The following is a 55,987-nucleotide window of genomic DNA, read 5'->3' on the forward strand; positions in this document are numbered from 1 at the left end:
GATATCGAGAAGGTCCGCCAGCGCCGTTCCCGCTCCCAAACCCGCAGCGCCCGCCGGAGCCATGAAATGCAATCCGATCAGGAGCCGGATGCTTGCGGAGGTGGTTCGAGCGAACAGCCACCGCCCCGCCAGATGGAACCCGATGCCGGTAAGCAGTCCCATCGCAAGTGCTGCGGCCAGTCCATAGCCTTGATCGCGAAGGAGGAGGAAGGCGCAAAGGCCGAGGCAGACGGTCAAGGCCAAGGACGCCAGCCGGAACAGCAGCCGGATCAGATAGAGTGCGGCGATACCGCCGAGGATGATCATCAGCGTCATGGGCGTCGCCCCGTTGGGCGCGCCGACCACGACCTCGACGGCGTGATATGCCCGCCTGTCTCCACAGCAATCGGGCCAGGACAGTGCCGCGAGCGGCGCTGCCCCGGACCGGGATGGGCGCGATCAGCGGCCGAAGGGGTCATATTCGCATACGATCATGTCGGGATCGCCGTCGAACTCGTCGAGCGGCATTACCGAATAGCCTTTGGTGGTTTCGATGAGGACGATGATGGTCATCATCGTGCGGGCAAGGTTCCAGCCGAGCGATTGGGCGGTGGAAAGCGGCATGGGTCAAGCTCCTGTCGTTGGGAGCGGGCCATTCCCGCTCGACAGTCGCCCCGCCGGTCGGGGACAGGCCGCAATCACCGCGAGCGAAGCTGCGGCCGCACGCGGAGCGTAGCGGACCCTTTACGGGTTGATTGAAGGAGGCCTGGCCTCGCACCCAGGGATCAGCGGCATTCGAGCGGGGATGGCCCGTTCCCCGTGGGCAGCGCCATGCCGAACCTGACAAGCCATGCGGAATTTCCCACAGTATGACTTACAAAAACGTCACAATACCAATTAAGGCTTACGTGTAAGCCATCACCTTGACTTTTGTGCCGATTGCAGCCTAGAAGGCCGAAAGGATGGTCGATGGCCGACGAGACGATAAAAAGGATCCCGCGCAGCTATTCGCGCTACACCCGCGAGGCGGTGCGCCTGCTTGGCGGGCTCATTCGCGCCCGGCGGATCGAACGGCGGCTGAGCGTCGAAGACCTCGCGACGCGCAGCGGCGTGTCGCGCGACATGATGCGCCGTATCGAGCAGGGCGACCCGCGCTGCGCCATCGGCCTCGTCTTCGAGGCGGCAGCAATCGTCGGGGTCGCGCTGTTCGACAGCGACCGGGACCGTCTCGCTGGACATCTCGCCGAGCAGGAAACGAAGCTGCGCCTGCTTCCCAAGGCCGTTCACAAGCCGCGATCCGAGGTGAAGGATGACTTCTGACGTCGCGCCTGCCGGCGAAGCCTTCGTCTGGATATGGCTGCCCGGGGCAACCGAGCCGGTCGTCGCGGGCAGGCTCGCGCGCGCGAGCGATAGCCGGCTCACCTTCAACTATGGCCAAAGCTATCTGGCCCGCGCGGATGCCATCGCGATCTACGAGCCCGAATTGCCGCTGCGCGCCGGCCTGATCGAGGCGGCGAGCAAGATGCAGTTGCCAAGCGCGATCCGCGACGGATCGCCCGACGCGTGGGGCCGGCGCGTCATCATCAACCGGATCGGCGGGCGCGACGAAGGCGAGCTGGCTCCCGCCGAGCTGGACGAGTTGACCTATCTCCTCGAATCCGGCTCCGACCGGATCGGCATGCTCGATTTCCAGGCGTCGGCCACCGATTATGTACCGCGCCAGCGGCAGAATGCGACGCTCGCCGAGCTGATGGAGTCGGCCGAGCGCGTCGAGCGGGGCGTGCCGCTCACGCCCGAACTCGACCAGGCGCTGCAACATGGCACATCGCTTGGCGGCGCGCGTCCCAAGGCGCTGATCGACGATGGCGCGCGAAAATATATCGCCAAATTTTCGGCGGCAGCCGACATCTACAATGTCGTGAAAGCCGAATATGTCGCGATGCGCCTCGCAGCGCGCGCGGGCCTCGATGTCGCGCCGGTCAAGCTTGCGCGCGCGCTCGGCAAGGATGTGTTGCTCGTCGAGCGCTTCGACCGCGCGCCCAAGGAGGACGATTGGACCCGGCGCGGCGTGGTGTCGGCGCTCACCCTCCTTGCTCTCGACGAGACCGAGGCGCGCTATGCGAGCTATGAGGATCTCGCGACCGTGATCCGTCACCGGTTCGTCGATCCCGCCGCGACGCTCGCCGAACTTTACGCGCGCATCATATTCAACATTCTGTGCGGAAATACCGACGATCATGCGCGCAACCATGCCGCCTTCTGGGACGGCCGGACGCTGGGGCTGACGCCGGCCTATGACATCTGCCCGCAAGGCCGCACCGGCGGCGAGGCGACGCAGGCGATGCTCATCCTCGGCAACCGGCGGTTCAGCCAATTGTCGCTGTGCCTCGAGGCCGCGCCCGTCTTTCACCTCGACGATGCGCGCGCCCGCGCCATCATCGCGGGTCAGCAGGCCGCGATCGAGGCCCATTGGGACGCAGTGTGCGACGAAGCGGCGCTCGGCGGTGCCGAGCGCGCGTTCCTTTGGCGGCGGCAGTTCCTCAACCCGTTCGCCTTCGAGGGTTTTGCAGCCGCCCCGAACTGACCGAGATCCCTGCGCACAAGATGCAGTGGCGCAAAGCCGACCGGCCCCGCTCGAAAGCGGGACCGGTACGGGCTGTCACGACGGCGGGTTCCAGATGATGACCTTCTTCATCGGATCGTCGCCCGGCGCATTGGCGATATTGCCGTAGATGGTGCCGAACTCGGGTGCCGAAAGCGACACCGACACATATTCGGCGCCGGTGTTCTGCGAGAAGCGCTTCCAGCCGGCGCCGAGTTCGAAGCCGTTCTTGCGGCTGACGATGCGGTAATCGGGCTCGCTGTCCTTGGCTTTGCGACCATTCGGGACGATCGCGATCGGCGCGGTGACGTTGAGCGTGGCGAGCGTGCCTTCGAAGCTGCCGTCCGCCTTGACGGTGAGATTTGCGATGGTGGCCATGATTAAGTCTCCTGGGTTGTCGGGGCCTATCCCCGATGGCGCCCCACCAAGGGGCCGGGAGCCGCCGTCACCGGAGCGCGAGCGAAGGGCGAACCCCCGCAGGGGGTTGACGGTATGAGGCGATCCGAGGCCCATAGAAAAGCGCCCTAGAGGGGGTGGACGATCGACCGGGAGGCTTGCTGCCGCCGTCATTCATCGGCTATTGGACAAGGGCACTTGTGGCACCGCGCGCCACCTGTCTTTCCGCCACGACGATCCGCTGCAAGGTCGGTAGCGCCTTGAAAGCGGCGGGCGCGTTTAAGGGGTCAGAGCTTGTCCTGACTCATTGTTGCCGGGATTGGGGATGCCGCCATGGGCAAATATGATGCGCTTGGGACCTTTTTGCGAAGGTGGAAAGTCCGCAACGACGCCCCGGGTGTCGAACTGAGCTTTGCCCAGATCGAGAGCATCGTCCGCGGCTTGTTGCCGCGCGCTGCGGCCGACCCGCAATGGTGGTGCATGAACGAGCGGGCCGAGCCTCCCCACCGACGGGCTTGGCGCGAAGCAGGCTTCGATGCGATCGCCGACATGGCGGCCGAGCGTGTCTATTTTCAGCGGCGACAAAGCCCAGTCCGGAGCCTGACCTCGAACGATACCACGTCCGGCTAGGCTCTGCCCTTGTCTCAGCCCGTCGAAACTGACATCTTGCCCTCGGTGCAATTATACCCTACCCCACTATACTATGGGTCATCTGAAAGATAATACCGAGCTTGTCGCGAGGGTCAGGCGCATTGCCGGACAAGTGACCTCTGTCGAGAAAGCGCTGGCATCCGACGCGCCATGCGCGACGGTTCTACATCGCGTCGCCGCTGTTCGCGGCGCGGTGAATGGGCTGCTGGACGAAATCATCGCCCAGCACCTCACCGCGCACGTTGCTGCGGATGGGCTTTCCCACGAGGAGCGCGCGGCTGGCGCAGACGACCTGCTTGCCGTCATCCGTCGATATTCCAAATAGGCGAGACCGCATGACTGCTTCGACAAACGCCGAATATCCGGCACATGATCACGTCTTTTTGGGCGCAGCTCACGATCGAAACGCCCAGCGAACGCTCTGGGTAGTCGGCCTTACGGCCGTGATGATGATCGCCGAAATCATTGCCGGTTACGTCACCGGCTCGATGGCCCTTCTCGCCGATGGCTTCCACATGGCGACCCATGCCGGTGCTCTCGGCCTTGCGGCGGCCGCCTATAGCTATGCCAAAAAGCACCGCAATAATCCCAAATTCAGTTTCGGCACCGGAAAGGTCGGCGACCTGACCGGCTTCGCATCGGCGCTGATTCTCGGCATTTTCGCGCTCGGTATCGCGAGCGAATCCGTCACCCGATTGATCGACCCGGTGCGCGTCGATTTCGGCAATGCCGCGCTGGTTGCGGTACTGGGCCTCCTGGTCAACATCGTGAGCGCGCTACTGCTGATGGGAGGTTCCGATCACCATCATCACCACCATCATCATCACGAACATGCGCACCCTGCGGACGATCATCATCACGCCGGTCACGATCATGGTCACGGCCACGACAATAATCTGCGCTCGGCCTATATGCATGTCCTTGCCGACGCACTGACGTCGGTTCTCGCGATCGCGGCCCTTCTCGCAGGGCGGTATCTTGGCCTCCATTGGATGGACCCTGCGATGGGGATCGTCGGCGCGGTCGTGATCGCTCGCTGGTCCTGGTCCTTGATGCGCGACACGGCCGCCGTTCTGCTCGATCGAACCAATGAGCGAATGGATAAGGCGATCCGCGACCGGGTCGGAAAATTCGGAGACGTTCGTCTCACGGACCTTCATGTGTGGCGTGTGGGGCCGGAGGCCAGTGCGGCGATTGTCGAAGTCGAGGGGGCGATCGATTCAGCCGATCTTCGGCGCGAACTGATCCATATCCGCGGGATCGCCCATCTCACGATCGGGGTGCATGAACCCCGGCACAGCGCATGAGGTCGTCGGCAGGACAGTCGAAGGAAGCGCGATCCCTGGCGCTTCGCTTGTCAACGCTGGGGCGCGCAGTTACACGCGGGCGCATGCCGAAGCCGCGTTCCTCTCTGCCGGACCGTCTTATCCTGTCACTCTGCGCTTTGCTCATGGCGCTCTATGCGGCCACGATCCCTGCCAAGGCAGCGAATCAACTTCAGCATGCGCCGTCCTTCATGATGGCGCACGATCATAAGGACGCCGCCGACGTCTCCGTCGATGTCATTCATGACAGTGTCGATCACCATGCCGTTCATCATGACGGTGCGCCCGATGGCGATGAAGAACCGGGCGACCCGGCCTCGGGCGGCCATCATCATCATGGCGATAATGGTCCAAATCTGCTCGTTCCCGATGCGGCAACGGCCCCGACGATTCTATCGTCTTCCCGTTTGCAAGTGGCCGAAAAGGACCGGCATGTTGCCGGCCTGCGATCCATCGGACCCGAACGCCCGCCCAGAACCGCCTCGCTGAACGCCTGAGTTCCCGCGCCGTCTGAGAAGGCGTGGGATGTTTCCACGCCTTTCAGCGAGGCTGCTATCACATGTTTTCAAAATCTCGAGCGCGCACCGGCGCGCGTGCCGTCCGCAGAGCCATACTCTGCGGAGGTGTCCTGCTGGCTGCCGCGGCGCAGCCCACATGGGCGCAAAATCTAAGTCTCGACGAGGCGTTGTCACGGGTCGCGACACGCGATCCCGCCATCGCCGCCAGCGCCGCGCGTCTCGAAGCCGCGGACGCCGCCATCTTGCAGGCCGACGTCCGACCGCGCGATGTCGTTGGCGCAGACTTCGAGGATTTCGCGGGCACCGGTCCCTATTCGCCGCTGAACCGGTCACAGACCACCGGCTGGTATGAGCGAACCTGGGAGCGCGGCGGCAAGCGCGAGGCGCGCATCGGCGCCGCGCGCGCCGATGTCGCCGTGGTCGGCGCACAGAACCGCGTCCGCCTGCTCGATCGCCTCGCGCGGGTTCAGGCAGCGTGGGTCGATGCCCTTGCCGCCGAAGCGGCGATCCCCGTCGCCGAGATGCGGCTCGCCGACCTCCAGCGTGTCGAACTCGACGTCGTAAAGCGCGTCACCGGCGCGCTCGATCCCTGGTTCGCAGCCGAGCGCGCGCGGACGAACGTCGCGCAGGCCGAGATCGCACTCGAACAGGCGCGCGAAGCCGCGCGCATCGCGCGGACGAATCTTGCCGCATGGTGGGGTGGGAGCAGCGACTTCAAGCTCGATCCGGCGATATTCCAGACGCTCGATGTCACCGTGCCGACGGCCGGAGAGTCCGCCGAGGTCGCGATGCTCACGGCGGAACGCGCGGCGGCCGAAGCGAAGGTCAGGCTCGCCGAGACCGGCAATATCGCCGATCCGAGCGGCCGCGTCGGGCTTCGCCACTTCGGCCAAGGCAACGACTTTGCCGTGATGGTCGGAGGCTCGATCCCGCTCGGCACGAAAGGGGCTAACCGGGGCAATGTCGTGCGGGCGCAAGCCGAGCAGCACGCGATCGAGGCGGACATCGCCGTGGCGCGCGTCGAGGTCGATCGCGAAATCGACAGGCTCGTCGCCGACCGCGGCCTCATCGCGGCGGAGATCAAGCGGATCGATGCCGAGGTGCTGCCAAGCGCCAGCCGCGCGGTCCGGCTGATCCAGGACGGGCTTGCGCGCGGCGGCACCGCCTTCACCTTCCTCGAATTTGCGCAAGCTCAGACCGCGGTCAATGACGCGCGCTCGCGCCGCGTCGACCTGCTGCGGCGCTTTCACCTTCTGGGGGTGCGGCTTGACCGGTTGACCGGCCGCCACGCCCCGCTGCTCGCCAATATGGAGAATGTTCGATGACCAAATATTTGTCCGGGGCGGCGTCGGTCATCGCCCTCACCCTGCTCACCGCATGCGGAAATGGCGCCACCGAAACGAAGGGCGGCGAAGCGGCGGCGGCGCCCGCCGGCGAATATGAACGCGGCCCGCACCGCGGCCGGATGCTGCGCGACGGCGATTTCGCGCTGGAAATCACCATTTTCGAAGATGGCGTCGATCCCGAGTTCCGCGCCTATGCTTACCGGGGTGACAAGCCGGTCAAGCCGTCCGAGGTCAAGCTGACGATCGAACTCGGCCGCCTCGGCGGCAAGATCGACCGCTTCAGCTTCGCTCCGCAAGAAGATTTCCTGCGCGGCAGCGGCATCGTCACCGAACCGCACAGCTTCGACGTCCGCGTTGCCGCGTCGGAAGGCGGCCGCAATCATAAATGGTCCTACCAATCCTATGAAGGCCGCACGGTCATCGACGCCGCGGCCGCGAAGGCTGGCGGAATCAAGACCGACGCTGCCGGTCCCGCGACCGTTAGCGACCTCATCGACATGGGCGGGCGGATCGAGATCACGCCCGAGGGCAAAGCCGACGTTCGCGCCCGGCTTCCGGGGCTGATCGTTTCGCTTAACGGCAAGCTCGGACAGCAGGTCCGGCGCGGCCAGGTGCTCGCTCGGGTGGAGTCGAGCCATTCGCTCCAGGTCTATACGGTGACCGCCCCGATCAGCGGCACGATCGTAGAGAAGAATGTCAATGTCGGCGATACGACCGGCGACCGGGCGCTGTTCGTCATCGCCGATCCGACCAAGCTCCATGCCGAGTTCTTCGTCTATCCACGCGATGCCGAGCGCGTGCGTGTCGGACAACCGGTAAGCCTTAGGAGCCTGTCCGGCGAGGCCCGCTTTCAGGCCGAGGTCGAGGCGGTGCTGCCGACCGCGGACGTCGCGAGTCAGACGATGCTCGCGCACGTCCATCTGCCGCCGACGGCCGCACGCGAGTTCCGGCCGGGTATGGGGGTCGAGGGCAGCTTCGCTGTCGCTGAGACCAATGCGCCGATCGCGGTGCGGACCAAGGCGATCCAGCGCTTCCGCGACTTCGAGGTCGTCTTTGCCAAGGTCGGCAACACCTATGAGGTGCGGATGCTCGAAATCGGACGCCGCACGCCCGAATGGACCGAAATACTCGGCGGGCTCGCGCCCGGCGAGGTCTATGTCACCGACGGCGCCTTCCTGATCCGCGCCGACATCGAGAAATCGGGGGCCAGCCATGACCACTGATACAACCCGTCCACCCGAGCGAGCCCATTTGCTCGAACGGCTCATCGCCGGCGCGATCCGCTTCCGCTGGGCCGTCCTCTCGGCCGTCCTGCTCCTTTGCGCCATCGGCGTCTGGAGCTTCCAGCGGCTGCCGATCGACGCCACCCCCGACATCACCAACGTCCAGGTCCAGATCAACAGCGAAGCGCCGGGTTTCTCTCCGCTCGAAGCCGAGCAGCGCGTCACCTTCCCCGTCGAGACGGCGATCGCCGGCCTGCCTGGGCTGCAATACACAAGATCGGTGTCTCGTTACGGCCTGTCCCAGGTCACCGCGGTCTTCGAAGATGGCACGAGCATTTATTTCGCGCGCCAGCTGATCAACGAAAGGCTGCAATCGGCGCGCGAACAGCTCCCGCCGGGCGTCGCGCCCCAGATGGGGCCGATTGCGACCGGGCTCGGCGAGATCTTCATGTATACACTCGAAGCCGACCCGGGGGCGAAGAAACCCGACGGCAGCGCCTATACGCCAGAGGATCTGCGCACGCTGCAAGACTGGGTGATCCGGCCGCAGCTTCGCAGCACGCCAGGCGTGACCGAGGTCAACAGCATCGGCGGCTATGAACGCCAATATCATGTGACCCCGATCCCGGCGCGGCTCTCGGCCTACGGCCTGACCCTCGACGATGTCGTTCGCGCTCTGGAGCGCAACAACGACAATCGCGGTGCCGGCTATGTCGAGCGTTATGGCGAGCAATATCTCGTCCGCACCCCAGGTCAGGCGGCAGGCACCGACGAGCTCGGCACGATCATCGTCAGCAACCGGGGTGGGATCCCGATCCGCGTCGCCGACGTCGCCGACATCAGCCTCGGCGAGGAGCTCCGCACGGGCGCCGCGACCGAGAATGGCAAGGAGGTCGTGCTCGGCACCGTCTTCATGCTCGCGGGAGAGAACAGCCGTATCGTCGCGCGGGCAGCGGCCGAACGGCTCGAACAAGCCGCTAAGGCCCTGCCCGCCGGGGTCAAGGCGACTGCGATCTACGATCGCACCGATCTCGTCGAGCGGGCGATCTGGACCGTCGAGAAGAATCTTCTCGAAGGCGCGTTGCTTGTCATCGTCATCCTCTTCCTGCTCCTCGGCAACGTAAGAGCAGCGTTGATCACCGCGGCGGTCATCCCAATCACCATGTTGATGACGATCACCGGCATGGTGCGCGGCGGCATATCGGGCAATCTGATGAGCCTCGGCGCGCTCGACTTCGGCCTGATCGTCGACGGGGCGGTCATCATCGTCGAAAACTGCCTGAGGCGCTTCGGCGAAGCACAGCACCAGCTCGGACGCCTGCTCGATCGCGAAGAACGCTTCAAGCTCGCCGCATCGGCGACGTCGGAGGTCATCCGACCATCGCTGTTCGGCATGCTGATCATCGCGCTCGTCTATGTGCCGATCTTCGCGCTCACCGGCGTCGAAGGAAAGATGTTCCATCCGATGGCGATCACCGTCGTGATGGCGCTGACCGCGGCGCTGATCCTCTCGCTCACCTTCGTGCCGGCGGCGGTCGCGCTGTTCGTCACGGGCAAGGTCGAGGAGAAGGAAAGCCGGCTGATGGGCTGGGCGCGGCGCATCTATGCGCCCGCGCTCGATAAGGCGATGAAACTTCGTGCAACCTTCGTCGCGATAGCCTTGGGGCTCGTGCTCCTGTCGGGCGTCGCGGCGAGCCGCATGGGATCGGAGTTCGTGCCGAACCTCGACGAGGGCGATATCGCGCTCCACGCGCTTCGCATCCCGGGAACCAGCCTCAGTCAGGCGGTCAGCATGCAAACCGCCCTCGAAGCGCGGATCAAGCAGTTTCCGGAGGTCGACAAGGTGGTGGCGAAAATCGGGACGGCGGAAGTCGCGACCGATCCGATGCCGCCCTCGGTCGCCGACACCTTCATCATCATGAAGGACCGGAAGGACTGGCCCGATCCTCGAAAGCCCAAGGCCGAGCTCGTTCGAGAGATGCAGGCGGCGGTCGCGAAGATTCCGGGGAATAATTACGAGTTCACCCAGCCGATCCAGATGCGGTTCAACGAACTTCTCTCCGGGGTTCGCGCCGACGTCGCGGTCAAGATATTCGGCGACGATCTCGATACGCTCCTTGAGGTCGGGCAGCAGATCAAAGGGGTCGCCGCGGGGATCGAAGGCGCGCAGGACGTCAGCGTCGAACAGGTCACCGGCCTGCCGGTGCTGCAGATCACGCCTGACCGCGGCGCACTCGCGCGCTTTGGCCTGAATGTCGGCGACATCCAGGACACGGTCGCGGTGTCGATCGGCGGCGTTCAGGCCGGGCAGATCTTCGAGGGCGACCGGCGCTTCCCGATCATCGTTCGTCTGCCCGAAAATGTGCGCGAGCGGGTCGACGAGATCGGCCGCCTGCGCATCCCCCTTCCCGCCATCGGATCGTCGGCAGACGTGACGATGGGCGCGGCACCCAGCGCCGGGATGCGCGGCTTCGTGCCGCTCGCCGATGTGGCGAAGGTCGAGGTCGTGATCGGCCCCAACCAGATCAGCCGCGAGGATGGCAAACGCCGCGTCGTGGTGACGGCCAATGTTCGCGGCCGCGACCTCGGTTCCTTCATCGAGGAACTGCAAGCGAAGGTCGGGAACGAAGTCGAGGTGCCGTCGGGCTACTGGATCAGCTATGGCGGGACGTTCGAGCAGCTGATCTCGGCCGCGAAGCGACTCCAGATCGTGGTGCCCGCGGCGCTGCTGATGATCTTCGCCCTGCTCTATGCGCTGTTCCGGTCGGGCAAGGACGCCGCGATCGTCTTTTCGGGGGTGCCGCTGGCGCTCACCGGGGGCGTCGCCGCGCTTCTCATCCGCGGGATGCCGCTGTCGATCTCGGCGGGCGTCGGCTTCATCGCGCTCTCGGGCGTGGCGGTACTCAACGGCGTCGTCATGCTGAGCTTCATCCGCCAGCTTCGCGAAGGCGGCGCGAGCCTGGAGGATGCAATCCGCGAAGGCGCGCTCACCCGCCTGCGTCCGGTGCTGATGACCGCGCTCGTCGCCAGCCTCGGCTTCGTGCCGATGGCCTTCAACGTCGGGGCCGGAGCGGAAGTGCAGCGGCCTCTGGCGACGGTGGTGATCGGCGGGATCGTCTCCTCGACGATCCTCACCCTGCTCGTGCTGCCGGCGCTCTACCGCATGGTCCACGGCCGCATGGCGAAGATGGAGGCGCCGCCGCCGACCAAGACCGCCGAAGCGCTACCCGCCTGATGCTCAAGCCCCGCGCACCCGCGTGGGTGCGCGGGGGGCACCCGCACATTGTCGAAGCGCACGCCCAGGACGAAGCGACGCACGCGTATGCGGACATGCGCGCCGCGCCGCCCGTCATCGACAACCGAGATCTCGAGCGCAGTATCACCCAGCTACTGGAACCGCGTATTCGAAAAGCTATGTCTGGCGACGAGCCTTTTTATATACAGCATGGTCCCTATGAGCACGAGACAATGCGACCGCCGCCAGCCCAACCGCCGCAATATGACCTCGCCTTCGTCCTCCGTGCTGATGAGCGAATCATGTGGCCGCTCGAGGCCAAGATCATGGAGACCCCCAAGAAGGTCGCGCCCTACGTAAAGGACGTTCGCGACGAATTTCTGACGTGTCGCTATGGCCCCTTTTCCAATTCTGGAGCCATGCTTGGCTATCTGCTGGAAGGCGAGAGCGCGGATGCCTTGGCCGCGATAGAGACCGCGCTAGGCTGCAGGTTGGAGCCGCTCGCCGAGCATCCGGGAAAACCTGGCAGCCTGTCTCGGCACGATCGGACAGTACCTGTGGGCAAAGGCTATCCTGCCCGCTTTGATTGCTATCATCTGATCCTAGCATGGCCTGGCCTCAAGCGTGCAAAAACCGACGTCGCCGATGGCGCGCGCGGGTCGTAGGCTGCTTATTCCACCCGACGTAGCTTGCGGGTGCCTGCCCTCGATGCTCCAAACGGTGAAGATGGGGAGCAAAATGGTCTGATCTGCGTCCGAGAAGCGCCCAAGAAATCCCAAAACTGCGTCAGCGCGTCAGTTTCAGCCAACTGATTGCTGCCGCGTCGATTGCCCGCCGGACCTGCCGAAGCGTCGGGGTTCGCGCGGCTCAAGACGCGGCATCCCCTCGCCTTCCTCCGCCAGCCCTTCGATGATCGGGCAGTCGGGTCGATCATCGCCGTGACAGTGATCCGCCAGCATCTCAAGCGTCCGCACCATTGCCTCGATTTCAGCCATTTTTTCCTTGAGCCGCTCGATATGTTCGAGCGCGAAAGCCTTGACGTCGGCGCTGGCGCGGCTTCGGTTGGACCAGAGGCCCAGCAGCTCGCCGATCTGCTCCACGGTAAAGCCGAGATCGCGCGCGCGCCGGATGAAGCGCAGGCGGTGCACGTCGGCGTCGTCATAGTCGCGGTAACCCGAGTCCTGACGCGCAGCCTTGGGGATGAGACCCGTCTGTTCGTAATAGCGGATCATCTTTGGAGAGACGCCCGATATTTTCGCGGCGCGGCCGATGTTCATGCCGCCTCTCCTTCTTTTCCCTTGTCGGCGGCGATCACCGGCCGGAAGGTCTTCAACCTGAGTGCGTTGCTTAGCACGAAGACGCTCGACAGCGCCATCGCGCCGGCGGCGAACACCGGCGACAGCAACGTACCGTTCAGCGAATAGAGCGCCCCCGCGGCGACAGGAATCAGCGCCGCATTATAGCCGAATGCCCAGAAGAGGTTCTGCTGGATGTTGCGGATCGTCGCCTTCGACAGCGCAATTGCGTTGACCACCCCTCGCAGGTCACCCGACATCAGCACGACGTCGGCGGACTCGATCGCGATATCGGTGCCGGTGCCGATCGCTAGGCCGACGTCGGCCTCGGCAAGCGCGGGGGCGTCGTTGATGCCGTCGCCGACGAACGCAACCTTGCGGCCGCCAGCACGCAGCCGGTTCATCGCATCGACCTTGCCGTCGGGCAGCACTTCGCCGACGACTTCGTCGATCCCGAGCGTGCGCGCAACGGCATCGGCCGTCGCCTGATTGTCGCCGGTGATCATCGCGACCTTAAGCCCGAGGGCGTGGAGCGCCCGGATCGCCTCGGGCGTCGTGTCCTTGACCGGATCGGCGACCGCGATCACCGCGGCGAGTTTGCCGTCGATCGCCGCGTAGAGCGGCGTGCGGCCCATCGCCCCAAGTTCGCGGGCCTTGACGGCAAAGGCCGAGACATCGTGCCCCAGCCTGGTCATGAAACGGTCGGCGCCGACCTGGACCTCGCGGTCACCCACCTTTGCCGACACGCCATAACCGGGGATTGCTTCGAACGCCGCGGGCGATGGAACGTCTAGACCCCGCGCGTTCGCGGCCGCCACGATGGCTTCGGCGATCGGATGCTCGGACTGGCTTTCGACGCTGGCGGCCAGCGCCAGCACCTCATCGCGCCCGAAGCCTGCGGCCGGTTCGAGGTCGGTCAATTCGGGGCGGCCCTTGGTCAGCGTGCCGGTCTTGTCGAGCGCCACGACGGACACATCGCGCAGCGTCTGGAGCGCTTCGCCCTTGCGGAACAGCACCCCCAGTTCGGCGGCGCGCCCGGTTCCCACCATGATCGAGGTCGGGGTCGCGAGCCCCATCGCGCATGGGCAGGCGATAATCAGCACCGCGACCGCATTCACCAAGGCGAAGGTGAGCGCCGGATCGGGGCCGAAGATGAGCCAGACGAGGAAGGTCAGTCCCGCGATCGCCATCACGGCGGGGACGAACCATGCAGTGACCTTGTCGACCATCGCCTGGATCGGCAGCTTCGATCCCTGCGCCTGCTCGACCATGCGGATGATCTGCGCCAGCACGGTGTCGCCGCCGACCTTGGTCGCGCGGAAGGTGAAGGCGCCGGTCTTGTTGATCGTGCCGCCGACGACGGGCGCCCCTGCGGACTTGGCGACCGGGACCGGTTCGCCGGTGATCATCGACTCGTCGACCCAGGAACTGCCGTCGACGACTTCACCGTCGACCGGCACGCGTTCGCCCGGGCGGACCTGAACGATATCGCCGGCACGAACATCGGCAAGCGCGACTTCCAGCGCCGCACCATCGCGCACGACGCGCGCGGTTTTGGCCTGAAGCCCAACCAGCCGCTTGATCGCCTCCGACGTCCGCCCCTTGGCCTTGGCCTCGAGATAGCGGCCAAGCAGGATCAGCGCGACGATCACCGCCGCCGCTTCATAATAGACGTTGGCGGTGCCGGACGGCAGGACGCCGGAAGCAAAGGTTGCGACGAGCGAATAGCCCCAGGCGGCGCTCGTCCCCAAGGTGACGAGCGAGTTCATGTCGGGGGTGCCGCGCAGGATCGCGGGAACGCCCTTCTGGAAAAAGCGCAGCCCGGGCCCGAAGAGCACCAGTGTGGTGAGGACGAACTGGATCAGCCAGCTCGTCTGCATCCCGATCGTACCCATGACGAAATCATGGACGGCGGGGATGAGGTGCGAGCCCATCTCGAGGATGAACACCGGCAGTGCCAACACCGCCGCGAGAAACAGCGAACGGCGCAGGCTGCCCAATTCCTGCTCGCGCGCCGAAGCTTCCTGATCGGGCGATGCGCTGTCGCTCTCAATCCGGCGCGGTTCATAACCGGCGCCACGGATCGCCGCCTCCAGATCTTCCAGCGACGCGAAGCTGGCGCGATAACGAATGCTGGCCTTTTCGGTCGCCAGATTGACGGTGGCGCTACTGACGCCCGGCACCTTGGACAGCGCCTTTTCGACATGCCCGACGCACGACGCGCAGGTCATGCCCGCGACGCCGATTTCCACATCGGCCTCGGGCACCTCGTAGCCGGCGCGCTCGACCGCTTGCACGACAGCGCCGGGATCGGACGCTCCAGCGAATGTCACGTCGGCGCGGTTGGTCGCCAGATTGACGGCGACCCCGGTTACGCCCGGCAGCTTGCCGATCGCCTTTTCGACGTGGCCGACGCAGGAGGCGCAGGTCATGCCGGCGACGGCGACGCTCAGACGCTCCGGCCCCGTGGTGGGAGCATCGCTTTTCCGCCTCAACTCGATAACATCGGACATCATATTTTTCTCCGGATCTGCTCGTTCGACCGGAATGTGGGGCTTCCAACGATGGGAAGGTCAAGGGGAAGAAAATGCACTTCGGGGGCATTGACCTTGTCACGATGGCAAGCCCCATCTTCGAGCTTCAATCGAAGTTTGGAGGCACTATGACGATCCGTTTCAATATCCCCGGGATGACATGCGGCGGCTGCGCGCGCTCGATCACCAAAGCGATCCAGGGCATCGATACCGCGGCCGAGGTCGAAACCGACATTCCCGAAAGGCGGGTCAGCGTCGAAACCGGCGCAGACAGCGCGTCGCTCATCGCTGCGATCCGCGAAGCCGGCTATGAAGCGCAGGCGGCATAGGAAGGGCGGACCAAGAGACTGATCGACCTGGGGAAATAGAACCAGATCTGGTTCCAGTTCGCCTTTCGCCCAAGGTCTTGGCGGGTATATTCTCCTTCCCATTTTCTGGCTGGAGAATGAATTTGCGACATTCCGCTATCCTGTCACTCGGGTTGATCCTGTCCGCCTGCGGCCAAAGCGAGCCGCGCAGCACCCAATATTTCGAGGCGAATCTCGACGAGGCGCGAAAGGTGGTCGCCGACTGCCGGGCCGGCTCGACGCGCGGCGACGAATGCACGAACGCCGACGTCGCGGTGCAGACGGTCGAAGGCCGCGAGCGCTTCAAGCGATTCCTGGGCAAGGATTAAGCCAACACGATCGCCGCACCTAACCGTTGGCGATTGCTAGTCCGACACGTTCCGATATAGCGCCCGCATGATCGATGAACTGACCAGCATCGTCCTGCGCGCCGTCGAACGAGCTCCGCAATGGGTTCGCCGCGACCTGGAGTCGAAAGACCATGTCGCCCGCATCCAGGCCGAGGAATCGCTCGCCGCGATGATTGCCGACGCGCTACGGAAAGCCGAAGGGGCAGCCGACTAGCCCCTGGCGATCACGCCGGGCGGCTCCGTTCCTCAAGCTCCGCGACGCGCTCGGAGCAGATCGCATGGACTGCGCGCCCCAATTCCTCGACGCAGCCGCCGAGCCAGAGAAGCTCCTCCTCGGTGATGCGGTAATGCTTCGAGTAGCGCGCCTTCACATAGGCTTCCTTCAGCTTCTCGAAGCGGGCGCGGTCGGCGCGGGTTTCGCGCGGCCAGGCATTGACCAGCCGCATGTCGATGCGCTCGGCCTGCGTTCGCAAGAAACCTAGATTGTGAACGTAGGGCGTATAGAAGGTGCAGACGAGCAGAACGCCATGGTAGAGGCTTTCGGTGCTTTGATGCAGCAGGAATGCGGCCTTTTTGTAGCTCCTGCGACCGATGTAGAACTTATATCCTTCTAAAAACTCTACCGCGCCCGGAATCCACTCTTCGAAATATTCCTGCGCCATCGCCAGCGCCTGCTCGGGCGTCTTCGGCTTCGGCTTGTGCAATTCCTTATCGTCATATGCGTAGAGCGCGATGCCGTCCTTCGCGACATCCATGAAGAAATAGCGCCCATGCGCGAGGCCGTCGTTCACCTCCTGCAGGGTATGGACGATGAAATTGACCGGCGTGTGCAGCGTCTTGTCGATCGCCAGCTCGCGAATGAGCCGGTCCTCGAGCTTCAGCCAGAAATCGACGCGTTCGGTCAGGCGCTTGTCGTTGACGATGATGAGCAGATCGAAATCCGACCGATAGCCCTTGGCGGTATGCGGCTCGTCGACCCAGCCGCCGCGGGCATAGCTGCCGTAGAGGATCAGCTTTTCGATCCGGCCCTTCTTCTTCCAGCCCATCGTCGCCAGCGCGATCGCATCCTCGAACTCTTCGAAGATGATCGCCTTCACGCGTTCGAGCTCGCGCTGCTTGTTGGCCGGTAGATGATCGAGATCGGTTCGCATGACTATTCTCACCCTGTAAGTCCGCTCGCCCGATGGCAAGCTATGTTGCAGCCAAATTTGCCGTCAAGTTTCGGGCGGCACGCGAAAATCCCAGACGGGGATGCCGAAGGCGCGCGCCTTGTCGACGAGATTGTCCTGGATGCCGGTGCCCGAGAAGACGACCAGCCCGGCGGGCATCGCGTCGATCATCCGGTCGTTGCGCTTGAACGGCGCGGCCTTCTTGTGGCGGTTCCAGTCGGGCCGGAAAGCGACCTGCGGCACGCGGCGGGTATCCGCCCAGCAGGCGGCGGCGCGCTCGGCCCCGGTGGGCGTTGCGCCATGCATCAGCACCATGTCGGGGTGGCGGGCATGGATACGATCGAGCGCGGCCCAGATATGCTGATGATCATTGCAGGCGGGACCGCCGCTGAAGGCGACGCGCGTGCCTTCGGGGATCAGCGCCGCGGCCTTTTCGCGGAGCCGCTTGTCGAGGAAATCGCGGCTGTCGATCATCGACGCAGTCAGCGTCTTATGCTGCGCGCGCGATCCGGTGCGCGGCATCCAGGCTTTGCGGACATGAAGGCGGAACTGCTCGGCGGCGCATTCGCGGAAGAACTCCATGGTGTCGCGGCGCTCGATCAGCGTGATGCCTTCGGCGATCTTGCGCTCGAGTTCGACCGAGCGGATTTCGCTGCCGTCCTGCTCGCGCTGCTGCTCGCGCTGCGCTTGTTCGTTGCGATCGAGATCGCGTTCGATCCGCTCGCCGGCACGGTGAAAGATATTGACGATGTTCCAGAGCAGGTCTTCAAGATCGGGCTCGATGCGCGTGTCGACGAGGCAGCCGGCCATCGCGTCGAAGATGTCGGCTACGGCGCCGCCGGCGAGGCGGTAGTCGGGAAGCGGCCTGCCATCGGGCTCGTCGTCATAGGGACGGTGACCGTAAAGCTGCATTTCCTGAAGAAGATAAGCGCTGGCGCCGGGTTCATGCGGCTCGCCGCGTTCGGGAAAGTCGAACAGGTCGGTCATGGCGTCTCTCGCATCTGGCGGCCGCGCCTCTCGCGGCCTTCGCGGCGACGCCTCCGCGGCGGCGGGTGCGGGTCCGCACCGCACGGGCGGAGCCCGGGCGGCCGAAGCGCAGCGAAGGATGGCGGGCGAAGGCTATTTTGCCTCGCGATGCAAAGGGGCAGAGCCCCGGCGGAAAATAGCCGCACGCCAGGCCATTGCGAGGCCCGCGCGCGCTGCCGCAGTCGCCCTCCAGCGAAGGCCGGAGGCGTGGGCTCTGCCGGCATGGGGCGAAGACCAACCTGTTCGCCCGGAGGATGGTGGTCCCGGTCAAGGGCGCGAGCTAGTGTATCTTTTCGGATGAAATATTGACTTTTGTTCAATAAAGGAACATATGGACCATGAAGGAGCCCGACATGGCAACGGCATTGGCAAAGACGATCGACCGGAAGGATCTTACCGGCCCGGCGCTGCGCACCTTTTTCAACATCGCCGAGGCGTGGAAGCTCAGCGAAAGCGAGCAGATGGCGGTCCTCGGGCTCGACAGCCGTTCGACGCTGCATAATTGGAAACGCGGCGAGGTCGCGGCGCTTTCGAAGGATGCGCTCGAGCGGATTTCCTATGTCATGGGCATCTACAAGGGCTTGCAGATTCTCGTGCCGCAGACCGCCGACGAATGGGTCCGCAAGCCGAACAAGGCGAAGAGCTTCGCCGGCAAGTCCGCCCTCGACCGGATGGTGTCGGGCAATGTCTCGGACCTTTATGTCGTGCGGCAATATATCGACGGGCAGCGCGGCTAAGCCCATGCCGCTCGACATTCCGGTCACGGCGACGAGCTGGTCGCCCTGCTACCGCATCATCCCCAGCCGCTTCCCGCCGATCGGCCTGTTCGAGAAGGTCGCCGATCCGGACGATCTCGAGGCGGTCTTCCAGATCGAGGCGATGACCAACGATCGCCTCCGCGACGAAGTCGGCATACTCGCGCTGGTGCCGCCCGAGGACCGTGTTTCGGGCCCCGGCACGACACCGATCATGGCGGCCTTCACCCATCTCAATCCCGAGGGCAGCCGTTTTACCGACGGCAGCTTCGGCGTCTTCTACGCCGGCCACACGCTCGACACCGCGATCGCCGAAACGCGGCATCACCGCACCAGATTCCTCACCGCGACCGACGAGCCTGCCCAGGAGATCGACATGCGCGTCTATGCCATCGACCTTGAGGCCAGTCTCCACGACATTCGCGGTCTCGCGGACAGCCATGCGCATCTCTACGATCCGGACAGCTATATCGATGCGCAAGGGCTCGGGGCGGAGCTCCGCGATGCGGGTTCGGACGGTATCCGCTACCAGAGCGTCCGCCATCCCGGCGGCGAATGCGCCGCCGCCTTCCGGCCGCGCCTCCTGTCCAATTGCCGGCAGGAACGGCATCTCTGCTATATGTGGGACGGCACGGCCATCACGACCATCTATGAAAAGAAGAGCCTCGATAGCTGAAAGAGCGCGATCGCGTCCTAGCCCCGAGCCGAACCCATTTCGTCAGCGATCATCGTCCAAGAAATCTCGCCGCGTCGACCGGCGTCAACTGCGGCCGCAAGTTTTCCGCCAGCCGCGCCGAGCCGAAGCGGCGAAGATCGGTGTTGAGATCGTCACGCTGCGGCTCGAGCGGGTGGACCGCGATGCCGAGCGGCAAGGCGCGTTCGTTCAGCGCCGCCCAGGCGGCGCGCCCGGCGGGATCATCCTCGCGCGCGACATAGAGCCGCCGCAGGCCTGCCGGAAACAGAAGTGCCGCAAGATGGGCGGCGGAGAGACCGGCCACGAGCGGCAATGCTGGAGCGACCTCGCGCAGTGACAACATGGTCTCGATGCCCTCGCCGAAGGCCATGACGTCTCCCGCCAGCCCGAAGCGCACGCCATGCCCCAGGAGATGTCCCATCGCGCGGCGCGGATAGGCCATCGGCGCCTTGGCCGGCCGTGCCGGATCGAGCCAGGTGCGATGGACGCCGGTGAGCGAGCCGCCCAAATCGGTCACCGCCGCGATCATCGCCGGGAATGCCGGCTTGACCGAAGGGGCATCCTCGTCGGACCGGCGATAATAACAATGCGGATGATATCGCAGCGCCGGCAAATCCCCGCCACGCCGAAGCGCGCGGTCCGCGAGGTAGGTTCGCACCAGCGTCCCGGCGATGGGATTGGATGCCGCCCAAAGCCGCGCGGCCGCCTCCCTGCTTCCCGGGCTCGCCCGCCGCGGACGCGGGTTGCGCTTCACCGGATCAGGCGGAGGCAGGCTCAGGAAGCGCCGCGCCTCGGCAAGCGTGTCGCCGAGGCTCATATGCGCGCAGCTCGCGGCGATGATGTCGAGCAGATCGCCATGATCGCCGGTCGCCGCATCGGTCCATTTTCCGGCGCGCGGCTTGCTCTCGCTGCCGCTGAGGCGGACGTAGAGACTTCGCCCCGGTGCATTATGCACATCGCCGACCAGCCAATAATGGCCTTCGCGGCGACCGTTCGAGAGATAGTGGCGGCACACCGCCTCGGCATTCTCACCGAGACGGCGCGCAAGTTCACGGGCTGGGCTTTCCATGCGGGGCTCCTTCAGGCGGCCTTGCGATCCGAGACCCGCTCAATCGGAAACCGATCGACGAGCCGCGCGAACACATCGGCGCCAGCAGCCCCTGCCGGCACGTAGAGCTTCAATTTCTGTGCGCCGATGACCAAAATCAAGCCCATCGCCCCGATCAGGCGACGGCGATACCATCGAAATGGCGCAATTCGGTGGGCGCGCGTCGATAGGGCGCACGATTTGCCCGTCGGCGGCAGGGGCCGCAGGTTAGGCATCAGGACGCCATCAGCGGACGATAACCTCCATCCTCGTCCATCTCCTCGGCCCACAGCGCCATCTGGAAATCATCGTAGGAGACGCCGCATTGCTCAAGCATCCAGGCCGCAAGGTCCGGATGATCGGCAACCGCTTCGGCGAAACTGTCGCAGCGACCGCGACCCCGGTCGAACCACCAGCGATCATCGTCCTCCCGGACGGCAGGATCGCGTTCGATCACCAGCCGCGACGCATCGAGCTCGAGCATCGCGGCGAGCAGCTTCTCGCAATGAACGACATCGAGCGTCTCACGCGGTCCGTGCTGGCGTTCATAGCCGACCGACAGGTTGGTGCATTCGGGGATGATGCCCGCATATTCATTGGTGTCGGTATAGACCCCCGTGTCGTCGGGCGCGTAACGGAAGCCCGCGTTCTGCTGGTTGAGTGCCGACGCGAGGCTCGTCGCAAAGGCGTCGGAGCAGGTCCGGCCATAGCTTTGATGGGTGATGACATCGCCGAGCCCGGCGCGGTCGAAGGCGATCGCCGCATCGATATTCGCGAGCAGTTCGGGCGTATGGCGCTCGATCCAGCGCGACCCGAGACAGCCCTGCTCCTCGCCGCGATGGAAGAGGTAGAGGCCAGGACACGCGGCCGCGATCATGCCGAGCATGATCCACAGCCCCGCGCCGTCGTCGGCGCCGAGCGACATGCCAGCCTTGCCGTCGCAGAGATGCGCGACGCCATGCGCGTCGATGCCCACCGCCTGCGCTCCGCCCACCGCTGCGACCGTGTCGACATGGCAGCTCCACAGGGTGCGGGGACGACCCCCAATGGTGATCATCCGGTTGCCGAAGGCATCGGAACGCATGCCGGGAATCCGGTCGAGATATTCGCGGCAGAAGGCGCGTTCGGTGGCGCTGTCATGGGGCCGCGCCCAGGACAGGATTTCGAGCAGGCCGGCCCGGCCCGTCAGTTCATAGTTCATGGGATCAGGCTCCTGTATGCGAGGGGGTAGCGGCAGGGGCTGAGGCGCCTGCAGCGGCAGGGACGAGGCTATCGGCTAGCCCCGGTGCTTCGAGAGAATTGCGGTGCGCGCGCCCACAATTGCAGGGTTCGAAAGGCTGGCGACGCAAGGTTTCGAGGCGAAGGCGCTCCGCTTCCTCCCGCTCGCGCCTCAGCCGCTCGTCGCGGGCACGCTCCCCGGCCGCCTGCCATTTGGCGACCTCGATCGCGATCGCGGCCATTTCATATCGAAACCAGTCATGGGCGAGGACATGGGCGTTGGCGAGCGACGGGTCGTCATCGTCGAAGGGCTCGGGAAGATGATCGGCGCAGAGCCATTCGCCATGATATTCGGTGAGATCGTCGGCGTGGAACCATTGGCCGGAGGCGTCGCACCGGCGGCAGCAGCTTTCGATCCACCATTCGCCGCGATCGTCGAGATAGACCGCGCCAAATGCTTCCACATCGTCTTCGAGAACATCATGCTCGTCGCCATCGGCGAGAACCGTGATGAAGGTTTCGGCGTCGCTGTACGAGCGCCCGTTGTGATCACAGAAGACGGAGTGATCGGTGAAGCAGCTGTAGCACCACTCTTCCGATGAGCCGTCGCGGTAATAGACCTCGTCGTGCGCGGTCGTTTCGCGGTCGCACCGCGGGCAGTACCAGCATCGATTTCCGAGCCCATTGGTGTTCTCGGACGGGATGCTGCCGCGTCCGATGATGAGATATTCGCCATCGTCAGCGAGGTCATCGCCCGCATCGATATAGGGAACGACGAAGCTGTCGCCGTCGACGATCCGCCGGATGCGCGCGCCGTTCAGCCCGCCCTTGGCGTAGCCGGCATTTTCGAGAAGCAACCTGAGGCGCGACACATCGCCATAGAGGCTGGTGTAGATCTTGCGCTCGGGCCACACCACGCTGCGCGCCCGGGCATCGTCACGAGGTCCGATATAGGCGATGGCCGTATCGGGACCGGCATAGACGCGCGTCGGGTGACAGAAGCTGTCGAACTCGCTTGCGTCATGCGCCATGCAGCTACCGGGACCGCCGACATAGACATCTTCGATCTCATCGGCATCCTGGGTGATCTTGAGCGCATCTTCCTCGAGCTGCACCGAGAGCCGGGCGCACCAGCCCTCGATCGCATTGTTGTCGAGATGAGCCGAGAAGAAGCGATGGAGGTAGCGGCCGGGTGACATCACGAGCTGGCGGTCGATCTGGCCCTTGGCGGCATTTTCGGTGAAGGCGATCTTGCCGGCCTGCTCGGTCGAGACATGGCAGAAATGCTCGTCGTGCTTTTCCCGGTACCAGGGCTCGTCGTGCCAGGGCGTCGGCGCATAGCTGCCGTCGGCGAAGCGCAGCTTCTCGCGGACCGGCCAGTCGACATCGCCGATATCGGCGCCGGCAAGCGCGATACGAAGCTGCACATCGGGCGCGCGGAGGAGCAGTTGCTTCCGCGCTGCTTCGGCTTCCTCGAAGGAGGGCCAGAGATATTGCTGGTCGCCGTTGGGCGCGAAAATGAATTCGATCGTGATCGGCCGCCACTCGGCTTCCGAGTGCGGACACAAGATTTGGAACTGTGCCATGGACATGACTCCACGCAGCCGCGCGCGTCCCCCGGAGCGGAGGCGCGGGCTGGATTGTTGGGAAATGGCGCAGGGTCGGCGAGGGTCCGGCATCAGCGCCCTGGCTGGGGGCGATGGTCGGTCTCGGGTCGCTTCAAGCCGCCCAAGGGCGACTTTCCAAACGCCGCTGCGCCGTATCGAAAGGTCCGGCGGGGTTCATGGCCCCGCCAGCCGTATCACTCGGCCGCGACGGGAAGCTCGATGTCACCGGCCTCGGCCGCGTCGTCGGGCTCGTCATCGAGCCCCGGCGTGCGCATCGGCGCCGGAAGCCAGCGCGTCTCCTCGACCAGCCGCTCGGCCTCGCGCGCCATGTCGGCCTTCTTCAAATGGTCGATCATCCTGGCGAAGGCCTCGCCGCGCGCCTCGGCGACATCGGCAAGGATCCGCGGCTTGGTGACGCTGCGGAAATAATCATCGGCGGTCGGCCGCCAGCCCGCGCCATGAACATCGAGCCCCACAGCGCGCGCCAGGATATGGCTGTGCGCGATCCGGCGCTCGACGCCGTGCGCCGAAATCCGGCCATTGTCATATTTGGGCACGATCTCGGCCTGCGCGTTGACGCAGAGCGACGCGCAATGCGCGAACAGCTTCGTCTGCTCCTCGCCATCGAGCGTGAGCAAATAGTCCCACACCTCTTTGTCCGACTGCGGGAGCCGCTCTTTCCATTCGGCCGCGCGCGCATCGATCGCCTGTGCCGGACCGCAATCGCGAAGATTGGTCGGCGCGTTCGTGAAATAGACGCGGTTCGGCGACACCTGAACGCAGCTTTCCCTGCTGCTCGAATAGAAGCAGCCGAGCACCAGGGCATGGAGAACCGAAGCGAAGGCGGTCGCCGGATCCTGCGCGAAGGCGTCCTGAAGCGCGAGCGTGCGCCACGCCGTCAGATCCGACACGAGCCGATCGGGAAGGGGCCGGAGTGTCTCCACCTCCTCGTCCTCCCCGGCGTCCGCCGACACCGCGGCTTCGCCGCCCGCGTCCGGGCCGGCGGACCGGGCATCGCCGTCCGCGGCCGAATGCGCTTCGTCTTCGGACGCTTCCGCCTTCGGCTCGTCCTCGGGCTTCACGAATCCACGCTCGACCCGCACCGAACCATCGCGATCGATCGAGACGAAGGCACCGGCGATCGCCATTTCGGCCGGGTCGAACAGCTCCGGCCGGTCCGCGAGCGTACCGAGCTCGGTCTCGACTGCATCGAGACGCGCGTGGACCTCGGCCGGAACCTCCGGGGCATCGGCCCATTCACCCTCGAGTTCCTCGGCTTCGGCCTCGAGCGTGGCGACGCGCGCCAGCTCGTCCTCGCTCATCGGGGTCACCTCGCGGTCGATTTCGCGGAGGCCGCGCGTGGCGTCCCACGGCAGGTCGATCGAGGTCGTCACCCATTTCCAGCCCTCGGCAAGGACGCGCTCGCCTTCCGCCTTCAGCTTCTCGTCGACCAGCCGATCGAGAAGCGCCGGATCGGTGAGCCAGCCGCCGCCGTCGGCTTCGAACAGGTCGCGCACGACGCCGCCACCGGCTTCGACATAGGCGCCCAGACCGACGAAGCATGTCCGTTTGTCGGCGGCGCGCACGCTGTTCTCGGTCAGCTTCTGCCGAATATAGGCCGCCGATTTGTTGAAGCTGTGTTCGAGCTGGTCCCACAGCTCTTCCTGGCGCGCATGGTCGTCCGACACGGTGAACGCCATCAGCTGGTCGAGCGTCATCGCATCGTCGGCGTAGAGGGTGTGAAGCTTCGGCGAGACACCCGCGAGCTTGAGCCGCTGGCGCACCGCGGCCGGCGTGGTGTGGAAGTGCGCGGCGATTTCCTCGATGCCGGTGTCCTTCTCGACCATCGCCAGCATCGCACGAAACTCGTCGAGCGGATGAAGCTGCTCGCGAAAGCTGTTTTCGGCGAGACTGTCCTCCTCGGCGAGGATATCATTGTCGGCAGCGCGCACGACGCAGGGGATCGGCGCATCCTTCGCGAGCCTTTTGCGCTTCACCAACAGTTCCAGCGCGCGGTGGCGGCGCCCGCCGGCCGGTATCTCATACCGGCCGGTTTCCTGGCCGTCGGCACCCAGCAGCGGCCGGACGTTGAGGCTCTGGAGCAGCCCGCGCCGGTCGATGTCGTCGGCCAGCGCGTCGATCGACACGCCGGCCTTCACACGCCGGACATTGGACTGCGACAGGACCAGCCGGTCGAGCGGGATGTCGCGCGACGGGCTGAGGGTGATTTTGGCGGCAGTTCTGGCCATGGCCATTCTCCATGACGGGCCGCCGCGAGACACTCTCCCGGCTTTCAAGCCCGTCACGAAAACCCGGCCCTCCTCTCCCTTTGGGGCCGCCGCAGGCGGACCTATCCGCACCCGGAAATCCGGCAGCCACGCCCGCTCATCCGCGCTGCCGCTTCGCGCAAACGCCGCTCGCCGAGCAGGATCGAGCCCGCGCTGCGAGCCGCCGCGGCATAGACCGAGAGCGGATGATGCGGCGTGAAGCCGAGATCACGCTCGATACCAAGGCCGAACGGCAGCCGGACCGCTTCGAGTTCGGCCAGCGCGAAGCTGCCGAGCTCGGGGCATCCGAAGCCAAGGTCGGCAAGGCCGAACAATATGCCGTCCTCGTCCATCTCGGTCGCGAGCCAGGTCGCCGATCCCACCGGGTTGAAGAAGCGCACGACGGGCGCCGGATCGGGCTCGCGCCCGCCGCGCGCGACGGCTGCACGACGGGCCGCGTCGTTGGCGCGCAGGTGCGCCGCGAGATCGGGGGTCAGGAGTTTCATGTCGCCGCCCTGCCCGCCAGGGTTGGGGCGTACATGCCGGCCGGGCGGACGCCGGGCCGCGCGAGCGCCCGGGGCAGGAAGAAGGGATGATATGTCATGCAAGGTCTCCGCGGCGGACCGGAGGCAGGGCCACTCCCGCCTCCTTCGATCCGCTCACCAGGACCCGTGCCTTCCTCTCGCTCTCTTTCCGGCGCCCCGCGGCACCGTCCGGCGACCGGAATATAGATGCAGATCTGGGGCCAATTTTCCGGGGCCCGCGCCTTTCCCGTTTCCGGCCAATCGATTAGGACCGGGAGGCGATCGCCGTCGCGCAGCAGGGGCCAGGGCAAAAGCCCGCCTCGCCGAGGGCCGGGACCAGTCGCATAATGTCCCATCTGTCGTCCGTGCCGGAGAGGAACCGGGACCGGCGACCCAGGGAGCGGCTCGCGGGATCGACGGGTTGGGAACGTGCCGGCGACCGGACGGTCACAGTGAAGCATTTTTGTTTGATGGAGGAACTCGCCCTCGAAATTTCCACGGCGACGAATGAGGACGGGCTCTTCGAAGCCCTCGCGCGCGCATCGATGCGCCTCGGCTTCGACCATTTCGCGCTCGCCTATGACCGGCGCGGCAATGCCGAGCCGGCATCCCTGCTGGTTCACAATTACCCCGATGCCTGGGCCAAGGTCTATGTCGGTTTCGATCTTGGCGGTGCCGATCCGGTGCGCCGCGCCGGCGAACGGTCGATGACCGGCTTCCGCTGGGACGAGATCGAAAGCTACATCCCGCTGACCCGCAGCGACCGGCAAATGCTCCATGTCGGCCGCGAATATGGTCTCGCCGACGGCTATACGGTGCCGCGCCACCTCCCTGGCGAGGCCAGCGGCGCCTGCTCTTTCGTCCTGCGCCCGCAAAGCGAGCTTCAGGACGATATGCTCCGCATTGCCGAAATCATCGGCGCGCTCGCGATCGTCTCGGCACGCCAGCTCGTCGGCGCCGTGCCGCTAAAAAGCAAAGCGACGCTGAGCGAACGGCAGCGCGAGTGCGTATTATGGACCGCACGCGGCAAGACCGCGGCCGAAGTGGCGGTCATTCTCGGGATCGGCGAAGTGACGGTCGTCCAGCATCTCAAGACCGCGCGCGACCGCTATGACGTGCATTGCGGCCAGATGCTGACCCTCTGCGCGCTGTTCGATGGCCTCATCGGATTCGGGGACGTCTATGACTGGTGGCACGCGCGCTGACCGCGTCAACGACGACTTGTCCGGAAATTCAGCAAGGAGGCAGGCACGCCCGGAATGACAGCCGAGGCAAGGGCGTGCCGCTCAGTCGCAGCACGCGCCCTTGCCTCCGATCTGGATCGGAGGGCAGGGCGTGGTTCCATAGGAGCAGAACACGCAGCAGTCGCCGGGCTCGGGCCTCAGCACGGCACCGCAGCCCTTGCAGTCATAGAAGAACTGACAGGCGTCGGTCGGCATCGTTTCCGTCTCGCGATGGCCGCACTGCGGACAGGTGATCGTCGAACGAAGGTCGGGGCCGGCATCAGACATAATGGTAGCCCGCCCACAGCAGCGCCGCGCCAAGCAGGAGGCCGGCAAGCGTCAGGATGCGCACCCAGCGGGGCGTGCAGGCACCGCCGGGGCCACAGCGCGCGGCCGCGCGCTGCTGGCGGAACAGCAGGAAGGCGCCGAGAATGAGGCATGCCGCCCCGATCAGAAGAAGCGGCGTGCGATAGGGCATGGCGACCATCGCGATGCCGCCGAGCCATGCGGCTCCGATCCCCGCAGAGGCCAGCAGGAAGGGCAGCGCGCAACAGGATGCAACGCCGAAAGCCGCGGCGATGCCGGCTAAGGTGAACGCGCCGGCGTCGATACCCTTGGGGCGATTCTGCATTGGGATCGGTTCCTTGTGCGGTGTGAGGGGACGCCGTAGCATCTGTAGCAGCTACAGACTCAAGAGGTATTTTTGCGATGGCCGCAACCAGAGCGATGCAGATCGGCGAACTCTCGCGCCGCACAGGCTGCAACATCGAAACGATCCGCTATTATGAGCGGATCGGCGTCCTCGACGTTCCGCTCCGGCGCGGTCGCTACCGCAACTATGGCGAGGAGGATGTAGGGCGCCTCGGCTTCGTGCGCCGGGCCCGAGAGCTCGGTTTCACCCTCGACGAGGTGCGGGCGCTGCTCCAACTCGCGACTGGAGGCCAGGCTGCCTGCGCCGAGGTGCGCGACGTCGCCTCGTCGCACCTTGCGGATGTGCGCGCGAAGATCGCCGATCTCAAGCGGATGGAGCGTGTGCTCGCCGCTTCGGTACGGGCTTGCGAGGCCGGCGACGATCCCGCCTGTCCGCTGCTCCAGACGCTTCGGGCCGGTACACCGCACGGCTGATCGTCCGGATGACACCCGCGTGACGACGAGCGACAGGCTCAACTATCAAGAGCTTCTGGAATCGCGCGGATCATCCTCATATCTGGGGATACGCGCAGTCCACGGAAAATGATTTGATTCCCGGCACCAACAGCCGAGGAATCATCATGATCGACACGACCCCGCGGGCGCCCGCCGCGCCCGGGAACGCGGCGCTGCGCGCCATGTTCGCCGCGCGCAAGAGCGTCTTCATCGACCTGCTCAAATGGGACCTGCCAGTACTCGCCGGCCAATATGAGCTCGACCATTTCGACACGCCGGCGGCGCGCTATCTCATCCTGCTCGACGCCGATGGCCGCCACCGCGCCTCGGCGCGGCTGCTCCCGACCGAGGGCGCACATCTCCTTGGCGATCATTTTGCGCATCTGTGCGCCGGCGACGTGCCGCGCGGCCCCACCGTGTGCGAGATCAGCCGCTTCTGCCTCGACCGGGACCAGGACGCAGCATCGCGCCGCGCCGCGCGCGACCAGCTGGTGACCGCCCTTGCAGAGCATGCGCTGCGCGAAGGCATCACCGATTATACCGGCGTCGCCGACCTATGCTGGTTCGATCAGGTCCGGGAGTTCGGCTGGAGATGCGACGCGCTCGGGCCGAAGGCCGCGGATCCGGGTGGGAGATTGATGGCATTGCACATCCATATCGACGCGCATGTGCTCGACGACCTCAAGCGCGGCGGCGTCTATGCGCCGCTCTCGTTCCGCCTCGCCGACGACGATGGGGAGGCGGAAGCATGACCGGTCTTGCGTCCGATGATCTTGCCCGGGAACTGCGCGAGACGGGATACTGCATCGTCCCCGACCTGATGCCGCCGGATGCGATTGGGGCGCTCGACGCCGATCTCGATCCGGTCTTCGCCGCGACACCGTTCGGGCGCGGGGATTTCTACGGTCATCGCACCAAAAGATTCGGCGCGCTGATGAAGCGCTCGGCCTGGGCGCAGGCATTGGCGCTCGAACCCACAATTCTCGCGGCGGTCGAATCCATTCTCGGCGATGCCTGCGAGAGCATCCAGCTCAATGTCGCGCAGGCGATCGAAATCCATCCGGGCGAGATCCGGCAGTTTCCGCACCGCGACCATGACATGTGGGCGGGAGAAAAAGGCGCGCATGAGTATCTGGTCAACATCATCTGGCCGCTCACCCCCTTCACCGCCGACAATGGCGCGACGCACATCTATCCGCACAGTCATGGCGCGGACGGCATGGCAAAGACGGATCCCGGCGAGCCGATCGTCGCGGCGTGCGACCCGGGCGCCGCGATCTGTTTTCTGGGCTCGACCGCACATGGCGCCGGCGCCAATATCACCGACCAGGTGCGGCGCGGCGTCGTGATCGGCTACAGTCTCGGCTGGCTCAAACCCTATGAGAATTTGTGGCTCGCCTATCCGCCCGAGGTCGCACGCGGGTTCCCGCCCGAGCTCGCCGCGCTCGCGGGCTATCGCCAGCACCGTCCCAATCTCGGCAATTATGAAGGCCAATGTCCTTCGATCCTGCTCGGAGGCGAAGTCCCGGAACATGTCGGCGCCGTCGATGGGCTGCGTCCCGACCAGATGGAGATGCTCGCAGGCTTTGCGGCGGCCGAGCGGAACAGCGCATGAGTCCCGCGCATGTCGTCGAGCCGACTTATGAAGCGATCAAGCGCCGGTTGATGGCGGGCGGCTGGACGCCCGGCAGCCGCTTGGAATCGGCGAAGATCGCCGATCAGCTCGGCGTCAGCGTGACGCCGGTGCGCGACTGCCTCTACCGCCTGGCGGGCGAGCGCATGGTCGATTTCAGCCATGGCGACGGATTTCACGCGCATAGCCTTTCCGAGACCGAATATCGCGACATGCTCGAACTCCACCTCATCCTGCTGCTCGCGGCGCTTGCGACGACCCCGCGCGGGCGCGCGGCGCCGGATCCGCGGGATGGCGACTATCCCGACCGAACCGCCGGGCTGTTCATCGAAATGGCAGCGCGGTCGGGCAATGGCGAACTGGTCGCGAGCATCACCGCGCTCGGCGACCGCCTCCATCTGGCGCGGCACCTCGACGAACAGCTTGTCGGCGAAACAGTCGCCGAACTGGATGCGCTCGCGGCCGCGCTGACAAGCGGCCCGCCGCATGAGACGCGCAACCTTCTGTTCCGCTATCACGAACGCCGCGCCGGCGAAGCGGCCAGCTATGCCCGGCTACTCGGAGGCGCGTCATAGAGCCGGACCCGGCGCCCAGCGCCTGATTCTACCCATAATCCTTGTCTTTGCGCGGCCATGCTGACATGATTCGGGGTGCGGGACAGATTTGGCAACGCCCGCGCGATATTCTCGCCAGCCATTATGAACGCCCGTCCTTGTCGGACTGGCGGCCGTTCCGGACCATGCCGCTCCCACGCGGCCAAACGGCGGCACAGCGTTGGAAGATCGATAGCCGGGCAAACGCCGGCCAGCGATCTCGTGCCAATCGGCTGTGTAAATTGTCATCATACCCTGCCAAGAAACTGTCGCAGGAGCGCCACCCCTTTTCGGTGTCGTCGGCCTGTCACGCGCATCCCGACGACCGGCCCGTCGTGGCACCGGCGGACGCTTGCGACCTCGATGACGCTTTTCGGGCGCATGGTCCTTGGCTCTTTCATTTTCTTCGCCGAAGGGCTGGGCCCGAAGAAGCGCCGGATCTCGTGCAGGAAGTTTTCGCGCGCGCGGCGGGCAGCGAGCAGCGTCACAGCCTCGCCAATCCGGGCGGCTTCCTTCGCCGGATAGCGCAGAACCTGCTGATCGACCGCGCCCGGAGGCAGCGGCGCAACCCCGCGCTTTTCTTTTCCTTTCAGGAGGAAAGCGATGCCGCCAGCCCGCCGCAGCAGGAATGGAATATGGAAGCCGACGACCTTCTCCGGCTCTATGAAGAGGCGGTCGACGCCATGCCACCAAAGACACGCCGGGTGTTTCTGATGCACCGGGTCGACGAACTCAGCTATCGTGAGATACATGAATGCCTCGGCATCAGCATCGCGACGGTGGAATATCATATGATGAGGGCGCTTGGTTTTATCGCGAAGGTGGTGGACGGCGGCCGATGAGTGCGGGGTCTGACGATTATCCGGTCGATACGGTAGCGCACGCCTGGCTCGTGAAGATGCGCGGCGAGAACCCCGAGGCGCACCGCGGCGAGTTCGAGGCCTGGCTTTCGGCCTCGCCTGATCACAAGGTAGCCTATGAACGGATCACGAAGAAGCTCGCCGCCGCGGCGATCCTGAAATCCTCGTCGCGTCATGGCACCGCGCAAACCGAACAGCGCAGCGGCCGACGCCGGGCTGCGCGGCGCTGGTTGTCGGCCGGAGCCGTGATCGCCGCCGCGGCCGTGGTGTTTCTGGCTTTCGGCGCCGGCGGGGCTCCGCTTTCCGGTCCGCTCGGAGACGGTGTGCTCACGGCGCGCGCGGCCGAGCCGCTGGTCACCCGCCGCGGGGAGATCCGCAGCTTCCGCTTTGCCGATGGTTCGACTGCGGTGCTCGACACTGATAGCCGGCTCGAAGTCTCATTTGCGCACGAAGCCCGCCACCTCCGGCTTGCCAAAGGACGCGTCCGGCTTTCGGTGACCAAGAATGAACAGCCACTGCGCGTCGAGGTCAGCGACGGCGTCGTCACGGCCGAGGATGCGGCATTCGATATCGGTTTCGAGGAAAATGGCGCGCTCAGCGTGACGATGCTGCGCGGCGAGGCCGATATTCGTTTCGGCGGCGCCCCTGAATCCGTCGCCCGGCACGCCCGAGCCCTGCCATCGGGACAGTCCGTGACCTACGGCCCGCACGGCAAGGAGCAGCCACCGGCCGCATCGCCGACACAGCAAGACAGCCGCGAATGGCCGTCGGGCTGGGCGAACTATCGCTCGGTCCGGCTCGATCAGCTCATTGCCGAAACCAATCGCTACGCCGCGAAGCCGATCGTCATCGACGACGCAAGGACAGCGGGGCTCGAGGCGTCGGGCCGGTTCAGGATCAGCCAGCCCGATACAGTGGCCGAGCGGCTCGCCCTATTGTTCGATCTGGAGATCACCAAGCGTGCCGACGGCACCCACCTTCGCCAACGATAATTAATTCACTGCTCCACTAAGGCGGTCGCCCAACTGGCGTCATCGCTCCCCCAAAGGCCGTGTGCCCAAGCATCCGGTCACAACCCAGGGGGAGTATGATGATGTCCGGAAAGTCTCGTTTTTGCCTGTCGCTGATGGTCGGTATAGCCTGTCTGCATCCTATCGCCGCCGCGGCTCAGATGCAGGATCGCCAGAGCTTCGACCTGCCGACGCAGGATCTCGGCGATGCTTTGCGAAAAGTGGCCGAGCAAGCCGGGATCGAACTTTATGCGTCGAGTGCCGATCTCGCGGGCCGGAGGACCGGGCCGCTCAAGGGCGACATCACCCCGCGCGAAGCCATCGAGACCCTGCTGCGCGGAACCGGGCTGACCGCGCGCTTCGAGCGTGGTTCGGTCATCATTTTGGGGCGAGCGCAGTCCGAGATCAGTCCGGCGCAAGAAGACATCGTCGTGACCGGCAGCCGCATCTCCGGCACTCCGTCCGCAGCCCCGGTGATCAGGGTGACGAGCGAAGATATTCGCAACGGCAGCCAGGCCGATCTCGGCGAGGTTGCGCGCAGCATCCCGCAGAATTTCGGCGGCGGGTTCAACCCCGGCATCGGCAACGGCCAGGGAGCGCCCAACGAGAACGCCAATGTCAATGGCGCCTCGACCTTCAACCTGCGTGGGATCGGTCCCAATGCGACGCTGACTTTAATCAACGGCAATCGCTTCGCCTACACCGGTGTGTCCTCGGTGATCGACGTCAGCGCGATCCCTGTTTCCGCTGTCGAGCGGATCGAGATTGTCGCTGATGGGGCCTCGGCCATCTATGGCGCGGACGCTGTCGCGGGCGTGGTGAACATCCTGCTCAAGCGCGACTATGACGGTGCGTCGGCAATGGCCCGCGTCGGTGCGTCGACCGATGGCGGCAATGTGCAGCAGCAATACGGGCTGCTCGGCGGCAAAGCCTGGTCGTCGGGCGGGCTCCTCGCAGCCTATGATTATAGCCGTTCGTCGGCGATCCGCGCGGGGGATCGCGACTATGCGGGCGCCGCCAACGCGGAGACGATGCTCTTTCCCGCCACCTGGCGGCATTCGCTGCTCCTGAGTGGACATCAGGCGATCGGTCCGGATGTCACGCTTGCTGCCGACCTTCTTTACAAGAAGAGTCGGCTACACTCGGTTACCGGATACAGCCTGGCGCTCGCCCCTGACCAGTTGGGGCTCGACAATGTCAGTACCTCGGAATCCTTCGGGATCGCCCCGAACCTCTCTGCGGAGCTCGGCGGGGACTGGCGCTTCAAGGCGAGCGGCTTCTTCGGCACCGATCGCACCGGCGGCTTCTCCGATCTCTTTTTCGGGGGAAATTTGCTCGCGCACATCGACAAGCATTTTTTCAACCGCAACCTCGCGCTTGAAGCGGGCTTCCAAGGACCGCTGTTCGCCCTGCCGGCGGGCGACGTGCGCATTGCCGTCGGTGGTGGGGCGCGGCGCAATCACTTCTTCGCGGCGTCCCCCACGGGCGATGTCCGGCGGCGGCGTGACAATCTCTTCGCCTATGGCGAACTGCTGGTCCCGGTCACGGCACCCGCGCAGGAGATTGCGGGATTGCACTCGCTTTCGCTCACGGCCGCGCTCCGCTTCGAGGATTATTCGGACGCGCCGAGCATTATGACCCCCAAGCTCAGCGTCGTTTGGGAACCGGCGGAGATCCTCCGCCTCGGTGCTTCGTGGGGACGTTCGTTCAAAATGCCGACGCTCTACCAGCAGTATAGCGGCTATTCGGCGATCATGGGGCGGGCCGCCCGCTATGGGAGCGGTTATCCGGCGAGCGCCAATATCATCTTCGCGGCGGGTCCCGACAGCCGCCTCGGACCCGAGCGTTCGGAGAATATGACGCTGAGCGCGCAGCTTACTCCGTCGCGCGGCGTCGAATTCACCGCCGCCTGGTACAGGATCGATTACACCGACCGCGTCGCGACGCCGATCCCGTCGCTCGTCGGCGTGCTCGATAATCCGCTCTACGCCGATCTCGTCACGCTGAACCCCGATGCGGACGATCTTGCCGCGATCATTGATGGCGCGCTGCTTGGCCTGGAGAATAATACGGGACGGCCCTATGACCCTGCGACCATTGTTGCTTTCATCGACGCCCGCGACCGCAATATCGCGCGCCAGCGCTATTCGGGCGTCGATCTTTCGATGCGCTACCGCATTGAATTCGATGGTGGGAAAGAGCTTGCGCTCTCAGCCGCAGGCAGTTTCCTGAAGAGCCGCCAGCAGATCCTTCCCGGCGCTGCCTGGACGCCGCTCGCCGGCACATTGTTCCGGCCATCGCGCTTTCGCGGGCGTGCCGGAGTTACCTATGGCGGCGACCGTTTCACGCTCGCCGCCTTCGTCAACCATATGAGCGGGCTCGATGACGATCGGCAGGCGGTGCGCATGCGCATTCCCTCCTATAACACGCTCGACCTCACGGCGCGGGTGCGCCTTGGCAAGCGGACCGACGTGTCACTTGCCGCGCTCAACCTGTTCAATGCGAAGCCGACGGCGATTGTCACCGCCCTGCCCAGCGAGACGCCCTACGATACGACAAATTATTCACCGACGGGGCGCTTCGTCGGCCTCACCGTGCGGCAGGAGTGGTGAGCATGATCCGCCCTCTTCTGCTCGCAGGGGCGGCACTGTTAGGCGCGGCGCTGCCGACCTCGCCGGCCTCAGCCGCACAGAAAGCCGGCCGCAGCTGGACGATCGACGATCAACTGACGGTCCCCGAGGTACGGGATCTCGCAGTCTCGGCGGATGCGAAGAGCGCGATCTATGTCGTGCGGATCGCCGACCGCCAGAGCGACCGGACGGTCGCGCTGCTGCGATATGTTGATCTGGAAAAGGGTACGACCCGCGAGCTGCAGCGAGCCGCGTGGATCGATCAGGTGAAGCGCATTCCCGGAACGGAGGACTGGAGCGCGCGGATCGATAAGGGCGATGGCGTCCAGCTCTATCGGATAGGGGCGAGCGGCGCTGTAACCCCGATCGTCGCGCATCCTGCGACTGCAGTTTATGGCGATACCGAGGGTGCTGTGCTTCCGGGCTATGGTCATGCGCCGCTTGCTACGGGGGTGCGGGCGCACAGCTGGTCTCCCGATGGGCGCTGGCTCTGGTATATCGTCCTTGACGCCGCACCGTTCGTCAAAGCGATGCGCTACGACGACGCGGTCACTGCCGAGCGCGCGCAGCGCCGCGCCCCCGGCCGGGCCACTGCCTCGATCTACCTCCGCGATCCTGGGGGCAGGGACATTCTTCTCGCGACGCGTCCGCAAAGCGACCTTCGGACATTTTTCGACAGGAGCTTCGTCCAGTGGGAGAAGGATGAGGTGCGGTTCGATGTGATGGAAACGGACCCCGCCGGAGGGCAGCAGGTTGTGACGATGGGCTGGTCGTTCACATCGGAAAAAATTCGAGTGGTGGATGGCAAAGCCGCTCGCGGTTACTGGCGCCTCCCCGGCCTTCATGGCGGCCGGCTGTCGTCGGAAGGCACCGGCGATGATACGCGCGAGCTTGTCGAAACCATTCCCGGCGACGAGCGGCGGAGCTTCGGACGCTTTCCCTTTGCGGTGGGCGATGCCCGCGCGGCCGGCGGCTTCCTGTCGCCTGATGGAAGGCGCGCGATTGCGGGGTTCCGCACGATCGACAATCCTCGCTTCGGGCTAGCAATCATCGAACATGATCGTGTCCGAACGATTAGTAGCGCTCTCAGCCTCAACTATTGCGACTTTACGGTCTCGCTCACCAAAGGCGCCTGCATCGCGCAATCGCAGACGGTGCCGCCATCGGTGGTGCGCGTCGACGTTGCGAGTGGCGGCATAACCCGCGTGGCATCGGTCTCGGCCGATCACGAAGGGATCGCGCCGCTTCGGATCGAACCCCGAACCTGGATCAATCGACATGGTTACAAGGCGACGGGTTATATCGTCTGGCCGCGCGGATACACAAAGGGTCGGCAATATCCGGCGATCGTCATCACGCATGCATCGGACGCGGACGACCGCTTTGCAACGCACGAAAATCAATGGGAATATCCGGCGCAACTGTTCGCCGAACGGGGCTATGTCGTACTGCTCGTCAATAGTCCGACGTCCCGCCAAAACGCCGAAATCGATGCCGCCTATGAAGCCTGGGTCAGCGAGACGAAGGCGGTTTCGCCAGAGAAGCTGAGGCAGCTAATTTGGTTGAACTCGGTCGCGACCTTCGAAGATTCCGTGAAGGAGCTCGTCGATCGAGGGATCGTGAATCCGGCGCAGGTTGGGATCGCAGGTTACAGCTTCGGCTCGCAAATGACGAATGTCACGATCACGAACAGCTCGATGTTCCGCGCGGCATCGAGCGGCGACGGCGGCTATCTCGAACCGGCCTTCTATTTCAACGTGGCAGGTTCTTACGACACGGTGTTCGGCGGGCCGCCAACCGATCCGGCGGCGCTCGCAAATTATCGCCGGCTCTCTCCGTCGCTTCGTGCAAACGAAGTTTGCGGCGCGGTGCTGCAACAGGTCGCGGCACCGCTCATTCCGTCAATCGATCTTCACGCCGCGCTCCGCAAGGCCGGTGTTCCCGCGCAACTCAGCCTTTATCCGGGCGAGAACACAGCGACAGATGAAACACACATCTTCCACATCCCGTCGAACCGCATTCTTGCGATGGAGGAAAATATCGCGTGGTTCGATTATTGGCTCCTCGGCAAGCGCGATCCACAATCGCCTCACGCCGACCGCTACGCGCTATGGGACAAGATGCGTGACGCGGCCCCGCGCAGTTGCAGCGCCAGAACGGCGAACGATGAGAACCGACATTAGCTTTCGACCCGGCCTCCCTCCTCCCACCAGCGCGTCCATGCCTCGGCCGCCGCGAACGTCAGGATCCGGTGATCGCGTCCATCGTCCCGCCAGCCTTCCTTGCTTGCTCGGATAAGCCAGTCGGGGTCGATCAGCCCGGCGCCGACGAGCTTGCCCTCCAGAAGCATTTCGACGGCCATCGTTCCTTGAGCGTCAAACACGCGCCGGACAAACCCGCCGGGACTGCCTTTCGTCCTGCGTTCGAGAATGAGATCGGGAAGGAGATCACGGAACGCCATGCGCGCTACCGCACGATCGCGGCCCCCTCGCACCCAAAACCACGACGGAATCGATAGGCAGAGTTCGAGGACCGGTTGCGACAGCAAAGGGGTGATCTGGGGCGGGCTGATCGCACGGGGATAGAGTTCGATGCTCTTTTGGGCACGGGCCAGCATGGCAACATGCGCTGCCTTGCCCGGGAGCGCGCCCGGCGGCGCCGCGAACCAGGGATGCCGATCTCCTTCCGCCACAGCAGCGGCCCGGCCCGTAGATCCGAGGCCCGTAAGATCGATACGCCTGCGATGCCCGCCCTTCCGTCGCCGAATGCGTTCCCAGCCTGCGCGGACGACGTCGATCATGCCCGAGCCGGTCAAGTCGGCAAGGTCGCGCGCGGTAGCGAACAGTCCCGGGTGAAGTCCCTGTGCAAGAAAACGGTCGGCAAGCGGCGCCGCGCTGCGCAGGGCGCAGAAAACATTGTCGCCGCCATTGCCCGAAAAATATCCGTCGATCGGCCTGTCGCGCGCGAGTCGGCGATGCTCGGCCTGAAGGGCGGGGAAGTAGTGGGCAGCAATGGGCAGCGGCAGGTGGCGCATGACCGGCCTAGTAACGTCGACGGTGCCGAGGTCGAAGATCGGCGCATCAAGCCCGACACCGAGCCTATCGACGAGGGCCTTAGCATAGCGCCGCTCATCCCCATCGGTGCCGGGCTCGACCATGGTCAGACACCGGAACCTTGGTATGCGCGGGCCGAGCGCCGCTGCTACAATCGAGCTGTCGAGCCCGCCCGACACGCCGACTAAGATGTTGTCGAAGCCGGTCGACCAGGCGCCGATGCTGTCCTTGAGCGTGTCACGCAGAGCGACAGCCGCAGCTTCGAACCCGCAGCCCTTAGGCGGGCGAACATGGTCCCATGGGGACCATGCCTGCTCGATCCGGTTCCCGTCAGCCGTTACGACGAGACGCTCGCCGGGAAGCAGTTCCTCGACGCCATCGATGCCTGTCTTTCGGCCGATGAAGTCGATCCCGCCAAACATGCGCGCCAGCGCGCTATAATCGACGGCGACTTGTCCCGGCTCGGCGATGGCCGTCATATCGCTGGCCAGCACGACACCGCTCGCCGCGCGGCGCATATAGCATGGCATCATTCCGGACGGATCACGCATCAAGGAAACTGTTCCGTCATCGCCGATCAGCATGGCAATATAGCCACCCCAATAGCCAGCGAGCAGCGCCAAGCCGCGCGTCTCGGCGATCGATTGCCGTTCGTCCCGATTGAGATCGGTCACGCGGCCCGATGGTATTTCACGCCGGAAGAGCGGCCCGACGATGCAGCCCCTTTCCCCAAGATCGATACACGGCGCCGCACTGCATAACCGCGCAACGGACGAGCTGAAGACCGGACACTCCGTCGCGGTGCTGGCAGGCGACGGCGGAAGACCCGACGGCGCAATGTCGAGGCGGAAGGCAAGTCTCATCGCACCGTCAGCAAGGGCTTGAAATTCCGGACGCGGTCCAGGGGATCGCTGAGTACGACAGAGCCTGCCTGAACCCAGCAATGCGCTGCGAACGGCAGCATCACTCCGATGACGAGATCGACGCCCAGTCCGCGGCGCGCAAGCATCGTTCGCATGGCAAGCCCCCGGACGAGGCATTGGTCGGTCGCATCGCGATAGCGCGATGCCCGGGCAAAGGCGGCGGCAACGAGTCTGCAGGGATCTAGTCCAGTTTCGGGCAGCCCCGTCGGGATAAGGAGAGTGCCAAGCTGCCGGGCTGCGAGGTTGCGGCGAGCGCGCCATTGGGAAGCGACGGCTTCCAAGATAAGCCAAGGGTGCGATGCCCCGGTTGGACCATCGAAGATGCTTTCGGTCGGATCAGGAGCCAGCGATGGTGGGACTGTGGGAACGCCAGCCTCGACCAGATTTCGTTCGACCAGCCAAGCGGTCTGCTCTTCACTCGCCTTGCCCTTCGCAAACGCCTCAAACGCTTCGGCTGCAACATCTTCCAGCAGGAAGTAGCGGCTCGCCGAAAGATCGAGGCAAATTATCCGTGTGCCTATTGCGCAATATCTGAGGTCGGAGCGGAGGCGGTAGGAGGCCATATGAGATATATGCGTGCGTGCGGCACCGAGGCGCCGCACGCCCGGTGCATCAGTCGTCGGTCTGGATGCCGGCGTTGTATGTCCGCTGGAGCGTCGCAAGGTCGATCGGACCTTCGACACCGAGGCCGCGGGTTTCGGTGCGCGCATCGCCCAGATCGACGATACCGTTTTCACGCTTGTCCATGGCTTTTCCTTTCATCATTCGCGACCGAAATGAGTCGCAGTCCGACGCTAAGCCACAGCGAAAAGCTGCTCTATTTTATAATCCGTTTATTTTCTGAACGTGCGATCAGGGTAAAAAGGTGACCGCGCAAAGGAAACGCGCGTCGGGAGCGCATACCGTCACCTTTAGCTTTCGCCTGGACATACGTGACGGAACCCGGTCACACGCCCGTATTGATAAGGCGCCAAGATGTTCTGGTCGAAACCGGAATTGTCGCAATGGAAACTGGCCCCAAATCTGGATGTATTTTTCTGAAATCATTATCGAGGCCGAACCGTGGCTGACGGACCGCGAGCGCCCAGCGAGCGCCTGATCAATGGAGCGCACCCTGCAACAAGGCGGCCATGTGCCCAATGAGTGCGGGCGGAAAGCCGGGGCATGTCGGCTTTCAACGCCCGCAATTTGGAAATGCCGCCGGTTCAGAGTGCGGCGGGGCCCGATACATCAGGTGCCGCGCCCTCAGGAGCCGACCGACAGGCCGGCGGGAAAGAGCGCGCCCGCAGCCCCGCTCCTTCCGGCAAACCTAATCGAAGACGATGACCTTGCGCGCGGCGGGATCAAATGTCTCGATCACGACCGCTTCATCCTCGACGGCTGGCGACGAGCGTTCGAGGAGTTCAACCTTGGCCGAAAGCACTTCGGCGTAGGCTGCGGGGCAACAAAGGATGAACTCAGTGCCGTTTCCATAAATGCTGCCCCAGTTGACATAGATGGTGCTCCATCCATGCCGCCGTTCCCATTCGATCTGTCGGGGTTCGCCTCGTTCGGTTCGTCCGGGATAGGGTTCTGTCGACAATATATGGACCCGCGCTTCGGGATCGAACCAGCAATGATCATGATCCGCGACGGGCGGACGACTGTCATACTCGTGCGTCGGATAGCATCTGCGGGCGCTTGAGGGTTTGAGACCGGTTGCGTCCATGAACTGCAGCGCACGGGCGATCCGGCCAATATACCATTGGATTTCATTGGCGTGGCGCTGCTGGCCCGTCCGCTCCAGAAAGACCGAGTCCTCGATCTTGCAGGCGCCCAGATAGCCCGTCAGATGGTGACGCCGTACCAGCTCGGTCAGTGGCGCACGCAATTTGAGATCAATGTGCGCGGTGCCGCTTTCCCTTGTTTCATATCCCCACCAGTTCTGACGAACCATGACATTGTGGAGCGTGGATCGGCTTGGAAGTTTCCGTTTCGCATCGACATAGCCTTGGAACCCGCCTGCACATGCCGCGAGGTCGAGCGCATCGTGCCGAGGGACCGATTGCTCCGCCTGGATTTGCTTGGCGAGCGATTTCAACCCGGCGAGGGTGGAATATTGAAACATCATCGCAGGTCTCCGTGGGCTTCGGACCGGCGTCGCCTGCTACCGCCCCCAAAGCCACGAAATGCGATGGGTCAGTGATCAAAACAGTGCCATTATGGCTTCGCAAATGCAGGCGGCAGGCCCCTGTTGAAGGCCTGCGAGAAATCTGGCGCAGCGCCAATGACAAGTCAATCGGCAAGAAGGCGGGCAGCGAGCTTGAGCCCTCTTGCGTCGAGCGGGCCTCCCCTGCACGGCTCTGAAGTCGCAACGCGCCCAGAGACGGAGAGTATGGGATGAAGAGATTTCTGCGGCGGCTCTTTGGAACGGAAACCCAAAGCGAGCTGCCCACGCGCCCAAAGATAACAGGTCTTCGCATGCAGAAGTTCGGGCACGACCTCGTTCGGATCGAGTCGATCGGGTTTTTCGGTCATCATGCCGCATCCCCCAATGGAGATTTTCACCTGATTTGGGCGGATCGAAATCGTGAAGGTACGGTCGGCGGATACCGCCGCGAAGGCCATGGTTCCTGGTCCCTGCTTCACGGCGATGAAATTGTCGCAACGGGACAGCTCGAGCGTCCCGCGGATGGAAAGACCGCGAACAATGGCAGCTTCATCATCCACGACCGCTTGTTCGGCGATGGCCTCAAGGGTCGGTTCGTAGCCTTCGGGGCCGACGGCGCAAAGCTGGTCGAAAAGGAACTGAGCGCCAATCTGATAAGCAACGGCCTGTCGGACGATGGACGCATCGCTATTTGTCAGACCGCAAATGCCCCCGGCAGCACCGACAGTTGCCGCTACATTCTTTTCGATCTCGAACTGGGGGATGAAATCGCTCGCTGGGAGGTCGAGACAGGTTGGGCGGACGGTTATGAGTTCGATACGACCAGTCGCCACGTCTACTTGTTACGGACGAACGCCTGCCGTGTCGGCTATGACTTCGACGGGGCTATGCTCGACCGCAAGAGCTGGCAGATCGAGCGCATCGGCGCTGGCGATCTTCATGTCATTCGTATGGTCCTCGCGTCAGAAAAGCCAATGGATCGCGGGATGCGAGAGGCACTTTTGGCCGGCTTGCATGTCGCGGCGCAAGGTTCTGAGCGCACGCTGCAAGCGCATGCTTTGCGGCTCTTGGGCGAATGGTACGAAAAGGAAGGCGCGATCCGGGAGGCGGTGGACGCTTATGAGAAGGCGTTGAGCATCGATGCCCGAATCGGCGTTGCTCGAAAGCTCGAAAAGCTTCGAAAATCTCTGCCATAATCTTGAAAATGGCGCCCCGTGCAGGATAAACATAACGAATATGTGTCGCCGTTTGCACTACCTTAGAGCGGGCGGACGCCGCCGACGCCAGCCTGGCGCCGTCTCCCACAGCCATTGGCGCTACTGCTTAGGCGAGATATCTGGCCGCTAGGGACCTAATGTTCGGGGGGCGAAGCTACGGTTGAATCGATCGATGTTCAATCGCGTAGGTTGATCGCTGCCATTCCAGCGGAGCGCAGATCTGCCCGATGCGAGCACGTCACTGGCTTCGGGTAACTTGAGCCGGGTGATCGACTGACCGCTGCCATGCTGCGGCAACGAGGTAGATCCCTGCCGCAATCATAGGCACCGTGAGCCACTGACCCATGTGAAGCCCTGTTCTGGCTGCAAAGCCGACAAGCTGGGCATCGGGTTCTCGGAAGAACTCGACCGTAAATCGGGCCAGACCATAGCCGATGAGAAACACCCCGACGAGCATCCCCGGCTTGCGCCGCGCGTCGGTGAACCAGAACAGGAAGGCGAGCACGGCGAACAGGACCAACCCTTCCAGCCCGGCTTCGTAAAGCTGGCTGGGATGGCGGGCGAGACCATCATGGCTTCCGGGGAACACAATCGCCCAGGGCACATCGGTGGGCTTTCCCCAAAGCTCGCCATTCACGAAATTGGCGAGACGACCGAAGAACAGGCCGATCGGCACGGTGCAGGCGACATAATCATGGACCCGCAGCCATTCGAGGCCGTGTCGTCGCGCGAACAGGATCAGCGCGAGCGAGACGCCGGCGGCACCCCCGTGGAACGACATGCCGCCATCCCACAGCTTGAGGATTTGCAGGGGGTGGAGGATCATCTCGGGACCGTAGAAGATTACATAGCCAAGGCGGCCACCCAGGATGACGCCGAGCGTCGCATAGAATACGAGATCATCAGCCTGCTGGCGGTTCATCGGGGCCGCGGGTTGGGCCAGCAGCCGCAACAGATACCACCATCCGGCAATAATGCCGGCGATATAGGCGAGCGAGTACCAGCGGATGTCTAGCGGGCCTATGGAGATGGCAATCGGGCTCAATCCGAGGCTGGCAAATGCGATATGGCTATCCAAGGATTGTATCCTGCCAGCGAGGACGGGTGCTCGAGCGCGCCATGGGATTACTCCGGTGCGATTGAAGCGCCGGCATCCTTGAGCGCCGCGAACCCGCCGGGGACGTGGGCGACATTCTCCACGCCCATATCCTTGAGTGATTTTGCGGCAAGCGCTGAGCGGGCGCCGGACCCACAATAGAGCACCAACCGCGATCCGGCGGCGAGTTTGGGATTGTGGGTGGGGCTTTGAGGATCGACCTGGAATTCCAGAAGGCCGCGCGGGACATGTACCGCACCAGACACCAGCCCTGACTTCGCGACTTCACCTGGCTCGCGGATGTCAACGAACCGTACCTCGGGATTGCCGACAAGTTTGGCTGCATCCTCAGGCGCGATAGTTTCGACAAGGGCATTCGCTTCAGAAACGAGCTGCTTCGAGGTGCGTGTTGGCATCGACTTTCTCCTGTAAATGAACCTGTAGCGGATCGCTCAGCCCTGCTCGGACTTGCCGCCTATTTGGCGTAGCCGCTCCGGCAAATCTGTTGGGCAATCACCGCAAAGCTTGTTTGCCGGAACGGCAACGTCGATCTTCTTCGGGTAGGGAAGATCGAGAGCCGCCATGATCGCGACAAATTCCTGAACGGTCTTGCCGGCAAGGCGCGGGTTTCGCTCACGCTCCTGCGCCACTGTCGTGATGTGGCGATGATTGTAGTCGTGAGCGGGGAAGATCAGACCGTCGCCCGGCAGCGTGAAAATCTTCTGCGTGACCGAGTGATAGAGCGTGGCGGCGTCACCGTTCTGGAAATCGGTCCGCCCACAGCCGTCGATCAGCAGGGCGTCGCCGGTGAAGGCGCGAAGACCATCGGGCTGATCGACCAGGTAGGTATGGTGGGCATCGGTGTGCCCCGGCGTAAACAGCGGCTGAAGCTTGAGCGCGCCGACGGTCAGGGGCTGGTCCTCGGCGACGCCGACGTCAGCACACGGAAGGCTGTCCATGGCGGGGTACGCGATCTTGGAGCCGGTAAGGCTGCGCAGATAGCAGGCCGAGGTGACATGGTCCGCATGCACATGCGTCTCCAACGTATAGGCCAGTTCGAGATCCAGTTCCTGAAGTGCGGCAAGGTCGCGTTCGATCGTTTCGAGGACAGGATCGATGAGGACGGCTTTGCGCGTTTCCGGGCAGCCGAGGAGGTAGGTGTATGTCGAGGACTCGGGTTCGAACAACTGACGAAAGATCATGATCGGCCTCCAATGGTGCTTAGCTGCCGATCCCGCCCAGGCTGCGGAACAGCATGTAGGCGGCCACGGCCAGCAGGACGAAAGCGAAGATGCGGGTGAGCAGGCCCTTATGATCGGCGAGCCGGATGGCCGTTTGCATGCCGGCCATGCCGCCAGCGACCCCGCCAGCGATGAAGAAGCCGGCCACGCGCCAGTCCACGAGGCCTGACAGGGCATAGTTGAAGGCTGTCGCCGAGCCGAACGCTCCCACCGAAAACAGCGACGATCCGACCGCGTTGAGGATGGGCATGCCGCTGCCGAGCATGATGCCGGGCACAATCAGGAAGCCGCCGCCGATGCCGAAGAACCCTGACAGCAGGCCGGCGAGAAGGCCGATCACCACGAGCCGGACAGCGATTGGCCGCGTGATCCGCACGTCCGGATCGCCGCCGCCCGACTTGCCCCGCAGCATCGAAACCCCGACCACGATCATCACGCCCGCAAACAGCACCAGGAGGTGCTGACCCGCCACCATCTTGCCCAGGGTGGAGCCGACCAGAGCGCCGACGACACCCGATGCCCCGAAGACGAGGGCACAGGGCCACTTCACGGTTCCGGCCCGGGCGTGTTGGATCAGGTTGGCGAAGGCGTTGGCAGCGACCGCCAGCGCGCTCGTACCGATCGCGACGTGCGGGTCCTTCATGCCCACGACATACAGCAGCAATGGTAGGGCCAGGATCGAGCCGCCGCCGCCGATCACCCCGAGGGTGAAGCCAACGAGGACACCGGATATGAGCGTGAGGATGTCGACCAGTGTCATAGTGCAGCTCCGGCCCTAGCCGCACGATAGTGTTCCTGAATGGCGAAGAGGCCCATGCCCACCAGCATCGCCACGATGAACACCAGCGCCGCCGGCGCCCCGAGGCTCAAAGCAACGAGGGCTGGGCCAGGGCAATAGCCGACGAGGCCCCATCCAACGCCGAACAAAGCCGCGCCGGAGAGAAGCTTCTTGTCCAGGGACCGGGACGATGGCCCATTAAACGTGGCTGCGAAAAGCGGAGCCTCGCGCCTTCGGCCGAGTGCAAATCCCAAGGCGGAAACGATGACGGCTGAGGCCAGTACCAGGGCCAGGCTCGGGTCCCACGACGGCGCGGCGACATCAAGAAACGCCAGCACCTTGCCTGGGCTAATCATGGCGGAAACGATCAGGCCGAAGCCGAAAATGAGCCCCGAGGCCAGCGCAATGAGCAGCTTCCTCATTGTCTCAAAGCTCCACGACGTGCCGGGCAACGTACACAGGCGCAGCCGCCGTGATGAGGAAGACGCCGGTCGCGGCAAGCGAGCGGGGCGAAAGCCTCGCTATCCCGCAGACACCATGCCCGCTGGTGCAACCACTCCCAAGCCGAGTCCCAAATCCCACCAGAAGGCCGGCTGCGATCACGCCGGCGACTGGGGCCGGCGACGTGAGGTCCGGCAGCACGCCGCCCGCCGCCCGGTAAAGCAAGGGCGCAGCGAGCAGGCCGACCAGGAACATTCCGCGCCACGCCACATCGCCGCGGACGGGCGCAAGCACGCCCCCGACGATGCCACTGACTCCAGCAATGCGCCCGTTGGCGATCCACAGGAGGGATGCCGAGAGGCCGATGAGCGCGCCGCCCACGATGGCCGAAAATGGGGTGAACCCCTCCATCGTCAGGATTCTCCTTGTTCAGGATCGGCGCCAGCACAAAAGAGTGCGTAGAGTTCCGTCAGGATCGGCAGCACGCGTTCGGACGTGATGCGGTAGAAGATCGTTGTTTTCTCCCGCCGCGTGCCGACCAGGCCCTCGTCGCGCAGCGTGGCAAGGTGGCGGGACAAATTGGATTGTGTCAGCCCGAGGCGTTCGCCCAGTTCGGTTACCGACAGCTCCCCGCCGAGCAAGCTGCACAGGATCATCAGACGGTGCCGGCTCGCCAGCGAACGGAGGAACGCTTCCGCTTCGCCGGCCTTTTCCTCCAGAAGTTCTGGGGACATCTTAACGAGAGAAGGTCGCACGATTGCTCCAGACATCTTATATGCAACATATATGATGGATGAGCGTTCGATCAAGCCAGCTTAGGAGATTTCCCGTGCGCTACTATTTCGCCAGACTATCGCGGCATCCTTCGAGGAAAGTGGTCCTGCGCGCTATTGAAGCGCTAGAGCGTGGGCGACCAATGCCGATCGACAAGGCTGCCGGTGGCGCTTCCAAGCTGCGCTGCGCGCAGGGCCAGATTTAGATGCTCGATCGACGTTCACTGTTGGCCGGCGGAGCGGCACTGTTCGCCACCGCCGCTTGCTCGCGCTCCACGTCTTCCCTCGGCGGGGGCGGTGCAAACCCCCTCCCGATACCACCGCTCTTGGATGCGCAGCCTGGACGATCATTCGCGCTACAGGTCCAGTCCGGAACGACTTCATTCTATCCGGGCCGTCCGAGCGACACGCTAGGGTATAACGGCAGCTATCTCGGACCGACGATCAGAGTGCGTCGCGGCGACGATGTGGCGGTTGCCGTGACCAACCGGCTCAAGGCGGACACGACTGTGCACTGGCACGGGCTTCTGATCCCTGGAGAGCTGGATGGCGGCCCCCATCAGATCATCGCGCCGGGCGCGACCTGGCGACCGACGCTTCCGATCCGGCAGCCGGCAGCGACCCTCCTTTATCACTCACACGTCCATGGGTTGACGGCCGAGCAAGTCTATTCAGGTCTGGCAGGGGCGTTGCTGGTAACCGATGACGAAGAGCAGGGCTTGGGCCTCCCGTCAGAATATGGCGTGGACGACCTGCCCCTGCTCATCCAGGATCGCCAATTCGAAAATGGTCGCCTCGTCATGCCAGGCGGCATGATGGTCGCCATGCAGGGCCGGCGCGGCGACACGACCCTTGTGAACGGAGCGGTAAACCCGCTGGCGGCAGTGCCAAACCGGTTGGTTCGCCTGCGGCTCGTCAACGCATCGAATGCCCGGATCTATGAGCTGTCGTTTTCCGATCAACGAAGCTTTTACTGGATCGGAACCGAAGGGGGGCTGCTCGAACGAGCAGTGGCATTGGAATCCATAACCTTGGCGCCGGGCCAGCGCGGCGAGCTTCTCGTGGACTTCACGGACGGCAGGCCCGCCTCGCTGGTAACGGCGGCTGATACCAACAGCGCGATGATGGGCGGCATGGGCATGATGGGGCGTGGCGCCGGGAGGACCGATGCCGCGGCGCCAGCGACCGTGCTGCGGTTTGAGCCGCGGCCGTCGGGACAGGCTCGTGCCAGCGGCGCCGTGCCGACCCTTCTGGCATCACGAACTCGGCCCGATGCCAGCAAGGCGGTGCGCCGTCGCCGACTGATCCTCAACATGGGCATGGGCGGCATGATGGGCTCAGGAAACGGCGGTGGCGGCCTGACGATCAACGGCAAGCCATTCGACATTAATCGCATCGATGAGACGGTGAAGCTAGGCTCCACCGAAATATGGGAGGTGTCTGGCGAAATGATGCGCCACCCGATCCATATTCACGGCGTCCACTTTGATGTTCTCACCCGTGGGGGCGGTCAGCCTGACGTTCTCGACCAGGGGCCGCGCGACACTGTCGTCGTCAAGGAGCCGGTGGAGCTTCTCATCCGATTTGATCAGCCGGCCAAGAGCGCTCCTTTCATGTATCACTGCCATATCCTTGAACATGAGGATAATGGAATGATGGGCCAGTTCAGTGTTGCGTAGGCGGAGGCTCCCACTTCTGAAGAGTTTATGCAGCGTCTACCGTTCAACAGGAGAGCAACGTTGCCAAAAGAGCTTTTGCCGTATTTCTAATCGCGGTAACGATGCTGATGGGCGGCACCTCGCTAGCGGCAGGCCGATGACTGCCGCACATACAGGATCGCCTTGCGCTCGAGATGCTGAGCCCCGATCTTCTCAAAGATCATCGCGCATCTCCTGCAGCTCCGCGACGGGGCCGCCGTCGGCATGGGCGAGAAGCAGGCGCACGATCAATGGCGTCAGCGTCTGCCGCGTCGGCGCGGGCAGAGTCTGCCAACGCGGTGTCTGCGCGATCCCGGAACCGTGGGGCCTGGAGAACAGATCGAACTGAAACGTCATGGACTTGCGCGGCATGGAGACCTCCCCGATGTAAGTCGTGAGAGCCCGATGCTGCGCCTGAAACCAATGAAGCCGAAACCGGCCGCGTCGCCTGCAGCAGCTTCACCAAGGCAACCAGCGCGCCAATATTGACGCGGGGAGCGTGGTCGACACGCATCATGCTGCAAACCGCGCGGTCGAACATCCAGGCTGGGATCTCGAGCCAGCGATCGGCCGCCGATCCTGCGATGCTGCAACGGAAAACGCCGCACCCCGCGCGCTCGACTACTTCATGAATGTAAACCTGAAGCCCGGTCCAGGGATGCCACTGATAAAGAACTTCGCGAACGTCGGTCCTATGGGCGTTCCGTCGTCTCGTTGTACAACACCGTGCGTCCCCACAGCAGCCTCGGCGGCATGGCACCCGCCGAGTTCACCAACCGCCCCCGTCAGGGGAATGAGGACACCGAAGCTAACTTATCAGCGGCCTGAAAACGGGGAGCACGTCATTCGCGGTCCGATATGCTGAATCAAGAAGCTCGACGGTCACCGACCAGGGGCTTAGGTCTTGGTTCAGCGAATGGGGATCACACTGACAATATGGCCACGCAACCCGACCAAATTACTACCGGAGAGGATCACGGTGGCCTCGTTCGTCGTCTTATTGCCCGTTGGCGTGACGATCCTGGCGCAACCTACCGAAGCTGGTTTCTGTGGGACGAACGGTTGAAAAACTTCCGCTCGATCCGGCGTGGTATTGGCCAGGTCGTTGGTGAGATCGAGCGCGGCACGTTCGGCGTCGCCTACCGGGGATCGTCGCTCGAAACGGTCGTTCATTCCGTCGCAGAGCAGCGTCAAATTTTCAAAGGCGCCGACCACGCCTTTCTCTGGAAACCGAAGCTCCGCATACCCGATATCTACGAAAACCCGGAGAACCAGCGGGCGTTCGGTCACTTGCTCGACGCCTGTTCGTGTTGCGACACGGCCGAGGAAATTATTGGCCATATCCACACGATCGATCGCTTGAAGATCAAGGGGCTCGGGCCAGCGGTCGCCAACCTGCTCTATTTTCTTCACCCGACGCTGGTGCCGCCCTTCAACACCGCGATCGTCAAAGGCTACAACGCGCTGACCGGCGCGAAGGTGAAGCTCGGGAGCTGGGAGCATTTTCTGGCGATGCGGTCGGGTGTACTCGACTTGAACGATCGCCACCGCGACCTGCTATCGAACGACCTGGGTGCGATTGGCGGCTTGCTGTTCGACATCGGCTTCGATCGCTACCCGGCCCCTCCTCTCGATGTTAGCGGCGAGGCGCTGGCAAGTTGGGGACAACGGCTTGAGACGGCGCGCGAGGAGGCGCGCACGCTCAGCAAGGCGGCGCTACGCGAAGGCGAGAACGAGCGCACCCATACTGAAATCCAAGCATGGCTTCGCGATCTAGGACTCGCGCTCGGCTATGACGTGTGGATCGCATCGAACGACCGCAGCCGTGCCTTCAATGGATCGCCGTTGGGACATGGGTGCCTTGAGCGCCTGCCCGCCTCCATCGCAACCTCCAAGGGGGCGGATTCCATCCGTCTAATCGACGTGCTGTGGCTTGAGCGCGGCGGCGATCACGTCGCGGCAGCGTTCGAGGTCGAGCATTCGACGTCGATCTACTCGGGCATTGTGCGCATGCTCGACTTGGCGCTGAGCGGCAGCGACCTCCACGCGACCGCAGGGCTGTTTCTGGTCGCACCCGACGCCCGCGAGGCGGATGTCCGCGCGCAGTTACAGCGTCCCGCGTTCAGCCGCGTCGCCGATCTCGACATATCGTATCTTCCCTACGGCGAGCTGGAGAGAAACCGCGAGGCCATCGCCCGGTTCGGCTCGGGGCTGAAAGCGATCAAAGCCATCTCCAGCAAGCTGGCTTGATCGATTGAGGTAAGGGGTACGCGCGCGCGCCGCGTATTTTCAAATGGGCGGGGGCTCAGCTGGAGATGAATGATGCATCAGATCGATCCCGAGATGAAGGCGTGCATGGACGCCTGCCACGAATGCCATGTCACCTGCCTCCACATGGCGATGAACCATTGCCTTGAGGCGGGAGGCCGACATGCCGAGCCGCAGCACATGAAGATCATGGCCGATTGTGCGCAGATTTGCGCGGTCGCGATCGACTTCATGGCGCGGAAATCTGAGCATCACCGGCATATCTGCCGCGAGTGCGCCGAGATTTGCCGGGCGTGCGCGTCGAGCTGCGAAGGGCTGGACGGCATGGAGGATTGCGTCGCCGCGTGTCGCAAGTGCGCCGAGGCTTGCGACAAGATGGCCGCGTAAATGGCCCGAGGGCGGCGCTTTCCCCGCCGCCCTCCCGTTACATTGCGAGCCAAGGCGCGTGAGACGGTGCGATGCACGGTCAGGGTTGCGGCAACGCTTTAGAGAGGGGCGTTGTCTGCCCTGCCGCTAGTAGGCTAGCGGCCCGCCCGCCCGCGGCTTGGCGCGGCGGTTCCAGGCAAACCCGATCACGATCACGGCAAGCATCAGGAGTTGTGCCAGCACCGACTGAAATGTCGGGAACAGGCCCAACATCGAGATACGTGGCACGCTGGCGAGCGGCGCTATGTCGATGATCCCCGCCTCTTGGAGGGCAGCGACTCCCTTACCGGCCAGCACGACCGTCAGAGCGGCCATCAGCCACGAGCTGTAGCGGAAGAACTGCGTAATCGGCAGCGTCCGGCTGTAGCGGAGCATGGCCCAGGCGATGACGGCGAGAAGGCTGATCGCTGCGCCGGCGCCGGCCAGCAGCATCGCGGTGTTACCCTGTGTCGAGAGCGCGGCGTAGAAAAGGATCGTTTCAAAGACCTCCCGATAGACCACCAGGAATGCGAGCCCGAACAGGAACCATCCCGACCCGCTCGATAGCGCCCGTGACATTTTCTCCCGGATATAGCGTTGCCACTGATCGGCTTGGGCCTTGCCGTGCATCCAGATTCCGACCGAGAGCAGCACGATCGCGGCGAACAGCGAGCCGAACCCTTCGGTCAGCTCCCGGCTCGCGCCGCTGATCCCGATCGCATAGGTGGCGACGGCCCAGGTAAGCCCGCCCGCGATGAGCGCCCCGATCCACCCGCCATGCACATAGCGCAAGGCTTCTGGCCGTTCCGCTTTGCGGAGGAACGCGATCATGGCGACCACGATCAAAAGAGCTTCCAGCCCCTCACGCAGCAGGATCGTAAAGGCCCCCAAGAAGGTGGACGCCTGCGTCGCGGCGTCGGGCGCGAGCGCCGCCTCGGCATCATCGAACAGGCCGCCCAGCACTGCCACTCGTTCGGCCACATCATCGGCCGACGTGCTGCTCTCCACAGCGGCGCGATATTCTCCCATCGCGCCTTCGATCCTGGACATGAGCGTCGGGTCGCGCGCCGAGAGCGTCGGTTCGATCGGCTCGAACCCGTCGAGATAGGCGGACAGCGCCAGTTCCTTTGCGCCGCGCCGGTCGCCGCGCCGGAACGCGGCGAGGCTTTGCGCAAGCTTGGAGCGAGCGACCGCGAGCGAGCCCGGGGCTTGTTGCATCACCTGATCGGGGTGGCGCCGCAGATAGGCGAGCACCGCGTCGGCTTTCGCCTGCCCGATGCTGCCCGCAAGCGCGGCGGGGGTGAGCGCGACCAGGGTTTTCAAATCGGGGATCCGCGCCCGCAAGCTCGGCTGGGACTTCCACAGCCGTTCGCCTTCGACCGCTTGCGCGTCGGTCAGGGCGAAGCTGCCAGCGCGGAACGCCAGCGCCCAGCGTTGATCGTTCGGCAGATCGGCGAAGCTCTGCATCGCGGTCCCGTCGATGCCTTGGCTTATCACCTGATAGAGCGCGAACACGCTGCGCTGGCGCGCCCGTTCGGCGTCGGTGAACGCGATCGGCGGCGGGTCGAGTCTGGCAGCGTCAGGCCCATGTCCGTCGCCGGTGAGGCCGTGGCAGGACGAGCAGCTTTGGACGTATAGCCTTGTTCCCATGGCGGGGTCGGGTGCCTTGGCGGGAGCGAGCGGCACCGGATAGGCCTTGAGCAGATCGGCGGCGAGGCCATGCGCGAGTGTCGCGACCTCTCGGGACGATCCCTTGCGGCCGATCACGGCTTCGAGCTGCGAAGCGCTTTGGATTAGAGATTGCCGCTCAGGCGTCGCGGGAAGTGCGCGGAGGCGCGTCGACACCCCAGCGGCGAACTCCGTCATCTCCGCGTATTCGGACGCGCTTATGACCGCGCCGTTGGCGACCGCACCGCCATAATCGACCGCCATATAGTCGAGCAGACGCCAAGCAGTTTGAACATCGCGGGTATCGGCCATCGCCGCAGCGGGGATCAACAGCAGCATAAGCGACGCGACCAGCGCGACCAGAGGTGACGGCATATGGGTGATCGATTCCAAGCTTCACTCGTCGCGGACTATGCGAACAGCTCTCATTAGCAGTATTGGGCAGCGTGCGCGACCACCAATGGCAGGATGATGAACATCGCCGCCGGAGAGCTGGCGGGCGATCGTCTCCGGCGACAAGATCGTGACCGCGAACCCGGAGACGATCGGGGGGGTAGAAAAGCGGCAGCGAAGGCGCGTGACGGTGTGCGATGCACGATCAAGGTTTTCGATGAGGCTAAGCAGTGATTGAAGATACTTTCAGATCACGTACTTGTCCCAGCTTGCATAATGCTCGGCGCTGCGCTTTCCCCTTGGAAAGCTGAGGCCGACGAGCGCAATGCCGGCTACGACCGAGGCCACGGCCCCAAGGTGACCAACGCCGTCGAGGAGGAAAGGCGCGGCCACAAGCCAGGCTCCGAACGCGACGTTGATCAGCCGCAGCGCGCGGGCAACTTCTGCGGTGGCGATGATCGCGACCGTGATGACCAGCGCACCCACAACGTGATCGCTGTTCGCCATACCGCCTTCCGTGCCGAACAGTATTCGGGTCAGCATCAGCAGGACGCCGATGACGATGCTCGCAGTCAGCGTCCATGGCAGGGTCAGTCCCTTCTTTGCGTCCGCCCAGAAGGTGCTTGGCGAGGCCATCGCGTCCGACGCGTCCACCGCTCCCGCCTCTATCGCGTCACCCTGGAAGAAGGTGCGGATCAGCGGTTTGCCTTGCCGGCGCGCCCAGAGAAGGAACTGACCCATCGCAATCACCTCGTCGAGCGCGAAGGGGATCATGATCAGCATGGCGAGCGCGGCGATCAGCGCCAGCGTGCTCCATGTGCCGATGACGATGGGCTGACTGATGATGAAATAGATGCTGATGACGCCGAGCGGGATGACAAGGATGCCGAAGAAGGTCACCATCCACGGCATGGTCCGCCAGCGGTCGCGGGTGCCCATTACCGCCATCAGGATCTCGAGGACATAGCTGACCGTGCCGAGCCCACCATCGGGAATCGGCCAGGCCTTGGACATGTCCGAGGTGATGATCTCCTCGGTGCCGTTGCGTGGATCGCTCAGGGAGCCGGCGAAAAACGGCTCCCAAACGCCGTCAATATGCCCCAGTTGGTAGGCGGTGAGGATGCGCGAGGTGAGAAGGCCGATCAGACCCATGGCGACGATCGGCAGCCGCTGTGCGTCGGTGGATGGCGAATAGGTCCAGCCGGGCGGGATGTTCTTGGGGTCCATCATGCCCGCCATGCTCATGCCCGGCATCATCGGCACGAGCACCGACAGGGCGATCACGGCCGAGCCGATGAGCAGGTTGTTGTTGTACTGAGCGGCGCTCGGGCTCCAGAAGATCAGCGGGGCGAAGAACAGCCAGATGCCGACGAACGCGACCGCCCACTGCGCCCATGTCTTCGTGCGGGCTGACAGGGAAAGTGCACCGAACAGCGCGATGGCGAACCCGCTGACGACGTCGCTGATGGCCAGCGCGTTCGCCCGCCACTCGATCGACGGCAGCCCGCGATCAATAGTTACGAAGCGCGCGGCTTCGCCGACACTCTGCGTGGTCACGGAATCGTATATGAGCGGGCTGGAGGCGAGCCACAGACCGAGACCGATGTTGGCGTAAAGCGCCCAGCGGGCACGGCGCTCATCGCGGTCCATCAAGGCCATGTGATCGCCGTGCCCGCCATGGCCCGACATCGCCGCGCCCGCGCCGCCGGTCTCGTGCCCCATCGCCGCGTGGTCCATCTTGCTGTGGTCCATCCCGCCGTGATCCATACCGGCCATTCCGGCGACTGCCGCTTCAGCTTGGCGGTGGTCCGGCTCCGCAGGTTTGGAAGCTTGATTGTCGTTCCAGGCGACCAGGTTCTCGTTGAGCTTGTTGTTCCGATACCAGGCGCCGGGATGACGCTTCAACGCGGCAACGATCGTCGGCAGCGAGTCGCGAAGATTGTGCTTCGGCTCCCATCCGAGCAGCGAACGCGCGCGGGAGACATCGAGGATATAGTGGTCGTTGCTGCTGTCGATCATCCAGGGCTGGATGAAGTCGTCGCTGCCGAGCGCTTCGTTCTGCAGGATGATCCCGGCTTTCGCGAGCGGCTGCGGAATCCGGATCGTCTTCCAGCCCTCACCGTGGAGCGCCTCGCCGACGATGTCCTGGATCTCGGCATAGCCGGGTGCGTCGGGCTCGCCGATGAGCAGCGGCAGTTCTGACGGCAGTTCGTGCCGCCGATCGACCAGACGCAGCACGGCGTCAGCCAAGTCGTCGCGGTGCACCGATGACTGCGCCGCACACAGCATGCCGGGATAAAAATGCGAAATCAGGCGGTGCTCGTAAATCTGCGATATCTGCTGCGCGAGAAAAGCCGAGCGTCCGTCGTCGTCGTAAACTCCGGCGGCGCGCATATAAACGACGGAGATGTTTCCGTGGCGCTCATGCAGCAATGTCTCGGCGTCGACCTTGGACTGCGGATAGGCCCAGGACGCGCCGATCGGCGAGTCCTCGTTGATGCGCTCGTCGGGTGTGGGGGTCGGCTTATGAACGAGCATCGTGCTGGCGAAGACGAATTGTCCGACTTCGAACGATTGCAGCCCGTCAATCAGCCGGCGGGTGCCCTGCACGGTGACCTTGTCGTAGAGCGGATTGGGGTCAC

57 protein-coding genes (2 of these 57 running past the window's edge) are annotated in these 55,987 nt (G+C 64.3%); 27 read left to right on the forward strand and 30 right to left on the reverse strand.

From position 1 onward, the window contains the following. Both OVY29_RS15060 and OVY29_RS15065 read right to left on the reverse strand, forming a co-directional pair. On the reverse strand, positions 1-315 hold the 5' portion of the coding sequence (locus OVY29_RS15060) for a hypothetical protein (RefSeq protein ID WP_313911665.1). 126 nt of this gene lie to the left of the window's left edge; only the first 315 of its 441 coding nucleotides appear in the window; its start codon is at positions 313-315; the stop codon falls past the left edge of the window. Between the two features lie 123 nt (positions 316-438). Continuing rightward, positions 439-603: a hypothetical protein gene (locus tag OVY29_RS15065; RefSeq protein WP_171013818.1), complete on the reverse strand. Its 165-nt coding sequence runs from the start codon at positions 601-603 to the stop codon at positions 439-441. Between the two features lie 345 nt (positions 604-948). Between OVY29_RS15065 and OVY29_RS15070 the strand changes: the two genes are divergently transcribed. Both OVY29_RS15070 and OVY29_RS15075 read left to right on the forward strand, forming a co-directional pair. Continuing rightward, on the forward strand, positions 949-1,299 hold the full coding sequence (locus OVY29_RS15070) for a helix-turn-helix domain-containing protein (RefSeq protein WP_313911667.1): 351 nt from the start codon (positions 949-951) through the stop codon (positions 1,297-1,299). Next, positions 1,289-2,563 (forward strand): HipA domain-containing protein, encoded by a 1,275-nt coding sequence (locus OVY29_RS15075; protein WP_313911668.1) that lies wholly within the window; start codon positions 1,289-1,291, stop codon positions 2,561-2,563. Before OVY29_RS15070 ends, OVY29_RS15075 begins: the two co-directional genes overlap by 11 nt. A gap of 75 nt (positions 2,564-2,638) precedes the next feature. Here the strand turns inward: OVY29_RS15075 and OVY29_RS15080 are convergent, their stop codons facing one another. Together OVY29_RS15080 and OVY29_RS15085 are read right to left on the reverse strand one after the other, a co-directional pair. Next, complete coding sequence (locus tag OVY29_RS15080) at positions 2,639-2,959, reverse strand: DUF736 domain-containing protein (protein WP_053555716.1); 321 nt, start codon at positions 2,957-2,959, stop codon at positions 2,639-2,641. Positions 2,960-3,256: 297 nt separating this feature from the next. Then, entirely contained in the window at positions 3,257-3,562 is a 306-nt protein-coding gene (locus OVY29_RS15085) for a hypothetical protein (protein ID WP_313911669.1), read from the reverse strand. A gap of 118 nt (positions 3,563-3,680) precedes the next feature. Between OVY29_RS15085 and OVY29_RS15090 the strand changes: the two genes are divergently transcribed. From OVY29_RS15090 to OVY29_RS15120, 7 genes are all read left to right on the forward strand, one after another. Next, on the forward strand, positions 3,681-3,953 hold the full coding sequence (locus OVY29_RS15090; protein ID WP_313911670.1) for a metal/formaldehyde-sensitive transcriptional repressor: 273 nt from the start codon (positions 3,681-3,683) through the stop codon (positions 3,951-3,953). Between the two features lie 10 nt (positions 3,954-3,963). Beyond that, entirely contained in the window at positions 3,964-4,935 is a 972-nt protein-coding gene (dmeF, locus tag OVY29_RS15095; protein ID WP_313911671.1) for a CDF family Co(II)/Ni(II) efflux transporter DmeF, read from the forward strand. A 143-nt stretch (positions 4,936-5,078) separates the two neighbouring features. Then, entirely contained in the window at positions 5,079-5,450 is a 372-nt protein-coding gene (locus OVY29_RS15100) for a hypothetical protein (RefSeq protein ID WP_313911672.1), read from the forward strand. A 62-nt stretch (positions 5,451-5,512) separates the two neighbouring features. Beyond that, the gene (locus OVY29_RS15105) at positions 5,513-6,796 is read left to right on the forward strand and encodes a TolC family protein (RefSeq protein ID WP_313911673.1); all 1,284 of its coding nucleotides are present in this window, start codon (positions 5,513-5,515) and stop codon (positions 6,794-6,796) included. Continuing rightward, positions 6,793-8,040: an efflux RND transporter periplasmic adaptor subunit gene (locus OVY29_RS15110; RefSeq protein ID WP_313911674.1), complete on the forward strand. Its 1,248-nt coding sequence runs from the start codon at positions 6,793-6,795 to the stop codon at positions 8,038-8,040. The genes OVY29_RS15105 and OVY29_RS15110 overlap by 4 nt, the downstream gene beginning before the upstream one ends. A gap of 28 nt (positions 8,041-8,068) precedes the next feature. Then, positions 8,069-11,275: an efflux RND transporter permease subunit gene (locus OVY29_RS15115; protein WP_409581485.1), complete on the forward strand. Its 3,207-nt coding sequence runs from the start codon at positions 8,069-8,071 to the stop codon at positions 11,273-11,275. Continuing rightward, on the forward strand, positions 11,275-11,940 hold the full coding sequence (locus tag OVY29_RS15120) for a hypothetical protein (RefSeq protein ID WP_313911676.1): 666 nt from the start codon (positions 11,275-11,277) through the stop codon (positions 11,938-11,940). The genes OVY29_RS15115 and OVY29_RS15120 overlap by 1 nt, the downstream gene beginning before the upstream one ends. 135 nt (positions 11,941-12,075) lie before the next feature. Here the strand turns inward: OVY29_RS15120 and cueR are convergent, their stop codons facing one another. Both cueR and OVY29_RS15130 read right to left on the reverse strand, forming a co-directional pair. Next, entirely contained in the window at positions 12,076-12,552 is a 477-nt protein-coding gene (gene cueR / locus OVY29_RS15125; protein WP_313911677.1) for a Cu(I)-responsive transcriptional regulator, read from the reverse strand. Beyond that, complete coding sequence (locus OVY29_RS15130) at positions 12,549-15,083, reverse strand: heavy metal translocating P-type ATPase (RefSeq protein ID WP_313912070.1); 2,535 nt, start codon at positions 15,081-15,083, stop codon at positions 12,549-12,551. The genes cueR and OVY29_RS15130 overlap by 4 nt, the downstream gene beginning before the upstream one ends. Before the next feature lie 149 nt (positions 15,084-15,232). Between OVY29_RS15130 and OVY29_RS15135 the strand changes: the two genes are divergently transcribed. The 3 genes from OVY29_RS15135 to OVY29_RS15145 all read left to right on the forward strand — a co-directional run bounded on the left by OVY29_RS15135 (position 15,233) and on the right by OVY29_RS15145 (position 16,015). Beyond that, the gene (locus OVY29_RS15135; RefSeq protein WP_313911678.1) at positions 15,233-15,433 is read left to right on the forward strand and encodes a heavy-metal-associated domain-containing protein; all 201 of its coding nucleotides are present in this window, start codon (positions 15,233-15,235) and stop codon (positions 15,431-15,433) included. 122 nt (positions 15,434-15,555) lie between these two features. After that, on the forward strand, positions 15,556-15,780 hold the full coding sequence (locus tag OVY29_RS15140; RefSeq protein WP_286750106.1) for an EexN family lipoprotein: 225 nt from the start codon (positions 15,556-15,558) through the stop codon (positions 15,778-15,780). A gap of 67 nt (positions 15,781-15,847) precedes the next feature. Further along, positions 15,848-16,015: a DUF6771 family protein gene (locus OVY29_RS15145; protein ID WP_313911679.1), complete on the forward strand. Its 168-nt coding sequence runs from the start codon at positions 15,848-15,850 to the stop codon at positions 16,013-16,015. A 10-nt stretch (positions 16,016-16,025) separates the two neighbouring features. On the opposite strand, the gene OVY29_RS15150 is transcribed toward OVY29_RS15145, so the two are convergent. Both OVY29_RS15150 and OVY29_RS15155 read right to left on the reverse strand, forming a co-directional pair. After that, positions 16,026-16,952: a HEPN domain-containing protein gene (locus OVY29_RS15150; protein WP_313911680.1), complete on the reverse strand. Its 927-nt coding sequence runs from the start codon at positions 16,950-16,952 to the stop codon at positions 16,026-16,028. A gap of 63 nt (positions 16,953-17,015) precedes the next feature. Then, positions 17,016-17,957, reverse strand: coding sequence for a DUF2493 domain-containing protein (locus OVY29_RS15155; protein ID WP_313911681.1), 942 nt, complete (start codon positions 17,955-17,957; stop codon positions 17,016-17,018). Between the two features lie 392 nt (positions 17,958-18,349). Here OVY29_RS15155 and OVY29_RS15160 point away from each other — a divergent pair, with 392 nt between their 5' ends. Both OVY29_RS15160 and OVY29_RS15165 read left to right on the forward strand, forming a co-directional pair. Beyond that, positions 18,350-18,733: an antitoxin Xre-like helix-turn-helix domain-containing protein gene (locus OVY29_RS15160; protein ID WP_144423622.1), complete on the forward strand. Its 384-nt coding sequence runs from the start codon at positions 18,350-18,352 to the stop codon at positions 18,731-18,733. A gap of 4 nt (positions 18,734-18,737) precedes the next feature. Further along, on the forward strand, positions 18,738-19,427 hold the full coding sequence (locus OVY29_RS15165; RefSeq protein WP_313911682.1) for an RES family NAD+ phosphorylase: 690 nt from the start codon (positions 18,738-18,740) through the stop codon (positions 19,425-19,427). Positions 19,428-19,476: 49 nt separating this feature from the next. Here the strand turns inward: OVY29_RS15165 and OVY29_RS15170 are convergent, their stop codons facing one another. The 6 genes from OVY29_RS15170 to OVY29_RS15195 all read right to left on the reverse strand — a co-directional run bounded on the left by OVY29_RS15170 (position 19,477) and on the right by OVY29_RS15195 (position 26,130). After that, a complete protein-coding gene (locus OVY29_RS15170; RefSeq protein ID WP_067179643.1) occupies positions 19,477-20,514 on the reverse strand; it encodes a toprim domain-containing protein in 1,038 nt (345 codons plus the stop codon). A gap of 11 nt (positions 20,515-20,525) precedes the next feature. Next, complete coding sequence (locus OVY29_RS15175; protein WP_053555745.1) at positions 20,526-20,768, reverse strand: hypothetical protein; 243 nt, start codon at positions 20,766-20,768, stop codon at positions 20,526-20,528. Beyond that, positions 20,768-21,733: a M28 family peptidase gene (locus OVY29_RS15180; RefSeq protein WP_053555746.1), complete on the reverse strand. Its 966-nt coding sequence runs from the start codon at positions 21,731-21,733 to the stop codon at positions 20,768-20,770. Before OVY29_RS15180 ends, OVY29_RS15175 begins: the two co-directional genes overlap by 1 nt. A gap of 4 nt (positions 21,734-21,737) precedes the next feature. Further along, the gene (locus OVY29_RS15185; RefSeq protein WP_053555747.1) at positions 21,738-23,336 is read right to left on the reverse strand and encodes a hypothetical protein; all 1,599 of its coding nucleotides are present in this window, start codon (positions 23,334-23,336) and stop codon (positions 21,738-21,740) included. A gap of 215 nt (positions 23,337-23,551) precedes the next feature. Further along, on the reverse strand, positions 23,552-25,606 hold the full coding sequence (locus OVY29_RS15190) for a ParB/RepB/Spo0J family partition protein (RefSeq protein ID WP_053555748.1): 2,055 nt from the start codon (positions 25,604-25,606) through the stop codon (positions 23,552-23,554). 101 nt (positions 25,607-25,707) lie between these two features. After that, on the reverse strand, positions 25,708-26,130 hold the full coding sequence (locus OVY29_RS15195) for a DUF2958 domain-containing protein (RefSeq protein WP_053555749.1): 423 nt from the start codon (positions 26,128-26,130) through the stop codon (positions 25,708-25,710). Between the two features lie 488 nt (positions 26,131-26,618). Here OVY29_RS15195 and OVY29_RS15200 point away from each other — a divergent pair, with 488 nt between their 5' ends. Next, a complete protein-coding gene (locus tag OVY29_RS15200; RefSeq protein WP_053555750.1) occupies positions 26,619-27,353 on the forward strand; it encodes a LuxR family transcriptional regulator in 735 nt (244 codons plus the stop codon). Positions 27,354-27,434: 81 nt separating this feature from the next. On the opposite strand, the gene OVY29_RS15205 is transcribed toward OVY29_RS15200, so the two are convergent. Both OVY29_RS15205 and OVY29_RS15210 read right to left on the reverse strand, forming a co-directional pair. Next, on the reverse strand, positions 27,435-27,659 hold the full coding sequence (locus tag OVY29_RS15205) for a GDCCVxC domain-containing (seleno)protein (protein WP_053555751.1): 225 nt from the start codon (positions 27,657-27,659) through the stop codon (positions 27,435-27,437). Then, positions 27,652-28,002, reverse strand: a complete 351-nt coding sequence (locus OVY29_RS15210; protein ID WP_053555752.1) for a mercuric transporter MerT family protein — start codon at positions 28,000-28,002, stop codon at positions 27,652-27,654. Before OVY29_RS15210 ends, OVY29_RS15205 begins: the two co-directional genes overlap by 8 nt. Before the next feature lie 77 nt (positions 28,003-28,079). Between OVY29_RS15210 and OVY29_RS15215 the strand changes: the two genes are divergently transcribed. The 8 genes from OVY29_RS15215 to OVY29_RS15250 all read left to right on the forward strand — a co-directional run bounded on the left by OVY29_RS15215 (position 28,080) and on the right by OVY29_RS15250 (position 37,426). Further along, positions 28,080-28,496: a MerR family transcriptional regulator gene (locus OVY29_RS15215; RefSeq protein WP_053555753.1), complete on the forward strand. Its 417-nt coding sequence runs from the start codon at positions 28,080-28,082 to the stop codon at positions 28,494-28,496. A gap of 146 nt (positions 28,497-28,642) precedes the next feature. Further along, complete coding sequence (locus tag OVY29_RS15220; protein ID WP_053556400.1) at positions 28,643-29,269, forward strand: acyl-homoserine-lactone synthase; 627 nt, start codon at positions 28,643-28,645, stop codon at positions 29,267-29,269. Then, the gene (locus OVY29_RS15225) at positions 29,266-30,132 is read left to right on the forward strand and encodes a phytanoyl-CoA dioxygenase family protein (RefSeq protein ID WP_053555754.1); all 867 of its coding nucleotides are present in this window, start codon (positions 29,266-29,268) and stop codon (positions 30,130-30,132) included. Before OVY29_RS15220 ends, OVY29_RS15225 begins: the two co-directional genes overlap by 4 nt. Next, the gene (locus OVY29_RS15230; RefSeq protein WP_313911684.1) at positions 30,129-30,725 is read left to right on the forward strand and encodes a GntR family transcriptional regulator; all 597 of its coding nucleotides are present in this window, start codon (positions 30,129-30,131) and stop codon (positions 30,723-30,725) included. The genes OVY29_RS15225 and OVY29_RS15230 overlap by 4 nt, the downstream gene beginning before the upstream one ends. Positions 30,726-30,889: 164 nt before the next feature. Further along, on the forward strand, positions 30,890-31,585 hold the full coding sequence (locus OVY29_RS15235) for an RNA polymerase sigma factor (protein WP_082660512.1): 696 nt from the start codon (positions 30,890-30,892) through the stop codon (positions 31,583-31,585). Continuing rightward, complete coding sequence (locus OVY29_RS15240) at positions 31,582-32,595, forward strand: FecR family protein (protein WP_313911685.1); 1,014 nt, start codon at positions 31,582-31,584, stop codon at positions 32,593-32,595. Before OVY29_RS15235 ends, OVY29_RS15240 begins: the two co-directional genes overlap by 4 nt. A 101-nt stretch (positions 32,596-32,696) precedes the next feature. Beyond that, positions 32,697-35,225 (forward strand): TonB-dependent receptor, encoded by a 2,529-nt coding sequence (locus OVY29_RS15245; RefSeq protein ID WP_313911686.1) that lies wholly within the window; start codon positions 32,697-32,699, stop codon positions 35,223-35,225. Positions 35,226-35,227: 2 nt separating this feature from the next. Next, on the forward strand, positions 35,228-37,426 hold the full coding sequence (locus OVY29_RS15250) for a prolyl oligopeptidase family serine peptidase (protein ID WP_313911687.1): 2,199 nt from the start codon (positions 35,228-35,230) through the stop codon (positions 37,424-37,426). Here OVY29_RS15250 and OVY29_RS15255 read toward each other — a convergent pair. The 4 genes from OVY29_RS15255 to OVY29_RS15270 form a co-directional block, all read right to left on the reverse strand. Then, complete coding sequence (locus OVY29_RS15255) at positions 37,423-38,970, reverse strand: asparagine synthase C-terminal domain-containing protein (RefSeq protein ID WP_058818189.1); 1,548 nt, start codon at positions 38,968-38,970, stop codon at positions 37,423-37,425. The genes OVY29_RS15250 and OVY29_RS15255 overlap by 4 nt on opposite strands. A 185-nt stretch (positions 38,971-39,155) precedes the next feature. Next, the gene (locus OVY29_RS15260) at positions 39,156-39,782 is read right to left on the reverse strand and encodes a lasso peptide biosynthesis B2 protein (RefSeq protein ID WP_058818190.1); all 627 of its coding nucleotides are present in this window, start codon (positions 39,780-39,782) and stop codon (positions 39,156-39,158) included. Positions 39,783-39,831: 49 nt separating this feature from the next. Further along, complete coding sequence (locus OVY29_RS15265) at positions 39,832-39,966, reverse strand: hypothetical protein (RefSeq protein WP_269433469.1); 135 nt, start codon at positions 39,964-39,966, stop codon at positions 39,832-39,834. Between the two features lie 562 nt (positions 39,967-40,528). Beyond that, positions 40,529-41,329, reverse strand: coding sequence for a hypothetical protein (locus OVY29_RS15270; protein WP_058818191.1), 801 nt, complete (start codon positions 41,327-41,329; stop codon positions 40,529-40,531). 269 nt (positions 41,330-41,598) lie between these two features. Here OVY29_RS15270 and OVY29_RS15275 point away from each other — a divergent pair, with 269 nt between their 5' ends. Next, positions 41,599-42,564, forward strand: coding sequence for a tetratricopeptide repeat protein (locus OVY29_RS15275; protein WP_058818192.1), 966 nt, complete (start codon positions 41,599-41,601; stop codon positions 42,562-42,564). 259 nt (positions 42,565-42,823) lie between these two features. Here the strand turns inward: OVY29_RS15275 and lgt are convergent, their stop codons facing one another. From lgt to OVY29_RS15310, 7 genes are read right to left on the reverse strand one after another with little or no spacing between them, the layout of a single operon-like run. Next, positions 42,824-43,663, reverse strand: a complete 840-nt coding sequence (lgt, locus tag OVY29_RS15280) for a prolipoprotein diacylglyceryl transferase (protein ID WP_082395462.1) — start codon at positions 43,661-43,663, stop codon at positions 42,824-42,826. A gap of 47 nt (positions 43,664-43,710) precedes the next feature. Beyond that, positions 43,711-44,097, reverse strand: coding sequence for a rhodanese-like domain-containing protein (locus tag OVY29_RS15285; RefSeq protein WP_054725933.1), 387 nt, complete (start codon positions 44,095-44,097; stop codon positions 43,711-43,713). 36 nt (positions 44,098-44,133) lie between these two features. Beyond that, positions 44,134-44,883 (reverse strand): MBL fold metallo-hydrolase, encoded by a 750-nt coding sequence (locus OVY29_RS15290; protein WP_054725930.1) that lies wholly within the window; start codon positions 44,881-44,883, stop codon positions 44,134-44,136. A 19-nt stretch (positions 44,884-44,902) separates the two neighbouring features. Beyond that, positions 44,903-45,682: a sulfite exporter TauE/SafE family protein gene (locus tag OVY29_RS15295; RefSeq protein WP_089216930.1), complete on the reverse strand. Its 780-nt coding sequence runs from the start codon at positions 45,680-45,682 to the stop codon at positions 44,903-44,905. Continuing rightward, positions 45,679-46,122: a DUF6691 family protein gene (locus tag OVY29_RS15300; protein WP_054725928.1), complete on the reverse strand. Its 444-nt coding sequence runs from the start codon at positions 46,120-46,122 to the stop codon at positions 45,679-45,681. The genes OVY29_RS15295 and OVY29_RS15300 overlap by 4 nt, the downstream gene beginning before the upstream one ends. Before the next feature lie 4 nt (positions 46,123-46,126). After that, positions 46,127-46,552, reverse strand: a complete 426-nt coding sequence (locus tag OVY29_RS15305; RefSeq protein ID WP_313911689.1) for a YeeE/YedE family protein — start codon at positions 46,550-46,552, stop codon at positions 46,127-46,129. A 2-nt stretch (positions 46,553-46,554) separates the two neighbouring features. Beyond that, a complete protein-coding gene (locus OVY29_RS15310; protein WP_235600759.1) occupies positions 46,555-46,896 on the reverse strand; it encodes an ArsR/SmtB family transcription factor in 342 nt (113 codons plus the stop codon). Between the two features lie 224 nt (positions 46,897-47,120). On the opposite strand from OVY29_RS15310, the gene OVY29_RS15315 reads away from it, so the two are divergent. After that, entirely contained in the window at positions 47,121-48,593 is a 1,473-nt protein-coding gene (locus OVY29_RS15315; protein WP_054725922.1) for a multicopper oxidase family protein, read from the forward strand. A 192-nt stretch (positions 48,594-48,785) separates the two neighbouring features. Here the strand turns inward: OVY29_RS15315 and OVY29_RS15320 are convergent, their stop codons facing one another. After that, entirely contained in the window at positions 48,786-48,983 is a 198-nt protein-coding gene (locus tag OVY29_RS15320; protein WP_058818195.1) for a hypothetical protein, read from the reverse strand. 564 nt (positions 48,984-49,547) lie between these two features. On the opposite strand from OVY29_RS15320, the gene OVY29_RS15325 reads away from it, so the two are divergent. Both OVY29_RS15325 and OVY29_RS15330 read left to right on the forward strand, forming a co-directional pair. Continuing rightward, entirely contained in the window at positions 49,548-50,861 is a 1,314-nt protein-coding gene (locus OVY29_RS15325) for a hypothetical protein (protein ID WP_058818196.1), read from the forward strand. A gap of 69 nt (positions 50,862-50,930) precedes the next feature. Beyond that, positions 50,931-51,266 (forward strand): four-helix bundle copper-binding protein, encoded by a 336-nt coding sequence (locus OVY29_RS15330; RefSeq protein ID WP_231735705.1) that lies wholly within the window; start codon positions 50,931-50,933, stop codon positions 51,264-51,266. Positions 51,267-51,392: 126 nt separating this feature from the next. On the opposite strand, the gene OVY29_RS15335 is transcribed toward OVY29_RS15330, so the two are convergent. Together OVY29_RS15335 and OVY29_RS15340 are read right to left on the reverse strand one after the other, a co-directional pair. After that, positions 51,393-53,327 carry a cytochrome c/FTR1 family iron permease gene (locus OVY29_RS15335; RefSeq protein ID WP_058818219.1) on the reverse strand — a complete coding sequence of 645 codons (1,935 nt, stop codon included), beginning with the start codon at positions 53,325-53,327 and terminating at the stop codon, positions 51,393-51,395. 264 nt (positions 53,328-53,591) lie between these two features. Next, positions 53,592-55,987 carry the 3' portion of a vitamin K epoxide reductase family protein gene (locus OVY29_RS15340; protein WP_058818197.1) on the reverse strand. It continues 292 nt past the right edge of the window, so the window shows 2,396 of its 2,688 coding nt (coding positions 293-2,688); the start codon falls outside the window, past its right edge — the gene reads right to left on this strand; the stop codon is at positions 53,592-53,594.

This window comes from Sphingopyxis sp. SE2 (assembly GCF_032227185.1).
Lineage (GTDB): Bacteria > Pseudomonadota > Alphaproteobacteria > Sphingomonadales > Sphingomonadaceae > Sphingopyxis.

Coding starts and splice junctions, on each gene's coding strand:
- OVY29_RS15065 (WP_171013818.1), bottom strand. CDS start 603: ATGCCGCTTTCCACCGCCCAATCGCTCGGCTGGAACCTTGCCCGCACG.
- OVY29_RS15070 (WP_313911667.1), top strand. CDS start 949: ATGGCCGACGAGACGATAAAAAGGATCCCGCGCAGCTATTCGCGCTAC.
- OVY29_RS15075 (WP_313911668.1), top strand. CDS start 1,289: ATGACTTCTGACGTCGCGCCTGCCGGCGAAGCCTTCGTCTGGATATGG.
- OVY29_RS15080 (WP_053555716.1), bottom strand. CDS start 2,959: ATGGCCACCATCGCAAATCTCACCGTCAAGGCGGACGGCAGCTTCGAA.
- OVY29_RS15090 (WP_313911670.1), top strand. CDS start 3,681: ATGGGTCATCTGAAAGATAATACCGAGCTTGTCGCGAGGGTCAGGCGC.
- dmeF (WP_313911671.1), top strand. CDS start 3,964: ATGACTGCTTCGACAAACGCCGAATATCCGGCACATGATCACGTCTTT.
- OVY29_RS15100 (WP_313911672.1), top strand. CDS start 5,079: ATGGCGCTCTATGCGGCCACGATCCCTGCCAAGGCAGCGAATCAACTT.
- OVY29_RS15105 (WP_313911673.1), top strand. CDS start 5,513: ATGTTTTCAAAATCTCGAGCGCGCACCGGCGCGCGTGCCGTCCGCAGA.
- OVY29_RS15110 (WP_313911674.1), top strand. CDS start 6,793: ATGACCAAATATTTGTCCGGGGCGGCGTCGGTCATCGCCCTCACCCTG.
- OVY29_RS15120 (WP_313911676.1), top strand. CDS start 11,275: ATGCTCAAGCCCCGCGCACCCGCGTGGGTGCGCGGGGGGCACCCGCAC.
- cueR (WP_313911677.1), bottom strand. CDS start 12,552: ATGAACATCGGCCGCGCCGCGAAAATATCGGGCGTCTCTCCAAAGATG.
- OVY29_RS15130 (WP_313912070.1), bottom strand. CDS start 15,083: ATGTCCGATGTTATCGAGTTGAGGCGGAAAAGCGATGCTCCCACCACG.
- OVY29_RS15135 (WP_313911678.1), top strand. CDS start 15,233: ATGACGATCCGTTTCAATATCCCCGGGATGACATGCGGCGGCTGCGCG.
- OVY29_RS15145 (WP_313911679.1), top strand. CDS start 15,848: ATGATCGATGAACTGACCAGCATCGTCCTGCGCGCCGTCGAACGAGCT.
- OVY29_RS15150 (WP_313911680.1), bottom strand. CDS start 16,952: ATGCGAACCGATCTCGATCATCTACCGGCCAACAAGCAGCGCGAGCTC.
- OVY29_RS15155 (WP_313911681.1), bottom strand. CDS start 17,957: ATGACCGACCTGTTCGACTTTCCCGAACGCGGCGAGCCGCATGAACCC.
- OVY29_RS15160 (WP_144423622.1), top strand. CDS start 18,350: ATGGCAACGGCATTGGCAAAGACGATCGACCGGAAGGATCTTACCGGC.
- OVY29_RS15165 (WP_313911682.1), top strand. CDS start 18,738: ATGCCGCTCGACATTCCGGTCACGGCGACGAGCTGGTCGCCCTGCTAC.
- OVY29_RS15170 (WP_067179643.1), bottom strand. CDS start 20,514: ATGGAAAGCCCAGCCCGTGAACTTGCGCGCCGTCTCGGTGAGAATGCC.
- OVY29_RS15175 (WP_053555745.1), bottom strand. CDS start 20,768: ATGCCTAACCTGCGGCCCCTGCCGCCGACGGGCAAATCGTGCGCCCTA.
- OVY29_RS15180 (WP_053555746.1), bottom strand. CDS start 21,733: ATGAACTATGAACTGACGGGCCGGGCCGGCCTGCTCGAAATCCTGTCC.
- OVY29_RS15185 (WP_053555747.1), bottom strand. CDS start 23,336: ATGGCACAGTTCCAAATCTTGTGTCCGCACTCGGAAGCCGAGTGGCGG.
- OVY29_RS15190 (WP_053555748.1), bottom strand. CDS start 25,606: ATGGCCAGAACTGCCGCCAAAATCACCCTCAGCCCGTCGCGCGACATC.
- OVY29_RS15195 (WP_053555749.1), bottom strand. CDS start 26,130: ATGAAACTCCTGACCCCCGATCTCGCGGCGCACCTGCGCGCCAACGAC.
- OVY29_RS15200 (WP_053555750.1), top strand. CDS start 26,619: ATGGAGGAACTCGCCCTCGAAATTTCCACGGCGACGAATGAGGACGGG.
- OVY29_RS15205 (WP_053555751.1), bottom strand. CDS start 27,659: ATGTCTGATGCCGGCCCCGACCTTCGTTCGACGATCACCTGTCCGCAG.
- OVY29_RS15210 (WP_053555752.1), bottom strand. CDS start 28,002: ATGCAGAATCGCCCCAAGGGTATCGACGCCGGCGCGTTCACCTTAGCC.
- OVY29_RS15215 (WP_053555753.1), top strand. CDS start 28,080: ATGGCCGCAACCAGAGCGATGCAGATCGGCGAACTCTCGCGCCGCACA.
- OVY29_RS15220 (WP_053556400.1), top strand. CDS start 28,643: ATGATCGACACGACCCCGCGGGCGCCCGCCGCGCCCGGGAACGCGGCG.
- OVY29_RS15225 (WP_053555754.1), top strand. CDS start 29,266: ATGACCGGTCTTGCGTCCGATGATCTTGCCCGGGAACTGCGCGAGACG.
- OVY29_RS15230 (WP_313911684.1), top strand. CDS start 30,129: ATGAGTCCCGCGCATGTCGTCGAGCCGACTTATGAAGCGATCAAGCGC.
- OVY29_RS15235 (WP_082660512.1), top strand. CDS start 30,890: ATGCCGCTCCCACGCGGCCAAACGGCGGCACAGCGTTGGAAGATCGAT.
- OVY29_RS15240 (WP_313911685.1), top strand. CDS start 31,582: ATGAGTGCGGGGTCTGACGATTATCCGGTCGATACGGTAGCGCACGCC.
- OVY29_RS15245 (WP_313911686.1), top strand. CDS start 32,697: ATGTCCGGAAAGTCTCGTTTTTGCCTGTCGCTGATGGTCGGTATAGCC.
- OVY29_RS15250 (WP_313911687.1), top strand. CDS start 35,228: ATGATCCGCCCTCTTCTGCTCGCAGGGGCGGCACTGTTAGGCGCGGCG.
- OVY29_RS15260 (WP_058818190.1), bottom strand. CDS start 39,782: ATGGCCTCCTACCGCCTCCGCTCCGACCTCAGATATTGCGCAATAGGC.
- OVY29_RS15265 (WP_269433469.1), bottom strand. CDS start 39,966: ATGGACAAGCGTGAAAACGGTATCGTCGATCTGGGCGATGCGCGCACC.
- OVY29_RS15270 (WP_058818191.1), bottom strand. CDS start 41,329: ATGATGTTTCAATATTCCACCCTCGCCGGGTTGAAATCGCTCGCCAAG.
- OVY29_RS15275 (WP_058818192.1), top strand. CDS start 41,599: ATGAAGAGATTTCTGCGGCGGCTCTTTGGAACGGAAACCCAAAGCGAG.
- OVY29_RS15285 (WP_054725933.1), bottom strand. CDS start 44,097: ATGCCAACACGCACCTCGAAGCAGCTCGTTTCTGAAGCGAATGCCCTT.
- OVY29_RS15290 (WP_054725930.1), bottom strand. CDS start 44,883: ATGATCTTTCGTCAGTTGTTCGAACCCGAGTCCTCGACATACACCTAC.
- OVY29_RS15295 (WP_089216930.1), bottom strand. CDS start 45,682: ATGACACTGGTCGACATCCTCACGCTCATATCCGGTGTCCTCGTTGGC.
- OVY29_RS15300 (WP_054725928.1), bottom strand. CDS start 46,122: ATGAGGAAGCTGCTCATTGCGCTGGCCTCGGGGCTCATTTTCGGCTTC.
- OVY29_RS15305 (WP_313911689.1), bottom strand. CDS start 46,552: ATGGAGGGGTTCACCCCATTTTCGGCCATCGTGGGCGGCGCGCTCATC.
- OVY29_RS15315 (WP_054725922.1), top strand. CDS start 47,121: ATGCTCGATCGACGTTCACTGTTGGCCGGCGGAGCGGCACTGTTCGCC.
- OVY29_RS15320 (WP_058818195.1), bottom strand. CDS start 48,983: ATGCCGCGCAAGTCCATGACGTTTCAGTTCGATCTGTTCTCCAGGCCC.
- OVY29_RS15325 (WP_058818196.1), top strand. CDS start 49,548: ATGGCCACGCAACCCGACCAAATTACTACCGGAGAGGATCACGGTGGC.
- OVY29_RS15330 (WP_231735705.1), top strand. CDS start 50,931: ATGATGCATCAGATCGATCCCGAGATGAAGGCGTGCATGGACGCCTGC.
- OVY29_RS15335 (WP_058818219.1), bottom strand. CDS start 53,327: ATGCCGTCACCTCTGGTCGCGCTGGTCGCGTCGCTTATGCTGCTGTTG.